General features: G+C 56.4%; 49 protein-coding genes, 2 tRNA genes and 1 pseudogene. 22 read left to right on the forward strand and 30 right to left on the reverse strand.

The genetic code is table 11. From position 1 onward, the window contains the following. Positions 1–101: 101 nt before the first annotated feature. Entirely contained in the window at positions 102–806 is a 705-nt protein-coding gene (locus ABVS15_RS08305; RefSeq protein ID WP_369283269.1) for an MgtC/SapB family protein, read from the reverse strand. A 745-nt stretch (positions 807–1,551) separates the two neighbouring features. Here ABVS15_RS08305 and ABVS15_RS08310 point away from each other — a divergent pair. The 5 genes from ABVS15_RS08310 to ABVS15_RS08330 all read left to right on the forward strand — a co-directional run bounded on the left by ABVS15_RS08310 (position 1,552) and on the right by ABVS15_RS08330 (position 8,519). Then, entirely contained in the window at positions 1,552–2,730 is a 1,179-nt protein-coding gene (locus ABVS15_RS08310; RefSeq protein WP_369283270.1) for a tyrosine-type recombinase/integrase, read from the forward strand. Between the two features lie 262 nt (positions 2,731–2,992). Then, positions 2,993–5,128 carry a methyl-accepting chemotaxis protein gene (locus ABVS15_RS08315; RefSeq protein ID WP_369283271.1) on the forward strand — a complete coding sequence of 712 codons (2,136 nt, stop codon included), beginning with the start codon at positions 2,993–2,995 and terminating at the stop codon, positions 5,126–5,128. 919 nt (positions 5,129–6,047) lie between these two features. Beyond that, a complete protein-coding gene (locus tag ABVS15_RS08320) occupies positions 6,048–7,706 on the forward strand; it encodes a hypothetical protein (protein ID WP_369283272.1) in 1,659 nt (552 codons plus the stop codon). 105 nt (positions 7,707–7,811) lie between these two features. Further along, positions 7,812–7,952: a hypothetical protein gene (locus ABVS15_RS08325; protein WP_369283273.1), complete on the forward strand. Its 141-nt coding sequence runs from the start codon at positions 7,812–7,814 to the stop codon at positions 7,950–7,952. A gap of 183 nt (positions 7,953–8,135) precedes the next feature. Then, entirely contained in the window at positions 8,136–8,519 is a 384-nt protein-coding gene (locus ABVS15_RS08330) for a hypothetical protein (protein WP_369283274.1), read from the forward strand. Positions 8,520–8,981: 462 nt separating this feature from the next. On the opposite strand, the gene ABVS15_RS08335 is transcribed toward ABVS15_RS08330, so the two are convergent. From ABVS15_RS08335 to ABVS15_RS08380, 10 genes are all read right to left on the reverse strand, one after another. Continuing rightward, a complete protein-coding gene (locus tag ABVS15_RS08335) occupies positions 8,982–9,260 on the reverse strand; it encodes a hypothetical protein (protein ID WP_369283275.1) in 279 nt (92 codons plus the stop codon). 116 nt (positions 9,261–9,376) lie between these two features. Then, positions 9,377–9,463, reverse strand: a tRNA-Leu gene (locus ABVS15_RS08340). Positions 9,464–9,606: 143 nt separating this feature from the next. Beyond that, positions 9,607–10,689 (reverse strand): putative glycoside hydrolase, encoded by a 1,083-nt coding sequence (locus ABVS15_RS08345; RefSeq protein ID WP_369283276.1) that lies wholly within the window; start codon positions 10,687–10,689, stop codon positions 9,607–9,609. Between the two features lie 25 nt (positions 10,690–10,714). Then, complete coding sequence (rpiB, locus tag ABVS15_RS08350) at positions 10,715–11,152, reverse strand: ribose 5-phosphate isomerase B (protein WP_369283277.1); 438 nt, start codon at positions 11,150–11,152, stop codon at positions 10,715–10,717. A gap of 147 nt (positions 11,153–11,299) precedes the next feature. After that, on the reverse strand, positions 11,300–12,109 hold the full coding sequence (locus ABVS15_RS08355; protein ID WP_369283278.1) for a histidinol-phosphatase HisJ family protein: 810 nt from the start codon (positions 12,107–12,109) through the stop codon (positions 11,300–11,302). 8 nt (positions 12,110–12,117) lie between these two features. Then, positions 12,118–13,251 carry a molecular chaperone DnaJ gene (gene dnaJ, locus ABVS15_RS08360; RefSeq protein ID WP_369283279.1) on the reverse strand — a complete coding sequence of 378 codons (1,134 nt, stop codon included), beginning with the start codon at positions 13,249–13,251 and terminating at the stop codon, positions 12,118–12,120. A 159-nt stretch (positions 13,252–13,410) separates the two neighbouring features. Further along, complete coding sequence (gene dnaK, locus ABVS15_RS08365; RefSeq protein ID WP_369283280.1) at positions 13,411–15,261, reverse strand: molecular chaperone DnaK; 1,851 nt, start codon at positions 15,259–15,261, stop codon at positions 13,411–13,413. A gap of 50 nt (positions 15,262–15,311) precedes the next feature. Further along, positions 15,312–15,923 (reverse strand): nucleotide exchange factor GrpE, encoded by a 612-nt coding sequence (locus tag ABVS15_RS08370; protein WP_369283281.1) that lies wholly within the window; start codon positions 15,921–15,923, stop codon positions 15,312–15,314. Beyond that, on the reverse strand, positions 15,920–16,972 hold the full coding sequence (gene hrcA, locus ABVS15_RS08375) for a heat-inducible transcriptional repressor HrcA (protein WP_369283282.1): 1,053 nt from the start codon (positions 16,970–16,972) through the stop codon (positions 15,920–15,922). The genes ABVS15_RS08370 and hrcA overlap by 4 nt, the downstream gene beginning before the upstream one ends. 278 nt (positions 16,973–17,250) lie before the next feature. Next, the gene (locus tag ABVS15_RS08380; protein WP_369283283.1) at positions 17,251–17,505 is read right to left on the reverse strand and encodes a hypothetical protein; all 255 of its coding nucleotides are present in this window, start codon (positions 17,503–17,505) and stop codon (positions 17,251–17,253) included. Between the two features lie 168 nt (positions 17,506–17,673). Here ABVS15_RS08380 and ABVS15_RS08385 point away from each other — a divergent pair. Beyond that, positions 17,674–17,769 (forward strand): annotated as a pseudogene (locus tag ABVS15_RS08385) (XRE family transcriptional regulator); the annotation flags it as partial. Positions 17,770–18,053: 284 nt separating this feature from the next. Here ABVS15_RS08385 and ABVS15_RS08390 read toward each other — a convergent pair. From ABVS15_RS08390 to rsxC, 6 genes are read right to left on the reverse strand one after another with little or no spacing between them, the layout of a single operon-like run. Then, the gene (locus ABVS15_RS08390; protein WP_369283284.1) at positions 18,054–18,956 is read right to left on the reverse strand and encodes an RnfABCDGE type electron transport complex subunit B; all 903 of its coding nucleotides are present in this window, start codon (positions 18,954–18,956) and stop codon (positions 18,054–18,056) included. Positions 18,957–18,968: 12 nt separating this feature from the next. Next, a complete protein-coding gene (gene rsxA, locus ABVS15_RS08395; protein WP_312280115.1) occupies positions 18,969–19,553 on the reverse strand; it encodes an electron transport complex subunit RsxA in 585 nt (194 codons plus the stop codon). A 3-nt stretch (positions 19,554–19,556) separates the two neighbouring features. Continuing rightward, positions 19,557–20,171, reverse strand: coding sequence for an electron transport complex subunit RsxE (gene rsxE, locus ABVS15_RS08400; RefSeq protein ID WP_369283285.1), 615 nt, complete (start codon positions 20,169–20,171; stop codon positions 19,557–19,559). 18 nt (positions 20,172–20,189) lie between these two features. Next, positions 20,190–20,825, reverse strand: coding sequence for an FMN-binding protein (locus ABVS15_RS08405; RefSeq protein WP_369283286.1), 636 nt, complete (start codon positions 20,823–20,825; stop codon positions 20,190–20,192). Beyond that, complete coding sequence (locus ABVS15_RS08410) at positions 20,822–21,841, reverse strand: RnfABCDGE type electron transport complex subunit D (RefSeq protein ID WP_369283287.1); 1,020 nt, start codon at positions 21,839–21,841, stop codon at positions 20,822–20,824. The genes ABVS15_RS08405 and ABVS15_RS08410 overlap by 4 nt, the downstream gene beginning before the upstream one ends. A gap of 3 nt (positions 21,842–21,844) precedes the next feature. Then, on the reverse strand, positions 21,845–23,218 hold the full coding sequence (gene rsxC / locus ABVS15_RS08415; RefSeq protein WP_369283464.1) for an electron transport complex subunit RsxC: 1,374 nt from the start codon (positions 23,216–23,218) through the stop codon (positions 21,845–21,847). A 291-nt stretch (positions 23,219–23,509) separates the two neighbouring features. Here rsxC and ABVS15_RS08420 point away from each other — a divergent pair, with 291 nt between their 5' ends. After that, the gene (locus ABVS15_RS08420; protein WP_369283288.1) at positions 23,510–24,328 is read left to right on the forward strand and encodes a DUF975 family protein; all 819 of its coding nucleotides are present in this window, start codon (positions 23,510–23,512) and stop codon (positions 24,326–24,328) included. A gap of 140 nt (positions 24,329–24,468) precedes the next feature. Here ABVS15_RS08420 and ABVS15_RS08425 read toward each other — a convergent pair whose 3' ends face one another. The 3 genes from ABVS15_RS08425 to ABVS15_RS08435 all read right to left on the reverse strand — a co-directional run bounded on the left by ABVS15_RS08425 (position 24,469) and on the right by ABVS15_RS08435 (position 30,573). Then, positions 24,469–25,497, reverse strand: a complete 1,029-nt coding sequence (locus ABVS15_RS08425) for a hypothetical protein (RefSeq protein WP_369283289.1) — start codon at positions 25,495–25,497, stop codon at positions 24,469–24,471. 309 nt (positions 25,498–25,806) lie between these two features. After that, positions 25,807–28,827, reverse strand: coding sequence for an S-layer homology domain-containing protein (locus tag ABVS15_RS08430; RefSeq protein WP_369283290.1), 3,021 nt, complete (start codon positions 28,825–28,827; stop codon positions 25,807–25,809). 225 nt (positions 28,828–29,052) lie between these two features. Further along, entirely contained in the window at positions 29,053–30,573 is a 1,521-nt protein-coding gene (locus tag ABVS15_RS08435) for a 4Fe-4S dicluster domain-containing protein (protein ID WP_369283291.1), read from the reverse strand. 387 nt (positions 30,574–30,960) lie between these two features. Here ABVS15_RS08435 and ABVS15_RS08440 point away from each other — a divergent pair, with 387 nt between their 5' ends. From ABVS15_RS08440 to ABVS15_RS08490, 11 genes are all read left to right on the forward strand, one after another. Further along, the gene (locus ABVS15_RS08440) at positions 30,961–31,998 is read left to right on the forward strand and encodes a DUF4340 domain-containing protein (protein ID WP_369283292.1); all 1,038 of its coding nucleotides are present in this window, start codon (positions 30,961–30,963) and stop codon (positions 31,996–31,998) included. Between the two features lie 85 nt (positions 31,999–32,083). Next, positions 32,084–32,770, forward strand: a complete 687-nt coding sequence (locus ABVS15_RS08445) for a response regulator transcription factor (RefSeq protein ID WP_369283293.1) — start codon at positions 32,084–32,086, stop codon at positions 32,768–32,770. Continuing rightward, complete coding sequence (locus ABVS15_RS08450; protein WP_369283294.1) at positions 32,767–33,987, forward strand: sensor histidine kinase; 1,221 nt, start codon at positions 32,767–32,769, stop codon at positions 33,985–33,987. Before ABVS15_RS08445 ends, ABVS15_RS08450 begins: the two co-directional genes overlap by 4 nt. A 139-nt stretch (positions 33,988–34,126) precedes the next feature. Continuing rightward, positions 34,127–34,564, forward strand: a complete 438-nt coding sequence (gene spoVAC / locus ABVS15_RS08455; protein WP_369283295.1) for a stage V sporulation protein AC — start codon at positions 34,127–34,129, stop codon at positions 34,562–34,564. Positions 34,565–34,917: 353 nt separating this feature from the next. Continuing rightward, positions 34,918–36,903, forward strand: coding sequence for a type IIA DNA topoisomerase subunit B (locus ABVS15_RS08460; RefSeq protein WP_369283296.1), 1,986 nt, complete (start codon positions 34,918–34,920; stop codon positions 36,901–36,903). A gap of 85 nt (positions 36,904–36,988) precedes the next feature. Next, a complete protein-coding gene (locus tag ABVS15_RS08465) occupies positions 36,989–39,232 on the forward strand; it encodes a DNA gyrase subunit A (protein ID WP_369283297.1) in 2,244 nt (747 codons plus the stop codon). Positions 39,233–39,278: 46 nt separating this feature from the next. Beyond that, positions 39,279–40,154, forward strand: a complete 876-nt coding sequence (locus tag ABVS15_RS08470) for a YitT family protein (RefSeq protein ID WP_369283298.1) — start codon at positions 39,279–39,281, stop codon at positions 40,152–40,154. Position 40,155: 1 nt separating this feature from the next. After that, positions 40,156–40,749: a lactate utilization protein gene (locus ABVS15_RS08475; protein ID WP_369283299.1), complete on the forward strand. Its 594-nt coding sequence runs from the start codon at positions 40,156–40,158 to the stop codon at positions 40,747–40,749. A gap of 84 nt (positions 40,750–40,833) precedes the next feature. After that, a complete protein-coding gene (locus ABVS15_RS08480) occupies positions 40,834–41,517 on the forward strand; it encodes a hypothetical protein (RefSeq protein WP_369283300.1) in 684 nt (227 codons plus the stop codon). Between the two features lie 48 nt (positions 41,518–41,565). Beyond that, a tRNA-Gly gene (locus ABVS15_RS08485) sits at positions 41,566–41,641 on the forward strand. A 383-nt stretch (positions 41,642–42,024) separates the two neighbouring features. Next, the gene (locus tag ABVS15_RS08490) at positions 42,025–43,377 is read left to right on the forward strand and encodes a cation:proton antiporter (protein WP_369283301.1); all 1,353 of its coding nucleotides are present in this window, start codon (positions 42,025–42,027) and stop codon (positions 43,375–43,377) included. A 122-nt stretch (positions 43,378–43,499) separates the two neighbouring features. Here the strand turns inward: ABVS15_RS08490 and ABVS15_RS08495 are convergent, their stop codons facing one another. The 3 genes from ABVS15_RS08495 to ABVS15_RS08505 form a co-directional block, all read right to left on the reverse strand. Further along, positions 43,500–45,395, reverse strand: a complete 1,896-nt coding sequence (locus ABVS15_RS08495) for a heavy metal translocating P-type ATPase (RefSeq protein ID WP_369283302.1) — start codon at positions 45,393–45,395, stop codon at positions 43,500–43,502. Between the two features lie 96 nt (positions 45,396–45,491). After that, complete coding sequence (locus ABVS15_RS08500) at positions 45,492–45,710, reverse strand: cation transporter (RefSeq protein ID WP_369283303.1); 219 nt, start codon at positions 45,708–45,710, stop codon at positions 45,492–45,494. A 58-nt stretch (positions 45,711–45,768) separates the two neighbouring features. Next, a complete protein-coding gene (locus tag ABVS15_RS08505) occupies positions 45,769–46,131 on the reverse strand; it encodes a metalloregulator ArsR/SmtB family transcription factor (protein WP_312939262.1) in 363 nt (120 codons plus the stop codon). 159 nt (positions 46,132–46,290) lie between these two features. Here ABVS15_RS08505 and ABVS15_RS08510 point away from each other — a divergent pair, with 159 nt between their 5' ends. Together ABVS15_RS08510 and hemW are read left to right on the forward strand one after the other, a co-directional pair. Continuing rightward, complete coding sequence (locus tag ABVS15_RS08510; protein ID WP_369283304.1) at positions 46,291–46,695, forward strand: PaaI family thioesterase; 405 nt, start codon at positions 46,291–46,293, stop codon at positions 46,693–46,695. Positions 46,696–46,856: 161 nt separating this feature from the next. Further along, positions 46,857–48,068 carry a radical SAM family heme chaperone HemW gene (hemW, locus tag ABVS15_RS08515; RefSeq protein ID WP_369283305.1) on the forward strand — a complete coding sequence of 404 codons (1,212 nt, stop codon included), beginning with the start codon at positions 46,857–46,859 and terminating at the stop codon, positions 48,066–48,068. Between the two features lie 142 nt (positions 48,069–48,210). Here the strand turns inward: hemW and spoIIP are convergent, their stop codons facing one another. From spoIIP to ABVS15_RS08545, 6 genes are all read right to left on the reverse strand, one after another. Beyond that, complete coding sequence (spoIIP, locus tag ABVS15_RS08520; protein WP_369283306.1) at positions 48,211–49,377, reverse strand: stage II sporulation protein P; 1,167 nt, start codon at positions 49,375–49,377, stop codon at positions 48,211–48,213. Between the two features lie 129 nt (positions 49,378–49,506). Then, positions 49,507–50,133: a TatD family nuclease-associated radical SAM protein gene (locus ABVS15_RS08525; RefSeq protein ID WP_369283307.1), complete on the reverse strand. Its 627-nt coding sequence runs from the start codon at positions 50,131–50,133 to the stop codon at positions 49,507–49,509. A gap of 5 nt (positions 50,134–50,138) precedes the next feature. Further along, positions 50,139–50,906, reverse strand: coding sequence for a TatD family hydrolase (locus tag ABVS15_RS08530; RefSeq protein ID WP_369283308.1), 768 nt, complete (start codon positions 50,904–50,906; stop codon positions 50,139–50,141). Positions 50,907–50,943: 37 nt separating this feature from the next. Continuing rightward, positions 50,944–51,576 carry a hypothetical protein gene (locus tag ABVS15_RS08535; protein WP_369283309.1) on the reverse strand — a complete coding sequence of 211 codons (633 nt, stop codon included), beginning with the start codon at positions 51,574–51,576 and terminating at the stop codon, positions 50,944–50,946. 189 nt (positions 51,577–51,765) lie between these two features. Continuing rightward, positions 51,766–53,727, reverse strand: coding sequence for a methionine--tRNA ligase (gene metG, locus ABVS15_RS08540; protein WP_369283310.1), 1,962 nt, complete (start codon positions 53,725–53,727; stop codon positions 51,766–51,768). Positions 53,728–53,826: 99 nt separating this feature from the next. Beyond that, positions 53,827–55,191 carry an MATE family efflux transporter gene (locus ABVS15_RS08545; protein WP_369283311.1) on the reverse strand — a complete coding sequence of 455 codons (1,365 nt, stop codon included), beginning with the start codon at positions 55,189–55,191 and terminating at the stop codon, positions 53,827–53,829. Positions 55,192–55,353: 162 nt separating this feature from the next. Between ABVS15_RS08545 and ABVS15_RS08550 the strand changes: the two genes are divergently transcribed. After that, a complete protein-coding gene (locus ABVS15_RS08550; RefSeq protein WP_369283312.1) occupies positions 55,354–56,106 on the forward strand; it encodes an exodeoxyribonuclease III in 753 nt (250 codons plus the stop codon). A gap of 59 nt (positions 56,107–56,165) precedes the next feature. Here the strand turns inward: ABVS15_RS08550 and gpr are convergent, their stop codons facing one another. Then, positions 56,166–57,062 (reverse strand): GPR endopeptidase, encoded by an 897-nt coding sequence (gene gpr, locus ABVS15_RS08555; RefSeq protein WP_369283313.1) that lies wholly within the window; start codon positions 57,060–57,062, stop codon positions 56,166–56,168. A 192-nt stretch (positions 57,063–57,254) separates the two neighbouring features. Here gpr and rpsT point away from each other — a divergent pair, with 192 nt between their 5' ends. After that, on the forward strand, positions 57,255–57,518 hold the full coding sequence (gene rpsT / locus ABVS15_RS08560; protein WP_293008924.1) for a 30S ribosomal protein S20: 264 nt from the start codon (positions 57,255–57,257) through the stop codon (positions 57,516–57,518). Positions 57,519–57,671 lie beyond the last annotated feature (153 nt).

The following is a 57,671-nucleotide window of genomic DNA, read 5'->3' on the forward strand; positions in this document are numbered from 1 at the left end:
TAACTGCGGAAAAACGCCGACCTATATAAGCTTATAAAAATGGCCTTTTGCCTGAAACGGTTTTTTGAACCGTATAAGACAAAAGGCCATTTTATTTTCAATTACGCGTCCTCGACAAACAGAATCCCCTCTGTGGACCGCAGGGCACACAGAAGTGCATCCCGGTCCGAATCCAGCCCGGTGCGCTGTACGTCAATAATTGCGCTGTGAATCGAGTCGTTGCTTCCCTCCACAAATTCCAAATGTGCCATATGCCATTTATTTTTCCGCACCTCGGCAAGAATTGCGGAGAACGGCGTTTTAGAGGCATACTCGATATAAAACCGCATCACCGTGGAGTCTTTTAGGTACTTTTCATCCAGCCGGTTCAAAATCACGATTACGGAAAACAGAAAGAAGCACATAATGACCGCCGCTTCATAGTATCCGCTTCCAACCGCAAGCCCCATGCAGGCGGAGGCCCACAGTCCCGCCGCCGTAGTCAGTCCCTTAACATATTGCCCCCGCTGGTGTCCGGTAATTACGATGGTCCCCGCGCCAAGAAAGCCGATGCCGCTGATGACCTGCGCACCAAGCCGCGCGGGGTCCGAGCTTCCACTGGAAAAAAGGGCCAGATATTGGCTCAGCAGCATGACAGACGAAGCGCCGATGCACACCACGATATGTGTGCGCAGCCCGGCAGCATGGCGCTTTTTTCCCCGTTCATACCCAATGACCGCACCGCAGATTGTGGCCAGCAAAAATCGAAAGAAAATTGATGCAATTGTCATTTCTCTCAGGGGATTCAACAGGTCCAGCAACTTCATCAACTCCCCGATCAAAAGATTTCATATATTTTCCGCCCGCAGCGTCTGCCCGAAACGGCTTCTTTCCTCTCCCCGCCTGCCTGAAAGCGGTCTCAAAATTGGAAGAACCATTTCGGCGTAAGGAAACAATCATAGTATATGCTTTATTTTATTTCCCCTGTGCGCGCTCGTCAAATTAAAGCCGGTCAAAGTCCTCCCAGCCAATCGCTTCCATTGCTCTGCATCCGTTGTTTTCGGACTTTATTATCCGCTGCGTTCAATTATAGCCGAACAAACGACAATGTTCAATAAAATATCATCTCATTTTCGCGGAGCGAAAAACCTCAGAATATTCAAAGACAGGCGAAGGAACTGTACATCTCATAAGGGTCGCTAAGTGTAAATAGAACTTGCACCCAATAAGGCGGAAGAGACGGCGCCTGAAGACTCCGAAAAATAAGCAAGTCCACAGAAAAACATCTGTGGACTTGCTTCTTGCTTTATTGTCAAATTTAATTCTTGTATTGCCTTAATGCTTAAAAAATGTCACAGTTTATTTGAAACCATGACGGCTATTTTAGACAAAATATGACTATTTTTAGTATATACCTCTTGTATTTGCTTGTCAATCAAACACCAAGCTTTTATATCAACGCATCTACACAAGCATTTCCGGCTGAATAATGGGAATTTTTTATCTGTACTAATAATAAGCCGTCAATTTTAGCGTCACTCATTAAGGTTTACAGAGGAGGATTTATACACGATGGCACGAAAAGGAGAAAATATTTATAAGCGCAAGGATGGCCGTTGGGAAGGTCGCGTGATTCAGCCGGATGGAAAATACCGCTCTTTTTATGCAAAAACATACCGCGATGTCCGGGCCAAAATGAAGTGTCAAAAAGGGGAGAGGGACGCTGAAAGATTTACTCATGTCATCCCCTGCGATCATGCTGCAATTCTTTTTGAAAATTGGCTGAAAGGAGACCTTTACAGCCGTTTAAAACCATCGACCTATGAAAGCTACTTTCGCTGCACGCAAAAATATATACTCCCACATTTCAGAAAACCCGAAAACATGCAGTTAACAGAGCAATCCATCGTGAGATTTCTAAAAGCGGTTAATGAAAGAGCCGCTCTTTCTGAAATATACCGTAAAAAGATTTTATCTATCTTCAAAACCTCTTTGCGGGATATTTCCCAAAGCCATCCTCAATTTGCCTGTCTGCTCCAATATGTAGCATTGCCAAAGGCAAGCACATGTCAAAAAGAAATACCCGTCTTTTCAGTAAAGGAACAGCGTTCCATTGAACATGCAGTCCATTGCTCTAAAGATAAGCGGACCTTTGGCCTAATGCTGTGTTTCTATACAGGGATTCGCATAGGGGAGCTATGTGCGCTCAAGTGGAACGACTTTGATCTGGAGGCTGGCGTGATGTCTGTTTCCAGAACGGTGTCGCGCATTCAAAATTTTAAAGGCGGCGGAGAAAAAACATATCTCCATGTGGGGGCGCCCAAGAGCAAGGCTTCTTTACGCAAAATCCCTCTGCCCTCCTTTTTACTCGAGCTGGCAAGAGCGCGGGATCCGGCTTCTATGAATGAAAACAACTTCATTCTCTCGGATAAGCCCGAACCCTTTGACCCTCGTATTTACCAGCGTATTTACAAGCGGGTTTTGAAAGACGCCGGTATTCGGGATCGAAAATTTCACGCAATCCGCCATACCTTTGCCACAAGGGCTCTTGAAATTGGAGTTGATATCAAAACCCTCAGCGAACTATTGGGGCATTCCAGCGTTGGTATTACTCTAAACATCTATGCCCACTCGTTGATGGAGCAAAAAAAGATTGCCATTGAAAAGTTTAATGAACTGCACATTGTGCACATGTGTATTGCGGAATGTGCCGTCAATTCTCTGGTCACTCCTGCACAAATTGCCTTGTAGTTCAGGAAGAACGCTATCTTGCGCATGGTTTCAAATAAACTGTGACAAATGCCACCGCTTATTTCACTCTATTATTATATTATAAATTAAACACGCAAACTTTATTCTAGCATGCGGTTCAAAAAATTGTAATGAAATTTAAAGGAGATTTTTTAAAAAGCCATACACAGACAACTCCCAAAATGGAATTTCAGACTCCTCCGTCTGGAATTCCTGCTATCACAGAGGCGTAAATCAAAATAAGAAGTGAGGATTCGGATGCATGAAGAAGAAACCCAAAGCCCCAGAATCGGGGAACAGCAATCTGCAAACAAGCAGAAAAATTTCACTTACCAAAAAGGTCGGATTTAAACTGTCACTGTTTGCTACCTGTGGAATTTTACTTGTAGGTGCATTGACCGTTACCTACATGTCAATCAGCAGTCATCGCCTTATTGAGCAGTCCAACAAAGAGCGGAGCAATGCTGCACTCCATACGATGCAAGCTGTTTTGGAGGATTATCAGGAGGATTCTGTAAGAGCAGCAACCTCTATGGCCAGCTACGAAAACATGGTTCTTGCAGTAGAAAGCGGTGATGCAGCCGCCATAAAGTCCGCAGCAGCAGAGGCAAGCACTGCGATGGGGCTGGACGTGGATTTTGTCACCGTGTCAAATGCGCAGGGAATTGTTATGGCACGTACGCACAGCGACAAAACCGGTGATTCTGTTATTTCACAGAAAAACATCTCAATGGCACTCGACGGGGAAATTACCACTCATGTTGACCCGGGCAATGAAATTAAATTAAGCATCCGAACCGGCGCACCTGTTAAAAATGCATTGGGAAAGACCATAGGCGTCGTATCAACCGGTTACTCTATGGTGGACCCCAGTTTTGTTGATCGCATGAAGGAAATGACAGGGAATGAATTTACTATTTTTATTGGGGACGAGCGTGCCAACACCACCGTCATTGAAAATGGAGAGCGTGCGGTGGGGACAAAGCTGGATTCCAAGATTGCACAGACAGTGTTGGAAGACCGTCTTGAATATCAGGGAAATGCAGATATATTGGGGACTCCCTATGCAACCGTGTACTCCCCGATTATCGACAGCGACGGAAATGCTATCGGAATTTACTTCACAGGCGTATCAATTGAGAAAATAAATGCCGCGTTGAATACCACTACTGTTTTCTCAATTCTGGGCGTAATGATCCTCTTAATTTTGGTTGCCACGGTTCTTACTCTTTACATCCGAAAATCAATTGCAAAGCCCCTTACAAGCATGTCGCAGGTTGCTTCTGAATTGTCTCGGGGAAATTTGGATATTGCGCTTACATACCAGTCCGGCGATGAGCTGGGCGTATTGGCCGATGCAATGCGCTTAACCATCTCTTCCCTGCAAAGCTACATACGCGACATTTCAGAAAAGCTCGGGCAGATGTCACGCGGAGATATGCGGGTTAGTGTGGATCTCGAATATGCTGGGGACTTTGTTGCCATCAGGCAAGCAATCGAATTGATTTCCTCAAACCTCAATCGTACATTGCTGTTGATTAACACAACCTCAGAAGAAGTCAACTCTGGTGCCGATCAGGTATCTGCCGCAGCACAGGCCCTTGCAGCGGGAGCCACAGAACAGGCGGCAACCGTTGAAGAATTAAATGCTTCTATCGCCAGCGTAACTCAGCAAGCCGAACTGAATATTAAGAATGTTCAAAAATCTGTGCGGTATGTTGAACAGGCGGAAAATGATCTCACAGAGAGTAACGACCACATGCAGCGGCTTAACACCTCCATACAGGAAATCAGTACGACTTCTCAGGAAATTTCCAAAATCACTAAGTTGGTGGAGGATATTGCTTTCCAGACCAACATTCTTGCGCTGAACGCCGCTGTGGAAGCAGCACGGGCCGGAAGCGCCGGAAAGGGCTTTGCTGTGGTAGCAGATGAAGTGCGCAACCTTGCGGCAAAATCTGCGGAAGCCGCCAAGCAGACGGCTGCGTTGATTGAAAAATCAGTTGCAACTGTATCTGAAGGAGAAAAACTGGCCGGGGACACGTTAAAGCGTTTGATAGAAGCTGCTGAAAAATCGGAATTAGCTGTGCAGTCTATTCGCGAAATTGAAACCGCCACCAGCGAACAGGCGGCTTCCATTGAACAGATTAACGAAGGCTTGTCACAGGTTTCGGCAGTGGTACAGACGAATGCCGCTACCGCGGAAGAAAGCTCCGCTTCCAGCGAGGAGTTGGCAGCGCAGGCCCAGACCTTGCAGCATGAGGTTAGTAAGTTTAAGCTCGCTGATACGCAGCAGTTTTCTGCGTATCCGGCCGAGGAAAAAACACAGGTCACAATGTTGCCGGCAGAAGCGCATGATGACTACGTGAGTCTTGCATACAAGGCGGGAAAATATTAAAGCAAGCGGAGATTCTCTGAAAAAGAATAAGCGCATCACAATGGCCGCGTTGGAAAAGCTCGAAAAAGGGTTGTCTGTACACCAACGAGATTGTTTCTTTTGCAAAATAAAGCGATCGGTTGCAATTCTGCTGCCGATCGCTTTATCTCTTTTCTATTCAACTGACTGTTTACACTCTAACCACAATCCAACATCGCAAAGAGCTTTGTTGACAGCGTTGTAGTATAGAAACGCTCAGGCTTTAAAAAGCCCTATACGCAAAAGGCTGAAAGTTAGCTTAACATGAATACAGCCAAGGCGATAAACGCTGACTTGTATCGCCGGTGCTGATACTCTGACCGACCCTAAAGCCGGACAGGTTTTGCACTCTAAAATTGATTGGAGGTGCGTCTCCCCCTATTGATGCACCCGCAGTAAATCCCCCGATGATTGCTGCGTTGACCTGATTATATACCGCCAGATAGTATGATGTATTGGCCCTGAGCGTAACCGATGTAGTGAGTGGGATTACAAAAACTCCTCCAGAAATGGAATTGACAGTGTTTGTTACTGCAACGACCTCTGCCTGACCATTGCTTGTGGGCAGCAGGATCGCCATTTGGAAGACGCCTGTACGAGCGCCAACTTGCGTAATGTAAGCTGCAACCTCTGTGACGACCTTATCAGTGCCACAGTCAAATATCAGCGCAGCAAAGGCCTCGTTATTTCCTCCGCCTTGATTATAAGAAATTCCAGCGTTAATTGTTCCCAGTGACCCAGTTTCAATGTACGTATTATTTCCACTTGAAGGGCCAGTTGGCCCCGTAGCTCCCGTGGCTCCTGTGTCGCCCGTTGGGCCCTGAGTCCCCTGTGCACCCGTGTCACCGGTAGGACCAATGGAACCCTGTATACCCTGCGGGCCTGCGGGACCGATGAGGCCTTGGACGCCCTGCACACCTGTGCTGCCTGTTGGACCGATCAATCCCTGAATGCCTTGCGCACCTGTGGGACCCGTGTTGCCGATGGGGCCTTGGATGCCCTGTGCGCCAGTGGTTCCGGTGGGGCCCTGTATCCCCTGTTGGCCTGCGGGACCGATAAGGCCCTGGACACCCTGCACACCCGTGCTGCCGGTTGGGCCGATCAGTCCCTGAATGCCTTGCGCACCCGTGGGGCCCGTGTTGCCGATGGGACCTTGGATACCCTGTGCACCTGTGGTTCCGGTGGGGCCCTGTATCCCCTGTTGGCCTGCGGGACCGATAAGGCCTTGGACACCCTGCGCACCTGTGCTGCCAGTTGGGCCAATCAGTCCCTGAATGCCTTGCGCACCTGTGGGACCCGTGTTGCCGATGGGGCCTTGGATGCCCTGTGCACCAGTGGTTCCGGTGAGACCCTGAATGCCCTGCGCACCTGTGGGACCTGTGTTGCCGATAGGACCTTGCGCTCCCTGCGATCCTGTGTCCCCGGTGGGACCGATGGGGCCTTGAATCCCCTGAGGACCTTGAATGCCCCGTGGGCCTTGAATTCCCTGCGGCCCCTGCACTCCCTGCACCCCTGTATCTCCGGTAGGACCTTGAATACCCTGTGGACCCGCGGGACCGACAGCACCTTGGCTACCCCGTGTGCCTATGTCCCCGACGCGGCCTTGGATTCCCGGCAAACCCACGGGACCTGCGGGACCGGTGGGCCCTTGAATTCCCTGAGGACCTGTGTTGCCAGTAGGGCCGATAGGCCCTTGTATACCCTGCGGGCCCCCAGGACCCATGTCACCAATGGGACCCTCAACACCCTGTGCACCTGCGGGTCCAGTGGGTCCTTGGGGTCCCGCTGCACCTTCCGGACCGCTGTCACCGGTAGGACCCTGAACGCCCTGCAAACCTGTGGGGCCGACAGGACCTTGGATACCCTGCAAACCTGCCGGACCGGTGTTGCCGGTGGGACCCTGAACGCCCTGCAAGCCTGTGGGTCCGGCAGGCCCTTGGATACCCTGCGCACCTGCCGGACCAGTATCGCCGGTAGGACCCTGAACACCCTGCAAGCCGGTGGGTCCAACAAGGCCTTGGATACCCTGCAAACCTGCCACACCGGTGTTGCCGGTGGGACCCTGAACACCTTGCAAGCCCGCGGGTCCGACAGGACCCTGGATACCCTGCACACCTGCCGGACCAGTGTCACCGGTAGGACCCTGAACACCCTGCAAACCTGTAGGTCCAACAAGGCCTTGGATACCCTGCAAACCTGCCGGGCCAATGTCACCGGTAGGACCCTGAACACCCTGCAAACCCGTGGGTCCGACAGGTCCTTGTATACCCTGCGGGCCCGCAGGACCCATGTCACCAATGGGACCCTCAACACCCTGGGCACCTGCGGGTCCAGTGGGTCCTTGAGGCCCCGCTGCACCCTCCGGGCCAATGTCACCGGTAGGACCCTGAACACCCTGCAAACCCGTGGGGCCGATAGGTCCTTGGATACCCTGCAAACCTGCCGGACCAATATCACCGGTAGGACCCTGAACACCTTGCAAGCCCGTGGGTCCGACAGGTCCTTGGATACCCTGCAAACCTGCCGGACCAGTGTCACCGGTAGGACCCTGAACACCTAGCAAGCCCGTGGGTCCGACAGGACCTTGGATACCCTGTAAACCTGCCGGACCGGTGTTGCCGATGGGACCCTGAACGCCCTGCAAACCTGTGGGTCCGACAGGACCTTGGATACCCTGCAAACCTGCCGGACCAATATCACCGGTAGGACCCTGAACACCTTGCAAGCCCGTGGGTCCGACAGGACCTTGGATACCCTGCAAACCTGCCGGACCAGTATCACCGATAGGACCCTGAACACCCTGTAAGCCTGTGGGGCCAACAAGGCCTTGAATCCCTTGCACACCTGGCAGGCCGGTATCTCCAGTGGGTCCCTGAATTCCCTGCGCACCTGCGGGTCCAGTGGGCCCTTGGGGTCCCGCTGCACCCTCCGAACCGCTGTCACCGATGGGACCTTGAACACCCTGTAAGCCTGTGGGGCCGACAGGACCTTGGATACCCTGCAAACCTGCCGGACCGATTCCACCGGTGGGACCCTGAATTCCCTGCGCACCTGCGGGGCCAGTGGGGCCTTGCGTTCCCGGAGTACCCCTGGGGCCGGTGGGCCCCACTGGCCCTTGCGTTCCCTGCGGACCTATTTCGCCGGTGGGGCCTTGCAGTCCCGGCGCACCTGCCGGACCGGTGTCACCGGTGGAACCTTGGACGCCCTGCGGACCTACGGGACCGGTGGGGCCTTGTGCTCCCTCTGCACCCTCGGGGCCGGTGGGGCCGATGGAACCCTGGATTCCCTGAGGACCTGTGCTGCCGGTAAGGCCAATGGCGCCCTGAACACCCTGCGGACCTTGAATACCCTGAGCGCCCTGAACACCCTGTGAACCAGTGGGGCCGATGGGCCCTTGTATTCCCGGCGTGCCTGCGGGGCCGGTGGGGCCGACAGACCCCTGCATTCCCTGAGGCCCTGTGTTACCGGTGGAGCCTGTTGCTCCTATGCCGCCTGCGGAGCCGGTGGGACCCTGCACTCCCTGCGGACCGGTAGGCCCTGTGGGTCCGGTGGGGCCGGTAAGGTAGTTACTGCAACAGCATGGATTGCATGGCAATCGATAAGAAATACTGAAATCTGAATCTTTATGGACGATCATGATAATAACTCCTTATGTGCGCTCCATATACGGTCAAAAATTGAACCGAGAATATGTCTTATTGCTCTTAAAGCTGTTACAGTATATGCTTGGAGCGAAAAGGAGAAACAGAGGCATCAAAATGTCGGCTCGGATACACCCTCTATAAACTGTACATTTTGCTTATACCCCGTTAAATGCAGACAAATAGGTTTCACTCTAATTGTCAATATATTGTTTTGCTTTCAATAAATCCATTTGGGTTTGTTCCCGTAATTTTTTAACTGCCTTAACAATTTTGCCATTCTGTTTCAATTGAACCAGTTCTTCCTTTAATTGATCAGAAACAAAAAAAGAGGATAATTCTCCATGTCCCGTTAACTTTGCCAATTGATTCAGCCGCTTTTCCTGATTCTTAATGATTCCTTTTAATGTGGAAATTTGTGTATGTGCCAGCAACCCCACGGCAATAACAAGTGCAATGGTTAAATATTTCATTTTTCCTCCCGTTGTAATCGATAATAAACGCTCAATTTACGTTTACTACTCATTTTTTATAGACATAAAAAATTAAGCTGAAAAAGATGAGCTCATCTTTTTCAGCTTAATAATTTTGGTGCCGGTGGCCGGACTCGAACCGGCACGCTGTCGCCAGCGGTGGATTTTGAGTCCACTACGTCTACCAATTCCATCACACCGGCAGGTGCAACGGAAGTATTATATCACAGCGCCACGAAACGTTCAAGAGGATTTTCGCGTTTTTCCGAAAGATTACAAAGCACGCTCATCCCACAGAAATACGCCGGAGAAACGAACTGTCGTTCCTCCGGCGTCTGTTTGCCGTTTATGGTGCAATTAAATAGGATTCGCCATCCTCCGGTGCTCCCGGCTGGGCCAGCACCGGCACCAGCTGCGTATCCTTGCTGACGGCGGCAAGCCGCGTCCGCAGAGAGTCCAAAGCAGTACCATCTTCGGAGACATAGACCCGGTCCATCAAGGGCGCAATGTCCCCCAGAGACTGGCCCGATACAGCAGCGGCTCCTTCAGCGGCAAGCGCCTCAGTAGAAGTGAACAGTTCGGGCGACAGCAAAATGGACAGCTTCACGTCATACTCTGCCAGCGCCGCTTTCATCTCTGTCAAAAACGCGTTGATTCCCTGGCGCAGGCTGTCCGGCAAACCGGTGGCTGCCGGACCGTAGTCAATCTTGTTCAGCTTTCCCACCGTGGGATAGCTCACGTCCGTCAGGAGAATTTCATCAAAACCCGCCGCCGCGCAGGCGGTGGCCAAATCAACAAGATACTGCCTCGTACCTTCCTTGGAAGGGTCCAGCCAGCGTTCGTTGTTCCCATCGTAAAAGACGTAGCCGCCGGTATTTTTCAACCCCCTGCCCGCAAGATCCGCGCTGGAGGCCACTGGGTCCCGGAAGCAGGCGATTTTAGCGACGGCATAAATGCCCTCGTCCTTCAGCATATCTCCCAGAGCCGCAGCCGAGCCCTCGACGGTCTTCACCGCAGACGGCGGCGCAGCCTGAGAATCGATATAAACCAAGCCGTCCGTATCCTTCACGGTGTATACCGCGGCGTTATATGCCCCGCCGGGAGAAACTGCGGCCCAAACGGCTTCCCAGTCAGTCAGGGGGCCCACCGGAAGCGCGGTTGCCTGAATGTCTTTCCGTTCCGGTTCCTCAATGGTAAAACTTGCATCCCCGGATTCGTCCGCCGGGGCGCTGCCGGAGCCCTCCGGCTGGTCCTTTGAAAATTGCGGCAAGTCCAGTCTTGGGCGGTCAGAATCGTCATAGACCACGTACTTTTGCAGTCGAATCACAGCCAGAGCTCCCAAAATCACCAGCACCAGCAAAACCGCCAGCAAAATCTTCCACTTGGGGCCCTTTCCATGATAGCTGCTGTATCCTCTCGGTCCCCCCATAGTGTTCCTCCTCCGAAGTTTTTCCTCAGTCCCCGATGGCGTCCATCAGAGCCACGCGGCGGGCGTGCCGTCCGCCCTCGAAGTCGGTATTCAGAAAGACCTTTACCATTTCCAGCGCCAGCATGGGCCCCGTAAAGCCCGCGCCCATGGCCAGCATATTGGCGTTGTTATGCTGGCGGCAAAGCTTTGCCTCCAACGTATCCGCACAATGCGCACAGCGGATCCCCTTCACCTTATTGGCGGCAATGGAGATGCCGATTCCGGTGGTGCAGACAACAATGCCCAGCTCGCATTCACCGGAGGCCACAGCCCGGGCCGCCGCCTCGCCGAACACGGGATAGTCGCAGCTCTCCGTGGAAAAGCACCCAAAGTCGTGACACTCGTACCCGTCCTTCTCCAACTGCTGCTTGATTTTTTCCTTCAGCTCAAATCCGCCGTGGTCGGCGCCCAGTGCGATTTTCATAAAAACTTCCTCGCATTCATTGGTTTGACGGCGTGTCTCTCAGGTTACGGTGCGGCAAACGCCGCGTCCCGCGCCCTGGGCCGCCGGAGGGTGCAATGCACCTTTTGTTCATCTTACACGCAATTGGAGAAATTTGCAAGACATCCCTTACAGGGCATGCCAGACGGGCTGCTGCTTTTCAAAGGTGCAAAAGCGGGCAAATCCGCACTCTCGCAGCAAAACCTGCCCCTCCCGGATTCCTTTACCCACGTCCGTGGGACGGTGAGCATCGCTGCCAAGCGTAATCAGCTCGCCCCCAAGTCCGCGGTACAGCCTGAGCCATTGTGCATCGGGAAGAAAGCGACTGCCCCGGGTGGTGTTCACCTCAATGCCCCGACCGCCCTGAATCAGCGTCCGCAAAATCTCCTCCAGCTCCGCACCGTAGCCGTCCAGACTGATGTGAAAGCCCCGGTAGTCGTTCATATACCGCAGAGGCAGGGTCATGTGGCCCAGCACGGTAAACTTTCCCCACCGGGCCATTTTCAGCAGGTTTCCAAGATAATCCTCCACCTCGGCATAGCAGGTTTTCTCGTCCGGCTCCTGTATCCACCCGATGTCCTGAAGCCCAAACCGCTCGGATAGCATATGGACGGAGCCGATAATAAAATCCAGCTCCGGCATGCCCGCAAGCAGCCGCTCCGTCCGGGCTTCGTCCACCTGTGCATCACCCAGCTCCAGACCCAGCCGCAACTTCACCGAGCCGGACCAGTGGGCGGTGGTTTCTTCATATTCCTTTGTCAGCGCCGCCCAGTCGAATTCCTCCAGCGGAATGACCGTGCGGGGCTTCACCGGCTCAAAATGGTCGGTGAAGCAGAGTTCGTCCAGCCCCGCTTCCGCAGCGGCGGCAGCCATTTCCAGCATGGGCGCGGTGCTGTCGGGGGAGACGCGGGAGTGGGAGTGGTAATCAGCCAGATACATGGAGCGCCTCACTTTTTGTTTTTCTTAAAGAACTTCTTGCGCTCCTCGTAATTGTTGTCACCCACAGACTCGGCAAATTTTACAAGAGCCTCCTTCTGGGCCTTGTTCAGGTTTCGGGGAGTTTCGATGTAAACGGTGACGTACTGGTCGCCCCGGCCCCGGCCGTTCAGCAGGGGAATGCCCTTGCCCCGCAGGCGGAAGGTAGTTCCGGTCTGGGTCCCCTCGGGCAAAGTGTATTTCACCTTCCCGTCAATGGTGGGAATCTCCAGCTCCGCCCCCATGACCGCCTGCGCAAAGGTGATGGGCGCCTCGCACAGCACACTGTTGCCCTCCCGGCGGAAAATCTCGTGGGGCTTCACCGTGATGGTAATCAGCAGGTCCCCGGCGGGACCGCCGTTTTTACCCGCGTGGCCCTGTCCGCGGATAGACATGGTCTGCCCGTCGTCAATTCCGGCAGGAACCTTCACCTCGATGGTGTGGCGGCTGCGGAGCATGCCGGTGCCGTAGCACTCCTTGCAGGGCTGATGGATAATGCGGCCCTTTCCTCCGCAGCGAGGGCAGGGCCCTGTGGACGCAAACACGCCCAGGGGCGTTTGCTTGCGGGTCTGCACCGTGCCGCTGCCATGGCAGTCGGGACAGATTTCCGGAGTGGTCCCCGGCTCGCAGCCGTTGCCCTTACAGGTGTCGCAGGTTTCGTACCGCTCCACCGTCACCGACTTGTCGCAGCCGAAGGCCGCTTCCTCAAAGGAAACGGACACGGCCTGACGGATGCTTTCGCCCCGCTGGGGCGCGTTGGGGTTTGCCCGACGCTGTTGTCCGCCAAAGCCACCGCCAAAAAAGCTGCCGAAAATATCCCCCAGATCGCCGAAGTCAAAGCCGCCCGCGCCGCCGTAGCCCCCCCCGAAATTGGGGTCCACGCCGGCGTGACCGTATTGATCGTATCGGGTCTTTTTATCCGGGTCAGACAAAACCTCGTAGGCCTCGTTGACCTCCTTGAACCGGGTTTCCGCCGCCTTGTCTCCGGGGTTCAAGTCCGGATGGTTCTCCTTGGCAAGCTTGCGATAGGCTTTTTTAATTGCATCTTCGGATGCATCCCGGGCAACGCCCAGAACCTCGTAATAATCACGTTTTTGATCTGCCATACAGTGCCTAAGTCCGCGAATCCTTCCCGCCTCTGCGACGGGCAGACTTCGCTTCCTTGTTCCTCCTCTCCGTCCCGCGTCCTCGGCGCGGCGCCTTGGGTCGGGCTATACGGGGTATGCGGAGCCGCCGCTATGGCCGCTCCGCATTCCATTCACTTGTTACTGATTGCCGTCCTTTTTGTCCTCTTCATCCACGACCTTGTAGTCCGCGTCGTAATACTGGCCCTGCTGGCCGCCCGCGTCGGGACCCGCGCCGGGCTGCTCGCCCTGCTGGGGGCCTGCCTGCTGATAGAGCTTTTCACTCACCGCGTAAAACGCCTGGGTCAGCTCTTCCGTGGCGGCCTTGATGGCGGCGCTGTCGGTCCCCTTGAGGACCTCTTTCAGCTTGTCGATGCCGGACTGCACCTTGGCTTTATCGTCGGCGGGAATCTTATCGCCCATTTCGTTCAAGGTCTTCTCAGACTGGTAAACCATCTGATCGGCCTGATTGCGGGTTTCCACTTCCTCTTTCAGCTTCGCGTCCTGAGAGGCAAACTGCTCCGCCTCGCGCACGGCCCGCTCAATGTCGTCCTTGCTCATGTTGGTGGAAGAGGTAATGGTGATATGCTGCTCCTTGCCGGTGCCCAAATCCTTGGCGGAGACGTTGACAATGCCGTTGGCGTCGATGTCGAACGTGACCTCGATCTGGGGCACGCCGCGACGGGCAGGAGCGATGCCATCCAGATGGAAGCGGCCCAGGGACTTGTTGGCGGCGGCCATCTCCCGCTCACCCTGCAGCACATTGACCTCCACCGAGGTCTGGTTGTCGGCGGCAGTGGAAAACACCTGGCTCTTCTTCACGGGGATGGTGGTATTGCGGTCGATCAGCTTGGTGAACACGCCGCCCATCGTCTCGATTCCGAGAGACAGGGGGGTCACGTCCAGCAGCAGCAGACCCTTCACGTCGCCGGTGAGAACGCCTGCCTGCAGCGCCGCGCCCATGGCCACACACTCGTCGGGGTTGATGCCCTTGAAGGGATCACTTCCGGTAAAGCTCTTTACAGCGTCCTGCACGGCGGGAATCCGGCTGGAGCCGCCCACCAGCAAAACCTTGTTCAGCTCGGAGGGCTTGAGGCCCGCGTCGGACATGGCCTGCCGCACGGGACCCATGGTGGCGTCCACCAGATGGCTGGTCAGCTCGTTGAACTTGGCCCGGGTGAGGGTCACGTCCAGATGCTTGGGGCCGTTTGCGTCGGCGGTGATATAGGGGAGGTTGATGTTGGAGCTGGTGACGCCGGAAAGCTCCACCTTGGCCTTTTCGGCGGCTTCCTTCAGCCGCTGCATGGCCACCTTGTCACCGGACAGGTCCACGCCGTCGCTCCGCTTGAACTCGCTCACCAGATACTTCATGACGCACTCGTCAAAGTCGTCGCCGCCCAGACGGTTGTTGCCCGCGGTGGCCAGCACCTCGATCACGCCGTCGTCAATTTCCAGAATGGACACGTCGAAGGTGCCGCCACCCAGATCGTACACCATGATTTTCTGGGACTGCTCCTTGTCCGCACCGTAGGCCAGCGCAGCCGCGGTGGGCTCGTTGATAATACGCTTGACCTCAAGGCCCGCGATCTTACCCGCATCCTTGGTGGCCTGACGCTGCGCGTCCGTAAAATAGGCGGGAACGGTGATGACCGCCTCGGTAACGGTGCTGCCGAGATACGCCTCCGCGTCGGCTTTCAGCTTTTGCAGAATCATGGCGCTGATCTCCTGCGGGGTATAGGCCTTTCCGTCGATGGTGACCTTGTGGTCGGTGCCCATCTCCCGCTTGATGGAAGAGATGGTGCGGTCCGGGTTGGTGATGGCCTGACGCTTTGCCACCTGACCGACCATACGCTCGCCGGTCTTGGAAAACGCCACCACAGACGGGGTAGTACGGTTACCCTCGGCGTTGGCGATAACGATGGCCTCGCCACCCTCCATCACCGCCACGCAGGAGTTGGTGGTACCCAAATCGATTCCGATTACTTTAGACATAATGAATTCCTCCTATATCGAAACATAAAAAATTACAAATCCGGCAAATTTTAATTAGCCACGCGGACGGCGGCGAAGCGCAGCACCTTGTCGCCCATCATAAAGCCCGCCTGAAATACGTCTGCCACCACGCTTTCGCCCAGCGTCTCGTCGTCGATATGCATAACGGCGTTGTGTCGGTTGGGGTCAAAGGGCTGGCCCAGCGCTTCCATCTCGGTGACGCCCAACTTGGCAAGCACCTCTTTGTACTGGGTAAAAATCATTTCCAGTCCCTTTTTATGGGGAGACTCTTCGTCGCCCCCGGCCTTCATCGCCCGCTCCAGATTGTCGTACACAGCCAAAAAGGCAGTGACGGTGTCGGCCTTGGCGTCCTGATAAATGGACTCCTTCTCCTTGGCGGTGCGCTTGCGGTAGTTGTCATATTCAGCGCTCAGCCGGGTAAACTGGTCCGTAACAGAGGCAAGCTGCCTTGCCGCCAGCTCTGCGGCCTCCATTTGCTCCCGGGTGAGGGTATAGGTCTTTTCCTTTTTCTTAGGCTCTTTCCGGGGTTTTTCGTTCTTTCCGGAACCAGCCTGCGAAGTCTCCTCCGTCTCGGGGGGAAGGGTCTGCTCCGCCTCCTGCTCCGGCGTTTGATCAATGGGCTCTTTCTTTTCCTCGCTCACGTCTTTGTTTCCTCCTTCTTGGAAAGTAAATCCTTCTTTCCGAACATTCGCGCCATACCTTCGGCAAAATAGCTCAGCCGCGCAGTCACCGCGGCGTAATCCATACGGGTGGGACCTACCACACCGATGAGGCCCCGTAAATCGTCTCCGATGTCGTAGCTTGCAACCACCACGCTGGTGTCCATCAGCGCACGGCTGACGTTCTCCGGCCCGATGAGGATTTTCATAGGGGCGTTTTCGTCGGGGGAGGGGAGGTCCGCATCTTCGTCGCTGAGATAGCTCATCAGCTGGTGGGCTTTATCCGCATCCCGGAATTCGGGAAGCTTTAAAAGCCGACTGGCTCCTACGGTCTGCACTTCCCGGCGGCCCGCCTCGTCCAACACGTCCGTGGCATAGGCCACGGTCTGGCTCAGGGGCAAAAACACCTTGGGGGAAAGCTGATCCGTCATGTGCAGCAGCCGCTCGTTCATCTCGTCGGCAGAGCTGCTTGTAAAATGGGTGTTCAGCAAATGGGCAAGCGCCGGTATCTGGTCCGCGTCCAGCTTCAGCTGAAGCCGGAGCAACTGGCTTTTCACCCGGTTGTTCCCCATCATCATCACAACGATCAAACTTTCATCGTCCACGGGAATCAAATCAAAATGCTTGGCAAAAAATTTTTTTCGTCCGGCGGTGGCTGTGTACACGGGATAGCCCGCCAGTGCGCTGACAGCCTTCCCAGCCTGGGAAACGGCCCGGTCCAGCTCCTCCATTTTCAGGTGAAGCGCCGCGTTCAGCTTCTCCGTCTCCGCCACGCTGAGCTTTTGCCGCTCCATCAGCTCGTTGACGTACAGCCGATAGCCCTTGGGCGCAGGCACTCGCCCGGCGGAGGTGTGGGGCTGCTCCAGATAGCCCAGCTCGACCAAATCCGCCAGCTCGTTTCGGATGGTGGCGGAGCTGACGGAGCCTCCCATCTGGGTGGCAATCGCCTTTGAACCCACCGGCTCGGCAGTGGAAATATAATCCTCCACCACCGCTTTCAGTATTTGCTTTTTGCGGTCTGTCAAATCCATAATCCGCTCCTTACCAGAACGGTAAAACAAAGATTAGCACTCATTAGTTCCGAGTGCTAAAGCGAGTTTACCACCACGTAAAACGAATGTCAATGGATGGATATAAACAAATTGTAAATTCAGGCAAAACCCCTCGTTTTGCGGGTACGACGGTCATTCACCGGCCTGCCTGAGCGCGGAGCTGTCCGGGAAAAAGAGGCCACTTTTTTAAGCGGGGCGCTTTAGAAAACGCAAAAGCGTCCCGTGTCCGCTTTCACAGACCGGGACGCTGATTTTGTTTAATTTTCGGAAGTCTGGGCCGCTTCCCAGCCTTGCAGAAGCGCCCGCGCCGCTTCTCCGCTGGGTGGCAAATCGGTCAGATGCAGCAAATATCCGGCGGCGTCCCGCCACTGCGATGCGGAATACGCCTCCTGCGAAAATTCCAGCGCCGCCCTCACCGCGCGGCGCTGAAAATCTTTTTCCCTTAAATCGGAGAGATAGTTGCAGCCTGTGCGCTTTGCCAGCACCTCTAAAAGCTCCTCTTCCTCCGGCATAACCTCACCCCTCGCCAAAAGTGTATTTATTTATTCTAATAATACTATATTACTCGCTAAAAGTAAATAATATTATTCTATTGGTCTGTAACGCAGTATCCTTTGTTTTGATAACATTAAGGATAAATAGGAAAGTATCCTAATTTGCGGAGGAGGGAGGGATACCGCTTGCGGGAAAAATATCGGGAAAACTACCGGCTTCTGGGGCTGAGAATTGCTTATTACCGGAAGGTACGGGGCTATACGCAGGAGCAGCTGGCGGAAATGATCGGCAAAAGCTGGTCATTTCTGAGCCAGATTGAGGCCAACAACGGCGCGAGGCTGAAGGGACTTTCTCTGGAAACGCTTTTTCCATTGCCGAAGCATTGCAGGTTCCGGCGGGACGCCTGTTTGACCAGGACTGAGGTCGGGATTACTCAAGCAATCGCGCACAATTTACCGCAGCCGCCTTATATTTCAAGGACCCGACAAGGTCGGGCAGCAAAAGGGCAGGCCCAAATCGAAAGATTTGGGCCTGCCCTTTCTTGTGACAGAGTTCTGGGGAATCCTTATGCGTTGGGAGCGGGAGCGGCAGTCTGCGCGGCGGCGGCAGCCTCAGCGGCGGCCTTGGCCTTGTCGGCCTGTGCCTTTTTGACAGCCTTGTACTTCTCCTTCTCCTCGGGGGTTGCGATGGGCAAAATGCAGTCGCGGGGGCAGACCTTGGTGCACATCTTGCAGTTAATGCACTTGGCGTAGTCAATCGCGGCCACGTTGTTGGTCACATGGATGGCATCCTTTTTGCACTCCTTCTCGCAAAGGCCGCAGCCAATGCAGGAGTTGGCGCACACGCTCATGGCAACCTTGCCCTTGTCCTGATTAATACAGGCCACGTGGACCTTCTTGGACACAGGGACGGAGATAATCAGCTTGCGGGGGCAGGCAGTGGCACAGGCCATGCAGTCGGTGCACTTCACAGGGTCCACCACAGCGCAGCCGTTGGCAGCAATGTGCATGGCGTCGAACTGACAGGCAGTCACGCAGGAACCAAAGCCCAGGCAGCCAAAGCCGCACTCAAGAGGGCCGGCGGCCACCTTCGTGGCAGAAACACAGTCCAGCACGCCGCGGTACTCAAAGCGTTTTTTCGCGGCGGTTCCGCCGTTGCAGCGGACAAAGGCCACTTCCTTTTCGGCGCTGCTGGCTTCCACGCCCATGATGGCGGCAATTTTTTCAGCGCTGGCCGCACCGCCCACGGGGCAGGCATTGACAGGCGCGCTGCCGTCCAAAATGTGGCCCGCGCAGTCGGAGCAGCCGGCGTAGCCGCAGCCGCCGCAGTTTGCGCCGGGCAGAGCGTCGACAATTTCAGGAAGTCTGGGGTCGGTTTTCACGGCGAAGACAATGGACGCAACGGCCAGGATCACGGCAAAAATAGCGCCCAGAATGCTCAACACCAGAATGGCAAAGACAATATTCATGATTTCTCCTCCTTAACCGAAGACGTTCGCGCCGGAGAAGCCCATGAACGCCAGCGCCATCAGGCCGGCGGTAACCAGCGCGATGGGAAAGCCCTCAAAAGCTTTTGGGGGATCAGCGAACACAAGACGCTCCCGGATGCTGGCAAACAGCACGATGGCCAGCAGGAAGCCCAGACCGCCGGTAATGCCATACACCACGGACTCAATAAAATTGTAGCCGTTCTGCACATTCAGCAGCGCCACGCCCAGCACGGCGCAGTTGGTGGTAATTAGCGGCAGGTAAATGCCCAGCGCGGTATACAGGGCGGGGAGAGATTTCTGGAGAAACATCTCCACAAACTGCACCAGCGCGGCGATAATCAGAATGAACGCCACGGTCTGCATATACGCCAGATTCAGAGGCACCAGCAGATACTCGTTGGCAAGCCAGGTAAACGCGGAGGCCAGGCCCATAACAAACGTGACGGCCACGCCCATGCCGATTGCGGTATCAATCTTTTTGGAAACACCCATGAACGGGCAGATACCAAGGAATTGGGCAAAAATGAAGTTATTGACCAGAATGGCGCCCAGCGCAATGGAAAAGATTTCTTTCATGGCTTACTTTTCCTCCTTTGCAGCCTTTTTGGGCCGGCTCAGCGCCCATTGCATGGCGGCAATCAATGTGCCCAGCACCAGGAAGCCGCCTACCGGCAGCGTCAGCACGCCAATGGCCTGATAGCTCGCGGGCATGATCTGAATACCGGCCAGCGTGCCTGCACCCAGAAGCTCGCGGATAATGCACATAGCCAGCAGCACCAGCGTGTAGCCAAGGCCCTGAAACACACCGTCCAGCGCGGAAGCGGCAATACCCTCTTTGGAGGCAAACGCCTCTGCACGGCCCAGAATGATGCAGTTCACCACGATCAGAGGAATGAATACGCCCAAAGACGCGGCAATCGCGGGCAGAAATGCCTGCAGCAGCAGGTCCACGCAGGTAACAAAGCCGGCGATGACCACCACGTACATGGCAATACGAATTTTGTTAGGAACGATTTTCCGGATAGCGGAAATAACGACGTTGGAGGCGGTCAGAATCAGCAGCACGGATACACCCATGCCCAAGCCATTTGCGATCGAGGTCGTAATGGCCATGGTAGAGCACATACCCAGAAGCTGTACCAGTACGGGGTTGTTGCTAATGACGCCCTCTTTCAACTGTTTACCGATGTTCATTGTTCAACTCCCCCTTTCTCAGCCCAACGCGGCGGTCACGGCCAAAGCGCCGTTGACGCCGCCGGTGACGCCCTTGGTGGACACGGTGGCGCCGGTGATGGCGTCCACATTGCTTCCAACCGTCAGGTCGCCGTCCGCATGGCTCATACCGACAAACTGCTCTAAAACGCCCACGCCGCTGCCGGGCAGCGGATCGTTGTTCATAATCTTGGTGCCGATGCCGGAGGTTTCGGCATGAGAGACGATGGATACGCCAGTGACGCTTTCCTCCGCGTCCACGCCCACCATCATCACAATGGTGCCCTGAGAGCCGCTGGCGGCCACCTTCACGGCGTAGCCCGCATCGGACCCGTCGGACCCGATGACCTGATAAATCTCGGTCACCTTGGTCTTATAGGTCGCAGCGGCAGCAGTCATTTCGTCGGTGATCTCCAGAGCATCAGAAAAGGTGCTGTTGGGGTCGGCCACCACGGCAGACATCGCCGCCACGGTCTTGGCCTTGTTGGCTGCGGTGATATTGGGCTCGGTCACCTGATTGACAAAGCCCAGCAGTCCCGCCACGATGATGCAGGTGATCGTCAGAGTAAACGTCAGCACCAAAATGTACTTGGGGTCCATCGTAATTTTTTCCTTGCTTTTCACTTGTTCGCTCATTTCGAAGCCGCCTCCTTCTTATCGGATTTGACGACGCCGAAGCGCTGAGGCTTCACATACTTGTCGATGAGGGCGGTCAGCAGGTTCATGACCAGAATGGAGTAGCACACGCCCTCGTTATAGGAGCCGAAGTAGCGAATAAATATGGTAATCAGGCCACAGCCGATGCCATAAATCAGCTGGCCCGTGGGGGTGACAGGAGAGGTCGCGTAATCGGTCGCCATGAAAAACGCGCCCAGCAGCAGTCCGCCGCCCAGCAGGTTGAACAGCATCCATGTAATCGCATCGTTCCCGCGGGGGAAAATCAGCGTCAGCACAACAACGGTGGCAATGTAGCCCACCGGAGTCTGCCAGGAGATGACCTTGCGGGCCAGCAGGTAAATGCCGCCGGCAATCAGCATCAGAGCGGAGATCTCGCCGATGGAACCGCCGATGCGGCCCAAGAACATGTCCGTCATGGTGACGCCGCTGTCCAGCAGTCCCTGCAAATTATTGGTATGGAGATAGGCCATGGGAGTAGCCGCCGTCACCGTGTCGGCGTTGGAGCCGAACAGGTGAGAGGTGGCCTGAAACTTCGCCCAGGTCGTCATGTTCCCGGCGAAGGAGGCCACCATCATGGCGCGGCCCACCAGAGCCGGGTTTACAAAGTTCTTGCCGATGCCGCCAAAGAGCTGCTTTGCAACCACGATGGAGAAAAAGCTGCCCACAAACAGCGCAAAATAGGTCACGCCCACGGGGCAGACAAACGCCAGCAGCATACCCGTAACCACTGCGGAAAGATCGCCCACAGCCTGATTCTTTTTCATCAGCTTGCGGTATACCCACTCCCATGCCATGCAGAAAATCACGCTGGCGCAGGTCACGGTCAGCGCCCGAAGTCCAAACGCCCAAACAGCGTAAACAAGGGCGGGCAGCATGGCGATAATCACGTCCAGCATAATGGAACGGGTGTTTTCCGCGGCGCGGATATGGGGAGAAGAGGTGGCGATCAGCTTCAGATTTTTATAGTCGGTCATCTCTCACGCCTCCTTCTTCTGTGTCTTGTCCGCCAATGCGGCGGCCTTTTCGGCGGCTGCCTTATCGGCGGCCGCTTTATCCTTCACCAGCTGCTTGCCGGTCTTAAACATATGGGTCAGATGAATCCGGGCGGGGCAGATATAGGAGCACGCGCCGCATTCCATGCAGTCCATAATATTGGCGGCGTTCAGCTCCTCGGTCATCCCCTTGGAAGCATACTGGTACATAAACAGGGGCTCCAGCTTCACCGGGCAGACGGAAACGCACTTGCCGCAGCGGATGCACTGGGGATGCTCCACGGTCTGCTCTTCGTTTTCACAAAACGCCAGAACCGCGCCGGTGCCCTTGGCCACCGGGATGTCCGCGGTGTACTGTGCCATACCCATCATGGGGCCGCCGGCAATCAGCTTATATGTACCGTCCTTCAGGCCGCCGCAGGCGTCCAGCAGGTTTGCCACGGGAGTTCCGATGGGGCACTCCAGATTCTTCGGGTCAATCACGCCGGAACCGGAGACAGTAACCACCTTGGTCACCACGGGCATTCCCTGGGTAATAGCCCGGTAGATGGCGCAGGTGGTGTTGATATTGAACACGGCGCAGCCGATGGCGGAGGGCAGTCCTCCCGGAGGAACCTGCTTGCCGGTCACGGCCTGACAGAGCTGCTTTTCACCGCCCTGGGGGTAACGGCAGCGCAGAGGCTCCACCACCACGGGGGCATGCTTTTCCGCAATGACCCTGTTCATGGCGTCGATTCCGTCGCGCTTGTTGTCCTCCACACCGATGACAACCTTGTCCACGCCAAACATTTTGGCCAGATAAATCGCGCCTCCGATAACTTCTTCGGGGCGCTCCAGCATGGCGCGATGGTCGCCTGTGATGTAGGGCTCGCACTCCGCGCCATTGATGATTACGGTGTCGACCTTGCCGATACCGCCGGAGATCTTCACATGGGTGGGGAAGGTTGCGCCGCCCATGCCGACAATGCCGGCTTCCTTGACAATTTCCACCATCTCCTCGACGGTGAGGGCACTGGGGTTCGCAGGGGCCTTGATTTCTTCGCTCAGCTCGTTTTTCATGTCATTTTCGATCACGATGGCGGTCATGTTGCCCCCCATGGAATAGGGACGGGGCTCCACGGCCTTTACCGTGCCGGAAACGCTGGCGTGAATCGGTGCGCCCAAGCCGCGGAACTCGCCGATTTTCTGTCCGACCTTCACATGGTCCCCCGCCTTGACAAGGGGTGCACACGGAGCGCCGAAGTGCATGGACATGGGGATGACCACCTCAGCCGGGGGTGCCAGTTGTTCGATGGCCTTTTCATTGGTGGCGGCCTTCATATCATGGGGATGAACACCGCCGAAAAACGCTTGTGCCATTGTTTTCACCTCATTTTTCTCCTGGTTAGAGCGTTAAAGGTTGCTCTGCCACATACTGCGCATTATTCTACACCTAAAATGAATAAATGTCCAGACTGTAAAGACCGGTTTTCACAGAAATCTGTGCTTTTTTTAACGAAATTTGTATATCTTTTTCATGCCGGCCAGCCGGGTCTTGCCAAGCTTTCCCATGCATGATACACTGATAAAAAGACGCGCGGTCATCATGTCCGCACTGTTGTTATATGAAACGGCTTGCCTCCAATATTCGGCGGCGCGAAAGGAGTTTTTATGGCGGAACTGATAGACCGGCCTGCATTAAAAGCGGAGATGAAGGAGCTGCTTCGCTCTGCGCAGGTAAGTCCCAAGGGCTTTGTGGGGCTGTATCTCCTGCTGCTGATGGCCCTGAACATGGTGAACAGTCTGGCCAGCAGCGGCAGCCCCGTGACTTACGGCAATCCGCTGGGAAGCTTTGTCAACATCCTGACCTCGCTTTTGGGCGTTGTCCTGCAAATTGGCTTTATTCTCTACTGCATGGATATCCGGCGGGGTATTCGGGCCGGATATCTCACGCTGTTTGATGGGTTTTCCTTCGCGGGGCGGGTGATCGGACTTGCTATTTTACAGTATGTTTTCATCTTTCTCTGGTCCCTTCTGTTCTTTATCCCGGGCATTGTGGCTACGTACAGCTATCGCTTCGCCTATCTGAATCTCTGCGAAAATCCAGAGCTGGGCTGTCTGGAGGCGCTGGCAATGAGCAAACGGCAAACTCTGGGCTACAAAGGGCAGCTGTTTGCGCTGGATTTAAGCTATTTGGGATGGCTGGTGCTGGCTTACCTGCCCTCAACCCTGTGGGTTGCCTACGTCTTTTCTCAGATCACCACCGCCTACATCACCGGCACCGCCTATACGCTGCCCTCCACGGGCGTATCCTTTACCATTAGTCTTTTTTGCTCTTTGTGGACTGTGGCGGTACAGCTTTTTTACCTGGCCTCCTATCAGTGCACGGAACTGGGATACTACGAAATCGCCAAGCGCACCAGCGGCGTTTCTCCCAATTTTGGCTCGGAGCGGCAGGAGTGGGACAACGAGGACAGCGGACTGTTTTAAGCCTTAAAGATGCTGTGCCAAACATTTCGGCAGTATAAAGACCGGAGCGTGAATTCACGCTCCGGCCTTTTCTCGTTGTAAAATCGCCTTGCTTGCCCCAACAAACAGGAAAAGCAAACAGGCGTACAGAAAATCCGCACTCAGTCCTTGTCGGTCCCTTCCAGACGGCGGAGATTTTCCATGGCCTCGGGGTATTGCCGCGCGGCGGCGGAGGGATTGCCCCGCAGGATGCGCAGGGATTGGCGATAAGTTTTCACCGTCCTGGTCCGGACGGCCTCCTGCCGCGCCCTCAGCTTTTTCACCGCCTCGTCCAGCTCCGCCAACTTCCCCGCGGACAAACTGTTTTCGCCCATCAGCCGGTCCCGGCATGCCTCCGCGGCGGCGGCCACGTTCTCCAGCGCACTCAGGGTGGCGTCGGACAGCGTTCGCAGCGCCTCGGCCAGAAGTTCCTCTCGGCGCTGTTTGCGCTCCGCCCGGCCCTTTGCCCGCTTTTGCCGCTCTTCTCTCAGCCGGCTTTGCAGCAGAATACGCTCCACCTGGGTTTTGTCCCGGAATTTTTGCAGATCCTCCTCCGCAAAGGCGGAGATAATCTCCATCCGCCGGGCAAGACGGCGCAGCTCCTCGTTTTCCTCCGTGAGCTTTTCCAGCATGGCACGAAGGTCCAGCGCAGCCTGCACAGAGCGCACCGCATCGACGGTAAAGCCTGCCACCAGCGCCAGCGCCAGCGGCGTGGCGAATGCGCCGGGAACGGACAGCACCAGCCGCGCGATGGGGGGATGGACCACCTTCACCAGCAAAATAGAGAAAAAGCCCCAGGCAATGCTGCTGGAAAGGCAGATATAGCCGTTCACATTGAACTTTTGGCCCGAATAGTCCCAATAGCGCACCTTGAACAGACGCTCCATCGCCGCGCCCGTGACGTATTCCAGCAGCGTCGCCGCCACCGCGCCGCTGAGGTACAGCAAAGCGGGATAGTTTCGTACCGGCAGGGTGAAGAGCAAAATCAAGATGGCCCCGGAGCCGTAAATGGGCAGCACCGGCCCGTGGAGAAAGCCCCGGTTAATCCATCTGCGCCGCCGTGCGGAGACGTAGCACGACTCCCAGACCCAGCCGCACAGGCAGTAGAAAAAAAACAACAGGACCCACTGGTCCGCCGTATAGGCACGCAAAAAGCTCCCTCCCTTCGATAATTGTCCCGTCAGTCTACTCCAATCCCGTCCAAAAATCAACTGAACAATTTTTAACATTCAGGTGCTGCGACAAAATTCTGTTGTTTTCCCGCTCTTTTTCCAAAAGCTTCTTTTTATAAGTGTGCAGCGAAAAAAGTAACGCGAAAGGCCCCGGGGAATTAAGTTCCCCGGGGCCACGCATTTTAATTCTTCCAGCTTCACCGCGAGGGGATGTGCTCCCGACGGAAAAGGCGCTTCTATAAAGCACGCCAAATCAACGCAGCCCTGCCAAAATTTTTCACGCTGCCTTTACAGCAAATTGTAGAGAATCTTCGCCATCTGGCCCCGGGTGATAGAGGTATTGGGGCGGAACGCGCCGTCCTCATAGCCGCTGATGACCTTCTGTGCCGCCATGGTCTGAATGTAATAAGCGGCGTAGGCGGGAATGGAGGCCGCGTCCTTAAAGGTAAGGGCCGCCTGGGCATAGCCCTTCTGCTGGGTCCGGCCGATCATGGTAGCCGCCTGCGCGCGGGTCAGGCTGGCACCGGGATTGAAATAAATCTTTCCGTTACTCTCAGACCCGGTAAGAATCCCCATGGCGTACAGCGTTTTCACCGCCGTGCGGGCATACTCACCAATGTCTCCCGCGTCTGCGAAGGGAAGATCGTTTGCTTCGTATCCGCTTCCGTCCAGTCCCAGATAGCGGTAGAGCATCACGGCAAACTGCTGGCGGGTGATGGATTGGTTGGGGCGGAAGGTCCCGTCCTCATAGCCTGTGGTAATCCCAGTGGTTTTCAGCCAGTCTACGTAGGTTCCGGCCCAATAGCCCGCGGTGTCGCCAAACTGCGTCTCACCGCCGGTGGCGGCAATATCGCAGGAGGCCCGGCCGATGTTGCCGGAGGCATCCCGTGCGGTGACGGTAACCCGGTGGGCATAGGTGTCGCTCACAGACAGAGCGGCAGTGAGCGTTCCCTTCGCCGGGTCATAGGTGAAGGCCACGGCTTTGCCGTCCATAGTCACGGACACGCCGCTCTGGGCCGGGAATTTGTCCGCCGCGTCGGTAATCGTTGCGGTAAGGCTGGTTCCGGAAAGGGAAGCCTTCACCTCGGGCGGCGCGGTGTCCACCACGTTGTTATAGGAGGTCACCAACTGATCCAGATACAGTGTGCCGGAGGCGGCTGTCGCCGTGCCGTCGGCGTTGATTCCGGAGGTCAGCTTGAATCCGGCCAGCGTCGCGGTCCCTGCGGGCAGGGCAACTGTGATCTGCTTCCAGCCGGTAAAGTCCACATTGCCCGCCGGGGTTTCCACAGTGTTTGCCCCGTCAGAGGTCAAAACGGTCAGGGCATTGCCCGACTTGTCGCCGTACAGCCAGAAGCTCATCTGGGTATAGGCACTGCCGATGGCATAGGGTACGGCAAAGAGGACAGAGGAGGTTCCGTCCGCACCGATGGTGTAATTCACGGCGGCGGAAGCCCGACCGTATTTCACAAAATTCATATCGGTGACGCGGGAAATAGCCGCGCCATAGCTGAAGGAGGAAAGCTCGGGAACACTTGCCTCAAAATCTTCCACCGTGGCAAGGGCGATGTGAGACACATTCACCTGCACCGTGGCAGTCTTTCCCCCGGCGGAAACCGTCAGGGTACCGGTTCCGGGGGACCCGGCGGTAAACTTCCCGGTTTTGTCCACCGCGCCGATGTCGCCGGTGACGGCCCATGTAAACGCCTCCGGGTCCGCCTTCAGGGCCAGATGCCGGTAAACCGCAGAAGCCGTGAGCGTTGTGGTGCTGCCGGGAGCCACAGTCAGCGTAGTGACAGCGGTGGAACCGTTTTTCACGGAGATGGTATCCGGCGTGGTGACGGCGTGAACCTTCGCAGAGCCGGACTGTCCGCCTCCGGTGGCGGTGACGGTCACCTCTCCGCCGCTGGCGGGGGTGGTGAGAACACCGTTTTCAATCTCCCCGGCGCTGGTGCTGAGGGTATAGCTTCTGCCGCTCATGGGAATGTAATTGGTATCCACGGCGGCGGCAGTCACGTTTACCTTGCTGCCCGCCAGCACATAGCTGTTGTCCGTAGAAACGTAGAAATGGCTCAGCTGTCCGCTGGACTGGCTGGAGGCCACCAGAAAAATCTGATTGCTCACTGCCCGCTCGCTGCCGCCGGAGGGGCGGTTGACGGTTTTCGCGTTCACAGCGTCCGGCTGGGTTGCAGTGAAGGTGGTGGACCCGCCGCCGTCCAGACACAGGGCGGTGACGCAGCCCAGCTCGATCAGCCGCTGGGCAATCTGCGTCATGGACGCGCCGACGGAATACCCGGACCTGCGCCCGTCGATGGTATAGAACACCAGTGTCCCGTCGGCCTTCTGGCCCACGGCGGTGCGGGGGTTTACATCGGTGGGAAGGCCGGAAACCACGCTGCCGTCCTGCACCAGTGCATACAGTGCGCCCACGGCGTACTGCACGTCCAGCCAGTCACCGGTGGCCGGGGCGGCGGTAATGGTGATCGTTGCGCCGATGGGAATGTTTTTCATGGCGTTCAGGGCATAGGCGTCCGCCTGATTGTTGACGGACAAAACCACCTTCCCCTGCGGAACGGCGGTGCCCGCCGCATCGGCAAGCACGCTGTCCACCGTCAGCACCAGCGGACTTCCGTTTAAGGCCAGAGAGCCGCTCTGAATGGTGCACACCACATCTACCCCCGGCTCCGTGGTGCCGGTGGTGTGTTTGGAGTTAAATTCGTAGGTATAGAGGTAAATCCCGCCGCCGGAAACCCGGGCCTTGTTGATCGCGGCAAGCTGGCGCACCACCCGGGCAGGAAAGTCGCCGTTGTCCAGCATCTCATAGCCAAGGTCGGCACTGACCTTCACCGCGGGCTTGCCCAGCACGGCGGTGCCGTCCTGCCGGAAGCCGATGGCCCAATAGCCGCCGTCAGAGCTTTTCAGCTCGCCCTGCGCCGCCACCATGCCGATGGGAAGGCCGTTGTTCACATTGTAAAAGTCGCCGTTCAGGCCGGCCACCACGCGGTAGCCCTGGCTCTCCAGCGCCTGGGCGGCGGAGGAAACGGTGTTGCAGGATGTGAGTACGCTGCCATAGGTCACCATGGGCGTTGCGGAGGAGCCGGGCCTGTATGTAATCAGGTTTTCCACCCGCATATCATTGTAGGCGGTGCTCCAGAACACGTTGGTGGACAATTGGGTATCCCTGTGCACCGGGACATCCTTTTGGAGCAGGTCCTCGCCCAGCGCGGCGGACGCCGCCGCGGGAACCGTCAATGCGCACAGCAGAGATGCTGCCAGAACGCTGGAAAAAATGCGGCGCAGGTAGTTTTTCATATCGACGTTCATGCCTCCATAGTCTCTTCGGTTGTTGTCAACTCTTTTATTTATAACGCTTTCAGGATACCACGCCTTGAAAAGAAAGTAAATCCCGGGCGGACGCTTTCCCCCATGCAATCTTTGGAAACCGCGCCGAACAGGCTCTATTGTAAAGACGTGCGGGCGCGGAAAAAGTTGCAGGCCGCCGGAAAGTTTGCAAACTTTCCGGCGGCCCTGCGGTATTTATTCCTTAGTATCTCCGAGCCGACCTTTTACGGGGCTGTCCAGCGCGTTTTGAACGGCCGCGCCATCCTTATATTTCTGCACTGCGACGGCGGTTTCCCGCACCGGGGCGATGGTGCCCGCTCCGGCCACGCAGCCGCCGGGACAGGCCATGCCCTCCAGCAGATATCCGTCCCGCTTTCCGGCCTTTGCAAGGGTGAGCATCTTGCGGCATTCCCGCAGTCCGTCACCATAGTCGATCAGCATTTCCCGCTCCGGGTCGATGCGCTTCACGGCCTCCACCACCGCGGCAGCCACGCCGCCGCCCACCGCAAAGCCCCGGCCCGCGCCGGTCGCCACGGTGAAATCGTCCGCCGGGTCCTCGGGGAGCTGGGAAAAGTCAATTTCCTTGGCATCGAACATGCCCTGAAGCTCCTCAAAGGTCAGCACATAGTCCACGTCGGACCGGATGGATTTGCGATTGGCCTCCAGTTTTTTGGCGGCGCAGGGGCCGATAAAGCAGATGCGTGCGTCGGGGTGTTCCTTCTTCACCATCCGGGCGGTAATCACCATGGGGGTCAGGGCCATGGAGATATAATCCTTAAAATCCGGGAAAAGCTTTTTTGCCATCATGCTCCACGCGGGGCAGCAGGAGGTGCCCATAAAGGGCTGCTCCGCGGGAACCTTCTCCAAAAAGTCCTCCGCCTCCTCGATGGTGCACAAATCCGCGCCCACGGCCACCTCCACCACGTCGGCAAAGCCGCAGGAGCGCATGGCGGCCTTCAGCTTTGCCGGAGAGGCGCCCTTTCCAAACTGGTTGACAAAGGCGGGAGCCACGCAGGCAATCACCCCATCATGGCGCTTCATGGCATGAATAATTTGAAAAATCTGGCTCTTGTCCGCAATGGCGGCAAAGGGGCAGTTTACCAGACACATGCCGCAGGAAACGCACTTATCATAGTTGATTTTAGCCCGGCCCCGCTCGTCGGATTCGATGGCGTCCATTCCGCAGGCGGCGGCGCAGGGCCGCTCCAGATTGCTGATGGCATGGTAGGGGCATTGGTTCACGCAGCGACCGCACTTGATGCATTTGCTCTGGTCGATGTGGGAGTGCTTCATCTCGTCAAGATAAATTGCGTCCCTGGGGCAGACCGCCTGACAGGGGTGAGACATACAGCCCTGACAGCTGTCGGTCACCCGAATCCGCTTGGTGGGGCACGCGTTGCAGGCAAATGAAATCACGTTTACCAGCGGCTCTTCAAAAAACTTGTCGTCTGCCGATGCGGCCTCCTCGATGCCTGCGCTGGCGGGTGCCCGCACGTCTGCGGGCTGGAGCGGCAATCCGCAGGCCAGTCGGACACGCTCCTGTACAATGGCCCGGGCCAAAAAGACGTTGCTGCGATACTGAGAATCTTCTCCGGGGACAATCTTGTAGGGAATCAGGTCAACGCGAGAATAATCCCCGCCTTCATAGGCAATCTTTGCCACCTCAGTAAACACGTTCCGCCGGATATCATCCACGGCGCTGTGAATGCCACGCACTGTTCTTTTCCTCCAAATGTTCGTCGTTTGTTTCGTTCTTTCCTCATGTACGTTAAATTATACAGGAGCAGGCAAACAACTGCAAGTGAAAAGTCTGACAATGTGGCATAAATTTTTTTACAATATGACGAAACTTGTTCAAATTCCGTCCTCTTTTGACCCTTTTTCCCATTTTATTTGTTAGGAAATGGGCAGGGTATTCTCTCCGCCCCCCGCTTTAACTGGAAAATTCAGCTTTTCTTAAGGTATTTTTACTATTCTGTTTCTGATAAAACACTGTTGGCCCGGTGCAGATTGACCTGACGGTTACAAAGCTTTATAATAAGTGCATTATTTGCTTTGTTCGCCGTTTTGGCGGCGTAAGCTCCGAAAAGAAAGGGGTTCCTCATGAACAAAAGACACAAGCGGGCGCTTCTGCTCCTGCTCCTTGCCGCAGCGGTACTGGCGGCAGTAGTGCTGGCGGTACAATCCGCAAAAAATCGCCGGAATCAGGAAGGGGCCGGGTCCTCGGGCACCACCTCCGGCATAATAAGCGACGGCGCGGCCTATAAGTCGATTTCCTACCACAACGGAAGCGCCACGCTGTCCTTCGCCCTGAATAAAGAAGGGGAGTGGTACTGGACCGACGATCCGGACTTTCCGTTGAATCAGGACTATCTCATCCAAATGACAACCACCCTCTCCACCCTGAAGCCCCAGCAGACCATCACCGACGGGGTCGGGCCGGAGGATTACGGTCTTTCGGAGCCCACCCGGACGCTGAGCGCCACCGCATCCAACGGGCAGCTCACCACGCTGTCTTTGGGCAACACCACCTCCGATGGAAACAGCTACTATATGCTGATGAACGAGTCGGAAACGCCGATTTTTATTATCTCCGGCGAGCTGGTAAAGGAGATGTCTGTGGGGATTTACGACATGCTTCTTCTGCCTGAGCTTCCAGCCCTGACAGAGGACCGACTGGGAACCGTCACCCTGACCGGGGCCGTGACAACCGAGCTGTCCGCCTTCCGTGCCCAGGCCCAGCCCGACGAAAGCGGGAGCGGGTCCTCCCCTGAAAGCGGAGACAGCGTCACATGGCTGTGCAACGGAGCAGACGTGACCGCCGACGAGCAGATGCAACGCGTGCTGGGTCAGCTTTCGGCGCTGCGTCTGGACGCCTGCGTGGACTACCGTCCTTCCGACGGAGCAGAGGCCCTGTGCGGTTTTGACGAACCCACCGCCACCATCACGGTAAACTACACCGGCGATGGCAACACCGCCCAGACGCTGACGCTGACCGTGGGCAATTCGGTGCTGAACGGCGACGGGCGGTACGTCCGGGTGAACGACGACTCCACCATTTACCGCATGGCAGCGGATAAGCTGGACGCGCTGCTGGCGGTGGCCAACAACGGACTGGACGCAGCCCCCGCCGGGGACTAACCGCCATCCTTGTCAATCCGGTGTCCGCGAAAGGCGCGGGGCTGTTCGTCCGTTTTCAGAATATTTGTAAAGGGGGTGCTTTTCCATGCGCGTTTTAATTGTGGAGGATGAGGTGCGCCTTGCCGCGACGCTGCGGGACCTGCTGGAGCTGAACGGCTACACCGCCGACCTGAGCCACGATGGGGAGAGCGGCCTTGACAACGCCCTCACCTCTATTTACGACGTAGTTTTGCTGGATGTGATGCTGCCTAAGCTCAACGGATTTGAGGTGCTCCGCCGTCTGCGGGCGGAGGGAAACGCCACCCCTGTCCTGATGCTCACCGCCCGCTCAGAGCTGGACGACCGGGTGCAGGGACTGGACAGCGGCGCGGATTATTACCTTACAAAGCCCTTTGAGCCCAAGGAGCTGCTGGCGGCCATCCGTGCACTGACCCGCCGGACCCCCGAGCTGCGGGACACCGCCACCCTGACCTGCGGCGATTTGAAGCTGGAGCAGTCCACCTTCACCCTCTCCTGCGCGGAGCGGTCCGTGCGGCTGAGCCGGAAGGAATTTGACATGCTGGAAATGCTGATGCTGAATCAGGGGTTGGTGCTGACCAAGGAAAAGCTGCTGCTGAAGGTGTGGGGCTACGAATCCGACGCGGAGGACAACAATGTGGAGGTCTATATCTCTTTCCTCCGGCGAAAGCTTCAGCACCTGCGCTCCACGGCAAAAATCATTACCCTGCGCATGGCGGGATACAGCCTGGTTCCGGAGGAGGAGACGCCATGATCCGAAGGCTCAGGCTTCAGGTGGTGGCGGTTTGCATGCTGCTGGTGACGGCGGTTTTGGGCGGCGCGTTCTTTTTCATGTATGCCTCCTCCAGAGACAACATCCGCGACAGCACGCAGGAGCTTTTACGCCGGGTCGTCGTCCGCGACCCCAGAGTGGACCGGGGACAGACCGGGGTCATCATCGGCGGAGATCAGGTGCAGCTTCCCTATTTCACCGTGGAGGTCTGGGGAAACACCGTCTACGTCACGGGCGGGACCTATTCCGACCTTGAAAATACCGACACACTGCGAGACATTCTGCAAAGCTGCATGGAACAGGAACGGGAGACGGGGAATATCCCGGCCTACAATCTCCGGTATCTGCGGGTGAACAGCGGGTTTTTCCAGCGCATCGCCTTTGTGGATGTCTCTATGGAAACCGCGTCGCTGCGCTCCATGGTCCGCTCCACGCTGCAAATCGGCGCAGCGGCGCTCCTGGTACTGCTGGGGATTTCCGTGCTGCTGGCCCGGCTGGTCACCCGTCCGGTAGGGCGGGCGTGGGACCAGCAGCGCCAGTTTTTGTCCGACGCATCCCACGAGCTGAAAACGCCCCTGACGGTGATTCTCTCCAACGCGGAGCTGCTGGACGGCGTTTCTCTGGAGGAGCGCCCCGCCCGCTGGGCGGACAACATCCTTTCCGAGGCGCGGCAGATGCGCTCTCTGGTGGAGGAGATGCTGACGCTGGCCCGGGCCGACAGTCTGGTCCGCACCGGCATATTTTCCGAGATTTCTCTCTCTGACGCGGCCACGGACTGCGCCCTTCTCTTCGAGCCGGTGGCCTTTGACGCGGGAAAAGCGCTGGACTGCGAGGGCATTTCCCCCGACGTGCTTGTCACCGGCGATGCGGACCGGCTGAAACAGGCCATTTCCGTCCTGCTGGACAACGCCATAAAATACGGCGCGGAGGGGACAAGCATCTCTCTTGCGCTTCGGAAAACGGACCGGCAGGCAAGGCTTCAGGTGTCCAACCAAGGGCAGCCCATTCCGCCGGAGCAGCTTCGCCACCTGTTTGAGCGGTTTTACCGGGCGGACGCCTCCCGGGGAGAACAATCCGGCTTTGGCCTTGGGCTTTCCATCGCCCAAAGTATTGCCGCAGAGCACAAGGGGACACTGCGGGCGGAATCGGACGAAGCCTCCACCCGCTTTATCCTGACGCTGCCACTGCTGCGGAAATAGCGGCTTGCCTTGCGCGGCTGCGCGTCCGGAGTTCAGACGCGCAGCCGCTTTTTTTATTCAGGCCTCGTACTGTTTTAAAAAGCGCGCATAATTTTTCCTTTTGGAGAAATCCTACCGAAAACAACATCGGAGGCGGATTATGGATATCACTCCCAAGGAATATGCGCAGCTTGTTAAGCAGGAATCGAAAAAATCCCCCATCGTGAAAAACACGGTTCTGGCCTTTGTCATCGGCGGACTGATCTGCGTGGTAGGCCAGCTGATTTTAAACGGCTGGTCCGCCGCCGGTCTTGACAAGGAGGACGCGGGCACCGCAACCTCCTGCACGCTGGTGTTTCTCTCCGCCCTGTTTACGGGGCTGAACCTTTATAACAAGCTGGCGAAATACGCCGGCGCGGGCACGCTGGTCCCCATCACCGGCTTTGCAAACGCCGTAGTTTCCCCCGCCATCGACTTTCGCAGTGAGGGTTTTGTCACCGGCATGGCGGCAAAAATGTTTCTGGTGGCAGGGCCGGTGATTGTGTTTGGCACGCTGGCCTCCGCCATTTACGGCGTGGTGCTGATGCTTTTGAAGTAAACCGCGAAAGCCCCTGCACTCCAAGGAAATACGGAAAAGAAGCAAGCCGCCGCAGCGAAGTGCGGCGGCTCTTTTTTCCTGTTTGGGCGGTGGGATTTTGATGCGTATTTTCCGGCGGCTTTTAACGTTTACATAACAGTGTGGAAAACCCGGTGGAAAATGTGCAAAACCCAGAAACGCAGGTCAATTCCCGGGGTGACAAACGGATTATGAAAAAGTTGGCTCCGGAACATTTCCGCCATAATACGCAATTTAGGACAGATAATTTCCGCATTTACCCCAGTCTTGAATTTTTTAACAGCGTATGGTACGATAATTCCGAATCAGAGGACAAAACGGAAAGGAAACAGGCAATGGCGTCAAAAAAGGACTATGGCAACGAAAGCATCTCCTCTTTGAAGGGCGCGGACCGGGTGCGCAAGCGCCCCGGCGTGATTTTCGGCTCTGACGGGCTGGAGGGCTGCGAGCATGCGGTATTTGAGATTTTATCCAACGCCATCGACGAGGCCCGGGAGGGCCATGGCAGTCTCATTACCGTCACGTCATATAAGGACGGCTCCATCGAGGTGGAGGACCAGGGCCGGGGCTGCCCGGTGGACTGGAACGAGAAGGAGAACCGCTGGAACTGGGAGCTGGTATTCTGCGAGCTGTACGCCGGCGGAAAATATGACAACAACACCGGCGACAACTATGAATACTCTTTGGGGCTCAACGGGCTTGGCTCCTGCGCCACCCAATATGCCTCCAAATATATGGACGTGACCGTCCGGCGGGACGGGAAGAAATACACCCTGCACTTCGAGCAGGGTGAAAACGTCGGCGGCCTGCACGAGGAGCCCGCGGACCGAGGCAAAAAAACCGGCACCACCATTCGGTGGCTGCCGGATTTGGACGTGTTTACGGACACCGCCATTCCCGCGGAATACTTCACCGACGTGATGAAGCGTCAGGCCGTGGTAAACGCAGGCGTTTCCTTCCGCTTCCGCAGGGAGACGGAAACAGGAAAGCTTGAGACCGAGGATTTCGTCTATCAAAACGGCATCGTGGACTATGTGACGGAGCTGGCGGGAGAGGGGAGCCTCACCGCCCCCATGTTCTGGGAAGCGGAACGCCGGGGCCGGGACCGGGTGGACAAGCCTGAATACAAGGTAAAGCTCAGCGCAGCCTGCTGCTTTTCAAATCGGGTAAATGTCACCGAGCATTATCACAACTCCAGCTGGCTGGAGCATGGGGGCAGCCCCGAAAAGGCGGCTAAATCCGCCTTTGTATCGGCGCTGGACCAGTATCTGAAACAAAACAGCAAGTACCAGAAAAACGAGAGCAAAATTACCTGGGCGGATATTGAAGACTGTCTGGTGCTGGTTTCCAACAACTTTTCCACCGCCACCAGCTATGAAAACCAGACGAAGAAGGCCATCACCAATAAGTTTGTGCAGGAGGCCATGACGGAGTTTCTGCGCAGCAATCTGGAGATTTACTTCATCGAAAATCCCTTTGACGCGGAGAAAATCGCCGAACAGGTGCTCATCAACAAACGCAGCCGGGAAAGCGCTGAAAAAGCCCGGCTGAACATCAAAAAGAAGCTCTCCGGCAGCATCGACATCGCCAACCGGGTGGAAAAATTCGTGGACTGCCGCTCAAGGGACGTGGCCCGCCGTGAAATTTACATCGTGGAGGGCGACTCCGCTCTGGGCAGCGTGAAAATGGGCCGGGACGCGGAGTATCAGGGCATCATGCCCGTCCGGGGCAAAATTTTAAACTGCCTGAAGGCAGACTACGCCCGGATTTTCAAAAGCGAGATTATTACCGACCTGATGAAGGTGCTGGGCTGCGGGATTGAGGTCAAGGACAAGCACGTAAAGGATTTGGCGGAGTTTGACCTGGGGAACCTCCGGTGGAACAAGGTCGTCATCTGCACCGACGGTGATGTGGACGGCTTCCAGATCCGCACGCTGATTCTCACCATGCTCTACCGTCTCACTCCCACCCTGATTCGCGAGGGGTACGTCTATATCGCGGAAACCCCCCTGTTTGAAATTCACAGTGGGGAAAAGACCTGGTTCGCCTATTCCGACAGGGAGAAAAACGACATTGTTCGGGATTTGGCCGGGAAGAAAATGAAGGTGGATCGGTCCAAGGGACTGGGTGAGAACGAGCCGGAGATGATGTGGCTTACCACCATGAACCCTGAAACCCGGCGGCTCATCCGGGTGCAGCCCTCCGATTTTGACGAGACAGCCCGGGTGTTTGACCTCCTGCTGGGGGACAACCTTCAGGGCCGGAAGGAGCACATCGCGGAAAACGGCTTTAAATATCTGGAAGTGGCGGACATTTCCTGACGGGTTTGCCGCCGATTTTTGCGCTGGCTCCCCACCATACCACAAGAAAGCAGGCGGCGGCCGCCGCAAATGAGGATTGATACGAATGCCAAAGAAGAAAAAACCGGAAGATGAAATCTCCCGGGAATTAAACCCCAATGTCCTTGGCCTGAAGGCTGCGGTGGAGGACCAGCCCATTGTGGACACGCTGGAAGTCAACTACATGCCCTACGCTATGAGCGTCATCGTCTCCCGGGCCATTCCGGAGATTGACGGGTTTAAGCCCTCCCACCGGAAGCTCCTGTACACCATGTACAAAATGGGGCTTTTAACCGGCGGGCGGACCAAGTCCGCCAACATCGTGGGCCAGACCATGCGCCTCAACCCCCACGGGGACGGGCCTATCTATGAGACAATGGTTCGTCTCAGCGCGGGATACAGCGCGCTGCTGACCCCTTTTGTGGACTCCAAGGGCAACTTCGGCAAGGTCTATTCCCGGGACATGGCCTATGCCGCCAGCCGATACACCGAAGCAAAGCTGTCGGCCATCTGCTCGGAAATTTTCCGGGACATCGACAGTGACGCGGTAGACTTCATCGACAACTACGACAACACCATGAAGGAACCCGCCCTGCTGCCCACCACCTTTCCCAACATTTTGGTTTCCGCCAACAGCGGTATTGCCGTGGGCATGGCGTCCCAATTCTGCGGGTTCAATTTAAAAGAGGTGTGCGACACCACCGCCGCTTATCTCAAAAACCCGGACTGCACCCTGACGGATACCCTTCTGGCCCCTGATTTTCCCACCGGAGGCGAGCTGATCTGCGAACCGGCGGCGCTGGAGGAAATTTACCGCACCGGACGGGGCGGCGTGAAGGTCCGGGCCAAGTGGCGCTATGTCAAGGACCAGAATCTGATTGAAATTTACGAAATTCCCTACTCCACCAGCATTGAGGCAATTCTCGACAAGGTGGCGGAGTTGATTAAGGCCGGAAAAATCAAGGAAATTGCCGACATGCGGGACGAGACGGACCGCACCGGCCTGAAGCTCACCATCGACCTCAAGCGGGGCACGGATCCGGACCGACTGATGGCCCGGCTTTTTAAAATGACCTCCTTGCAGGATACGTGCAGCTGCAACTTCAACGTGCTCATTGCCGGGATGCCAAAGGTTTTGGGCGTGCGGGCGCTGCTGGAGGAGTGGTGCGCCTGGCGGCGGGAGTCCGTCCGCCGGAGAGTGTTTTTTGTCCTTGGCAAGAAAAAAGAAAAGCTGCACCTGCTCAAGGGTCTGCGCCGGATTCTGCTGGACATTGACAAGGCCATCAAAATCATCCGGGAGACGGCGGAGGAGTCCGAGGTCATCCCCAACCTGATGATCGGCTTCGGCATTGACCAAATTCAGGCGGAATATGTGGCGGAAATTCGTCTGCGGAACATCAACAAGGAGTATATTCTAAAGCGGGTGCAGGAAACCGACGCCTTGCAGGACGAAATTACGGACTTGGAGGACTTGCTGGAAAGCCCTCGGCGCATCAAGAAAATCATCATCGACGAGCTGGAGGAGGTGGCAAAGAAGTACGGCCAGCCCCGCCGCTCCACCATCATTTACGGTCATGAGGTGGAGGATTTCCACGAGGAGGAGCAGGTAGAGGATTACCCGGTGAGCGTGTTCCTCTCCCGGGAGGGGTACTTCAAAAAGATTATTCCGGCCTCCCTGCGCATGAACAGCGAACAGAAGTTTAAGGACGGGGACGCACTGCGCCAGTCATTTGAAACCTCCAACGCATCGGAGATAATGTTCTTCACTGACAAATGCCAAGTCTACAAGTGCCGCATCTGCGACTTTGAAGACGCCAAGGCCAGCGTTCTGGGAGATTACCTCCCTTCAAAGCTTGGGATGGACGGGGAAGAAAGCCCAGTCTTTGCCTGCCTGCCCGGGGACTATGCGGGGGCGCTGCTGTTCTTTTTTGAAAACGGCAAGGCGGCCCGGGTAAATCTCTCGGCCTATCAGACCACCTCCAACCGCCGAAAGCTGACAGGGGCCTATTCCGATAAATCGCCCCTGTCCTCCATTCTGCGGCTGGACCGGGAGGAGGAGCTGGCGGTCTATTCCAGTGAACCGCGGGTTTTGATTTTCAACACCGCGCTGCTTTCCCCAAAAACCACCCGCTCCACCCAGGGCGTGGCAGTGATGACCATGAAGCCAAAGTACCACTTGGAACGGGTCGTTTTGCTGGAGGAAAGCGCCATCGTGAATCACAGCCGCTACCGCGTGCGGGCGGTGCCCGCCGCCGGAGCGCTGCTGCGGGAGGAGGACTGCGAGGAAAAGCAGATGGGTCTGCTGGACTGATGCGCAAGGCGCCGGGCTTTTTTATAAGGCCCGGAAGGAAGCTCAAATGGAAGGGGACGGTTTTATCGTCAGGAAAATGTTAAAAAGCTACGGAATCATGGCGCTGGGCTGCGCAATTTTCGCCCTGTCCTTTGACTGGTTTTTCGTGCCCAATCAAATTGGCGTGGCGGGTCTGACAGGCCTTGCCCAGATCATCAACGTCCTTCTGCCCTGGGCCTCGGTGGGCATTGTGACGGCGATATTGAACATTCCTCTGTTTTTCCTTGGGTGGAAGCTCATTGGGCGGCACCTTCTGGTTTCGTCCCTGTTTTCGATGGTGGTCAGCTCTCTTGCCATCGACGGGATTGCCCTGCTGTACAAATTCCAGCCCATGGACACCATGCTGGCCTGCCTTGTGGGCGGTGCCATGATGGGCGCGGGTCTGGGACTGGTCTTTACTCAGGGGGCCACCACCGGCGGCACGGACGTGATTGCCCGGCTTTTGGGCCTCAAGTTCCCCTGGCTCCCCATGGGCCGGCTGGTGCTGATTCCCGATTTTGTGGTGCTGGCGCTGGTGGCGGCGGTGTTTAGCAGCATCAATGCCGCGCTGTACGGTCTGGTGGCCCTGTTTGTCTCCAGCGTGGTCATTGATAAAATCCTCTACGGGCTGGACGAATCCAAGGTGGCCTATATCATCTCCGACAGCTGGCGCAAAACGGCCGACGCCATTCTGGCGCGGGATCGGGGCGTAACGCTGCTCACCGCCTCGGGCGCCTATACCGGGGATGAAAAGCAGGTGCTTTTGGTTGCCTTTAAGCAGCGGGAGATCGTGGAGATGAAGCGCATTGTCCACGAAGCGGACCCCCGCGCATTTATGATTGTCTGCAACGCCTACGACGTGTTGGGCGAGGGATTCGGGGAATACAAGAAGGAGGATCTATAATATGGCGGATCTGAAGAAAGCGGCGAAGAATCTGGAGGAACGGGGCTTTTCCGTGCGTCTGTTTGCGACGGGGGCCGAGGCGGCGGACTATCTCGACGGGGCCATCGACGGGAAAACGGTGGGCTTTGGCGGCTCCATCACCCTGCGGGACATGGGGGTGTATGAGCGGCTGGCGTCTCACAACAGCGTACACTGGCATTGGAAGGAATCCCCTGTTTCCACCGGGGAAGCGGCAACGGCGCAGGTATACCTTTCCTCTGTCAACGGTCTGGATGAGGACGGGACCCTCATTAACATCGACGGCAACGGAAACCGGGTGGCCTCCATGCTTTACGGCCACGAGAAGCTCTATCTGGTGGCAGGCCGCAACAAGCTGGCGGCTACTTACGACGAGGCGTTGTGGCGCGCCCGGAACATTGCCGCGCCGAAAAATGCCCAGCGTCTGGATCGGAAAACTCCCTGCGCCGTCAAGGGCGACAAATGCTACGACTGCAAAAGCCCCGAGCGCATCTGCCGGGGGCTTGCGGTTTTGTGGCGGCCTATGAGCGGCATGGAAACCGAAGTAGTTCTCATTGACGAGGACCTGGGCTATTAAGCCCACACAGAGAAAATTTCCGAAAAACTGCGAAGAATGCCGGCATTTGGCATAAACACCGAAAGAGAAGGGAGGTGCGGACGGATGAAACAAAGACTGTGCTTGTTGCTGGCGCTGTGCTTGTCACTCACCGGCTGCGCCTCTCTTCTGGATCGGGAATACAGCACGGCGGAGCCCCATTCCAACAAATTCTGGGAGAGCGAGGACTCCGGCACCCTGCGGGCGGAAAACTATCAGGACATCGTCAACGATCTGATGCTTCTCATCGGACGGCACACGGATCAGGCAGTCATCCGGTTTTACAGCTATGACGACGGGGTGAGCGTTGCCGATGCGCTGGAAAAGGCCGCCGCCGAGGTGCAGCAGGAGACGGCCCTTGGCAGCTACGCCCTCGAATACATCACCTCCTCCTCCACCCCCCAGCGGGGGTATTACGAGCTGTCCGTTCAGCTTGGTTACCGCCGCACGGCGGAGCAGATTGCCTCCATTGTCAACGCCACCAGCGCGGCGGCTTTGCAAAGCCTATTGGAGGCGGCGCTGGACGATGGCAAAACGGAGTTGGCGGTCCGCGTGGGCTACTGGCGGGCAGGGGACCGGGCAGGAGTAAATCAGACGGTGGAAACGCTTCGCGCGGAGCGGGAGCTGACCCACACACCGGAGTGGAGCATCTCCTATTACCCGGCGGAGGGATCCGTGGAATTGATTGAATTTAATCTCGCTTCGGAGGAGAATTCCGCGGAATCGGAGGGAATTTCGCAAATCCCGTAAAAAAGAGTTGACAGGCAGAGTGTTCTTTGCTAGAATAACTCTTGCTTCGCGGGCATAGCTCATCTGGTAGAGCGCCACCTTGCCAAGGTGGAGGTAGCGAGTTCGAGCCTCGTTGCCCGCTCCAATAAAAGCACTCTCCGCCCAATCGGGTGGGGAGTGCTTTTGCGTTTTTACAAAAAGCCGTACTGAACCTCGCCTTTCGCAGGAACCTTTTTTATGTCACTTTTTGAATGATTTCCTGCAAAATTAATGTTAAGAAAACGATAAAACACGTACTATTTCTAATTTTTTGTATAATATTTCCAAATTTTATTTCATTTTTATGCAATTATCGTGTCTTTTAACATGCTCTCTCACTGGACTTTTCCGTTGGTTTGTGTTAGGCTCGTTGACGAAGCCCCTTTTGGGAAAGATGACAAAGTCCGTGCAATTTCGTGCAATTCATGTGTGCGAACCGCCGAAAACGGCCTGCATTTAGAATTTTTGGAGATGAGGTATCGTTCTGCAATGGAATCTTATCGGTATATACTGGACGTAGCGCTGATTATTTTGGTAACAAAGCTTTTCGGCATGCTGTCCAAGCGGGTGGATATGCCCGAGGTAGTGGGGTCTTTGATCGCAGGTTTGCTGTTGGGCCCCAGTCTTTTGAATTTTGTGCAGCCCAGCGACTTTCTTTCCATGCTTTCGGAGCTGGGCGTCATTCTGCTGATGTTCAGCGCAGGACTGCAAACGGACATTGACGAGCTGAAAAAATCCGGAAAGGCGGCCTTTTTTATTGCCCTGATCGGCGTGCTGGTGCCGCTTGGGGGAGGCTACGCGCTGGCGGCGGCGTTTAACCCCACCGGCGATCCGCTGGAGCATATGTTTGTAGGCACCGTGTTCACCGCCACCTCCGTGTCCATCACCGTGGAGACGCTGAAGGAGCTTGGCAAGCTTTCCACCCGCTCCGGCAATGCAATCCTGGGCGCAGCGCTGATTGACGACATTCTGGGCCTGGTTCTGCTGACGCTGATTACAGGTGCCTCTGTCGGCGGGGTAAGCCTGTGGATCGTACTGGTTAAAATTGCGGCGTTTTTTGTAGTTTCGCTGGTTCTTGGATTTTTCCTCCACAAGGGCATTCAGAAGTGGATGGCCTCCGCACGCTGGAATCGCAAGCGGTTTGCCGTGATTTCTGTGGCCTTCTGCTTTTTATATGCCTATGTCGCCGAGGAGGTCTTCGGCGTGGCCGACATCATCGGCGCGTTCTGCGCAGGACTGATTATTGCCAAAACCGTCCGGGCTGTTTATGTGCAGTCCCAGTGCGAAACCCTGTCGTATATGTTCCTCTCTCCCATTTTCTTCGCAAGCGTGGGACTGAAGGTGGTGCTCTCCACCATGGACGCAAAGGTCATGCTTTTGTCAGTGGTAGCCATTCTGATTGCCATTGTCACCAAGGTGGTGGGCTGCGGTCTGGGGGCAAAGCTGTTCCACTATACCAACGCGGAGAGCCTGCGCATCGGCGTAGGTATGATTTCCCGAGGCGAGGTGGCGTTGATTGTTGCCAACAAGGGCATTGCCGGCGGCATGATGCCCGACGTATTTCTGGCGCCCATGGTGCTGATGGTGGTGGTTTCCACCATCGTGACGCCCATTATGCTCCGGGCTGTGTATCCCAAAAATGCCAAAAAAGATTACAGCGATTTGGTGCACAGCGATCTGGTGGAGAATTTTCAGGAGGTCCGGCAATTCGATCAGGCTGCCGAAAGCATGCTGAAAATACACAACAAGCTTCGGGGAAGCAGCTCTGCCCCTGTGAGACAGGACCCGCCCGCTGCCCCGTCCGAGGAAAGCTCCGACGGAGACGGTGCAGGCACACCCTAAGTTTGTTTTTTCCCGACTTAACTGTTAAAAAGCACCGGTCCCGGAGCATCCGGGACCGGCGCTTTTGCGTTTCAGAAAGCCGGAAATTTTACTTTTTAAGATTACGGGACGTGGTCACCGGCTTATGCCTCCGCGCCGGGCGAAGGCTCCACCCGCATAGCCCGCATAGCATTGAGAACGGCAAGAACGGAAACGCCCACGTCGGCAAATACCGCCGCCCACATACCAGCCAGGCCCAAAGCCCCCAGCACCAGCACCAACGCCTTTACGCCCAAGGCAAAGACAATATTCTGGCGGACAATGCGCAGGGTCTTGCGGGAAATGCGCATGGCGGTGGCCAGCTTTCCGGGGCGGTCGTCCATCAGGACGATGTCCGCCGCCTCAATGGCCGCGTCGGACCCCATAGCCCCCATGGCCACGCCGATATCCGCCCGGGTGAGAACCGGCGCGTCGTTGATACCATCGCCCACAAAGGCCAGCTTTCCGTTTCCGGCTGTAAGCAGCCGCTCCGTCAGCTCCACCTTGTCGGCAGGCAGCAGCTCCGCGTGGAATTCGTCCACGCCCAGCTCCGCCGCTACCGCAGCAGCCACAGCCTGCGCGTCTCCCGTAAGCATCACGGTTTTTTCAACACCACTGGCCTTCAGGTCGGCAATCGCCGCCTTCGCGTCGGGCTTCACCTGATCGGAAATCACGATATGTCCGGCGTAAAACCCGTCGGCAGTTACGTGGACAATGGTCCCGGGCAGCTCGCAGGAGATCCAGCTTGCGCTTTCCCGCTCCATCATCCGGGCGTTGCCCACGCAGATTCTGTGTCCGTCAATACTGGCGCAGACCCCGTGTCCGGATATTTCCTCCACGTCCTTCGCACGGGAGGGGTCCATCTGGGCCGCACAGGCCGCCCGGAGGGAACCGGCAATGGGATGGTCGGAGAACTGCTCCGCCAGCGCGGCCCATTCCAGCACCTGCTCCTTGGTGTACCCCTCCTCGGGATGGACGGCAGAGACCGAGAACACGCCCTTTGTCAGGGTCCCCGTCTTGTCGAACACCACGGTTTTTGTCTCTGCCAGAGCCTCCAGATAGTTTCCGCCCTTCACCAGAATGCCGCTGCGGGACGCACCACCGATTCCGCCGAAAAAGCTCAGCGGCACGGAAATCACCAGCGCGCAGGGGCACGAAATGACCAGAAACACCAGCGCCCGATTGAGCCAGTCGTTCCACACCGTTCCCGCCAGAAACACCGGGGGCACGGGCATCACCGCCAGCGCCAGCGTGGGCAGCAGAAACAGCAGCGTCGCCGCAAGCACCACGCCGGGGGTATAGTACCGGGCAAAGCGGGTGATAAAGCTCTCGCTGCGGGACTTCCGCTCTCCGGCGTTTTCAACCATCTCAAGAATTTTCGAGACGGTGGATTCCTCCGCCGGCTTTGTCACCTTTACCCGGAGCACACCCCGCAGGTTTACGCAGCCGCTGAGAATGGCGTCTCCCGGGCCCACGTCCCGGGGCACTGCCTCGCCGGTGAGGGCGGCGGTGTCCAGAACGGAGTTTCCCTCCGTCACCACGCCGTCCAGCGGCACCCGTTCGCCGGGCTTAATGACCACCGTCTCGCCCACAGCCACGTCCTGGGGGTCTTCTTCGGTAATCACGCCCTCCCGCTCCACATTGGCGGTGTCGGGCCGGATGTCCATGAGAGAGGCAATGGATTTCCGGGACTTGCCCACCGCATAGTCCTGAAACAGCTCACCCACCTGATAAAACAGCATGACAAACACCGCTTCGGCATATTCCCCGGTGCCAAACGCGCCCACGGTGGCAACAGACATCAGAAAATTTTCGTCAAATACCTGACCGCCCGCAATGTTGCGCACGGCGCGCCACAAAACGTCCCAGCCAATAATGCCATAAGGCACCAGATAGCAAAGCGCCAGCGCCAGCCCCGTCAAGGGCAGGAAATGGGCCGCGATCAGCAGCACCGCCGCGGCCAGAATACGAAACAGCACTTTTTTCTGTTTTTTACTCATACAAACCTCTTCTCCTCCGGCCCGCCGTGTCTTTTTAAGCGGCGGAATTTATTTCGCGGCAGGCCGCGCCTGCGCGCATCCGCCGCTTTTCCGGGCTCAGCGGTTAATTACACAGTCCGGCTCCACCTTGTGGCAGACGCGGACCACTTCATCTAGAATCGCGTCAAACCGCGCGTCCTCCGCGTCCAGAGTAAGCTTTTGAGCCATAAAGCTGACGGCCGCGTCATTCACACCATCAATCTTTTTAATGGCGTCCTCCATTTTGGCGGCACAGGCGGCACAATCCAGGTCAGTCAACGCAAAACGCTTTTTCATACAAACATCCTCCTGAAAAATTTTATCGTCGTCCCCTCGGGCGGCGCGGAATACAAAATTATTCGGAAACGTGCTCCATCCCCTGGTCGATGATGGTGCGCACATGGCTGTCGGCCAGCGCGTAAAACACCGTCTTTCCCTCCCGGCGGGACTTGATCAGCCGCGTGTTCTTCAACGCCCGAAGCTGGTGGGAGATGGCCGACTGGGTCATTCCCAGCAGCGCCGCGATGTCGCACACGCACATCTCCGACGCACTGAGCACATACAGAATGCGGATGCGGGTGGAATCCCCGAAGATACGGAACAGCTCCGTCAGATCGTAAAGCGCGTCCTCGTCGGGCATTTCGCTGCGGACCTTTTTCACCACGTCCTCGTGGACGCAGAGCAACTCGCAGGCTTCGACGTTGTAACGGTCTTCCATGGCGTGCTCTCCTTTCGTATGAACAGTTGAACGATTGTTCATACGTTCATTATATGCAAGTTTTTTTGTTTGTCAACCACTTTTACGAAAGTGTGGAAAATTTCCTTTAACTGTGGTAAACTAGTCCTATTATTTTAGAAAAAGACGAGGAGAACATCCATGGCCACACTGGAAGACATTAAAAACAACCGTATTTTACAGAATCATTTTATGACCTATAACTTTATTGAGCTGAGCATGCTGGAGCAGGACCGGGCGGAGTGCCGCCTGACGCTGCGCGAGGAAAGCACCAATCCCTACGGGATGCTGCACGGCGGCGCGCTGTACACGATGGCGGACTGTGCCACCGGCTCCGCCGCCCATTCCGACGGACGGACCTACGTCACCCAGAACAGCTCCATGAACTTTCTTGCAAACATTAAGGAGGGAACGGCGGTGGCTGCGGCCTCCGTGGTTCACCGGGGAAGAAAAACCTGCCTTGTCAATGTGAATATTACCAGCGAGGCCACCGGCAAGCTTTTGGCTACCGGTTCCTTCACCTTTTTCTGCACCTCCAAGGAATAACCGGGGAGGATAAAACGCAGTGCCCGCGGGCAAGGGGCCTGCGGGCACGTTTTCCGGCTTATTTCCGGCGGGGAAGGCGCGGCAAAGCCCGCCCTGCCAGAACCTTTTAACATTACATCATCACTGCCGGCAGGCGCCGTGCGCCGCCAAAGGAGGCCGCCTTGAAAGAGGAACGAAAAAGTCTGGGGTTGTATGTCCACATCCCCTTTTGCGCCAAAAAATGCGACTACTGCGATTTTTATTCCCTTCCCGGCGAAGAGAGCCGCATGGACGCATATACCCAGGCGCTGGAAGCGCAGCTTTTGGAACTGGCTCCCCGGGCCGGTCTTCACACGGTAGACAGCGTATATTTCGGCGGGGGCACGCCCACGCTTCTTGGAACGAAGCGGCTTGTCCGCCTTTTGAAGGACATTCAGAAGAAATACCATGTGGCAAAGGACGCGGAAATTACGCTGGAGGCCAATCCCGAGTCCGCCGGGGATTTTAGGGAGCTGAGGGCCCTGCGCAGCGCGGGCTTTAACCGGCTGAGCCTTGGGATGCAGTCCGCCGACGATGAAGAGCTCCGCGCCATCGGCCGCATCCATACCGCCGGGCAGGTAAACACGGCTGTGGAGGCGGCGCGCAAGGCCAAGTTTTCAAACCTCTCTCTGGATTTGATTTACGGGCTGCCGGGGCAAAGCATGGACGTATGGAAGAAAAACCTCACCGCCGCCGTGGATTTGGCGCCCCAGCACCTGTCTTGCTACGGGCTGAAGGTGGAGGAGGGAACCCCTCTTTTTATTCGTCGGGAAACCGCGGGCCTTCCCGGCGACGAAACGCAGGCGGAGATGTATCTCTGGACAGTGGACTATCTCCGGCGGCACGGATTTTTCCAGTATGAGATCTCCAACTTTGCGCGGCCGGGCTTTGAATCCCGGCACAACCTGAAATACTGGACCCTGGGGGAGTACGCGGGCTTTGGCCCCGGAGCCCACTCGGACTTTGGCAATGTGCGGTACGCCTATGCCCGGGATTTGGAAGGGTATATTTCCGGGATGAAAACCGGCGGGCCTTTGCTTTCGGAAAACGAACGCATTCCCCCGCTGGACCGGGACACGGAATGGGTGATGATGGGTCTGCGCACCGTCCGGGGGCTGGACCCCAAGGTGTTTGAAAACCTTTTTCGCCGCCGGTTTGAGTGCTTTTTTCCTTTTTTGGAGGAGTGCGGCAAGGCGGGCTACGCACTGGAGGAGGACGGACGGTGGCGCCTGACCCCGGAGGGCTTCCTCGTCTCCAACCAAATTATCGGCGGGATGCTGGACGCGCTGGGCGCGGACAAAAGGCGCCGGGAGGAAGCCCGGGCGAGGGGAGACTTCCGGGTGGATTTAGGCTGAGGCCTTCGGGGCCGCATACTTGCCCCACCACAGTGGGACTACCTTTTATTGCCGCCAAAGCGGAACGCTTCTGCAAAAATGTTACAGCCGGCCCCGGTTAGTTTGACCGGGGCCGGCTGTTCTATCCTGTTTTTGGTTTTAATTACTTGCTCCTCGCCAGCAAATACTCCCCCATTTCCCGGGCAAACAGCTCTCCTGCCAGAGCGGCTTCTTCCGGAGAATTGCCCGCAGCTCCCATTTCCAGCAGAAGGGAGCCAGTGGTGGCGTGCTGGTTGTAGCGGGAGTTTCTAAGAAGAATGGGACGCATCAGCGTGGGATAGTTTTGGGTAATGTTTTGCTGCAAGGCCGTAGCCAGCTTGAGATTTTCCATCCACTTGGGGTGGACCAGACCGCTGCCGTCGCTGCCCACCACCATACTGATCTGCGCGATGTTTCCCACGCCCTCCACGGGGGAAATTACCTTGTATTCGTTGCCCTCCGTGTCTTCGATGGCGTCCCGGTGAACATCCAGAATGAAGTGAATCGACGGGTACTGCGCAAGGTAACTCTCAATAGCCTTCAGCGAGCGGTCGTAGGAACCCGAATAGGAGGGGTAATCATACAGCGTCCGGTCGTGAAGCACGGAGATGCCAAGCTCCCCAAAGGTTTGAGCCATCACGTCTCCCACTCCCACCACATTGTACCGGGTTTCAAGACAGCGGCGGTTTCCGCAATAGTCCACGTTTTCGCCGGGGGCGGGGGTATAGGCCTCGCTCCCGTGGGTGTGAATAATCAGAATCTGGGGTTCCTCGTCCGTAAGCCCCGCATCAAAGGAGGCGGTCAGGTCCTGAACAGACAGCTTGTGGTCGGTGCTGTTGCTGATGTAGACCTTACCGCTGACGGTGTAGCCCTCCGGTGTGGTAGGTATCAGCGTTTTGGCGGTAATTCCGTTCTCCGGGATTTCCTCCGAGGGAAGGGGAGCGGTATCCATGGGCGTCTCCTCCACAGGAATCTGCTCCACCGGATCCTGCGGCTTCTCCGGCGTCTCCGTGGATAAAAGCTTTGCCACGCTCTGCCTTGCGGAGAGCAGCAGGGGAGACTCCGACAGCGTCAGCACGGCGGCGGCGGACAGTCCGTCCTCCGGCCCAAAGTCCCCCAACTCCCATTGCAGGGCCGACAGCGGGGCAGAGGCCCCCTGCCGCAGGGCGGTTACCGCCGACATGACGGTCTCGCTCCCGGCGGTAATCGCCACGGCCCACAGTGTACACCCCGCTAAAACCATAGCTCCCAGCCGCCGGGGAACGGTTCGTTTTTTTACGGCCGCTTTCATTTGCATCACCTCATGGGACAACCTTATGCACGAGGAACTAAAAAAAGAAGCCCGGAGAATACTCTCCGGGCTTCTGCTGTGGCAGAAACTTTTCGTCATCCCTGCGGGAAACGGCGCGAACCGCCCCGCTCAGTCCTCGATATACTCCCGCACCCGGTAGGTGGCCCCTACCTCGTCCTCGCAGATGCGGCGGCAGTTTTCAATTTCTTCCTTGGGGATGGTGTCCACCACGGTCATCATCACTTTCGGCACGTATTTGCACAGCTCCTTGGCGAAGTCCTTCATGGCCTGATAGGCCCCCTTCTGCTGGGGGTGGCACAATGCATCGTACTTCTCCGCCGTGTCGGTGTTCAACGAGACGGACACCATGTCAAACCGCCCGGCAAAATCTGGGGTGATGTTACGGCCATGAATCAGGCTGCCGGTTCCGTTGGTGTCCATCCGGGTAAACATCTTCGTCCCGTGCTCCTTCATCCGGTCGATCACCCAGCAGATGTCCTCAATGCGATAGCTGGGCTCGCCAAACCCACAGAACACCAATTGGCTGTATTTACTCAAATCCCACTTCTCAATATCGGCAAGGATTTCCTCCCGGGTGGGCTCCCGGGTAAGCCACAGGTTGTGGGTATAGATGCTGCCACCGCTGCCGTTGTGGCGCAGGCAAAATTCGCAGTTGAAATTGCAGCGGTTGGTGGTATTTACATACAGGTTCCCGCCGTACTCATAGGTAATGGTAAAGCCTTTCTTTTCTTCCATGGCGCTTAAACCTCGATTCCAAACAGTCGTTTCCCGTTTTCCGCGGCGATGCGCGCAAGCTCGCCCGGGTCCATGTTTTTCCACTCCGCCAGCGTCTCCGCAATGTACGGGAGATTCCGGCTGTCGTTCCGCTTTCCCCGGTTGGGGACCGGGGTGAGATAGGGTGAATCCGTCTCCAACAATATCCGTTCCGGCGGAGTGATCTCCGCCACTTCACGGCCCCTGCGGTTGTTTTTATAAGTGACCGGCCCGTCAAAGCCCAGATACCAGCCCCGCTTCAAAAGCGCCTCCGCCAGCTCCGCGCTGCCGGAATAGCAGTGAAATACGCCCCGGACAGCGGGAAATTCCGAGACGACGGCAAGACAGTCTCCGTGGGCCTCCCGGTCGTGGACAATCACCGGCAAATCAAGCTCCACCGCCAGAGCAAGCTGGGCGCGGAAAATCTCCTTCTGGAACTCTTTGGGCGGGTTGTCCTCCCAATGGTAATCCAGTCCGATTTCCCCGATGGCAACAGCCTTGGGGTGGGCCGCCAGCGCCCGGATGGCGGCAAGCTCGCTCTCGCCGCAGCCCGCGCAGTCACCGGGGTGAATGCCTATGGCGGCGTATACATGGGGAAATTTTTCCGCCAGCGCCACGGCGCGGCGGGAGGAAGCAACATCGCAGCCGGGGTCCACCACCAGCTCTATCCCGGCTTCCGGCAAAGAGGAGAGCAGCGCGTCCCGGTCCTCGTCAAAGGCCGTGTCGTCATAATGGGCATGGGTGTCAAAATACATGGGATATCCTCTCTTTGATGGATACAAGTTAGGTGTTCTAGGCTAAGGCTTGTTCAAACGAACTTGAGAACTCACCAAATGATTTAAACAATAGTAAGTAATTATTTAATACGCTATCCTGCCTTTTATCATTTTGTGTGTTAAGGTCAATCTGATTCAAGCTTGAAGTAACCAACAGCAACTGTGCTCTGGCGTTTTTCATATAGTCTCTTACTACTTCGTCATTATTTGGGGTCTTACCAGAGCTAACAATTACCTGCATTGCATCACAGAAGTGCCCTAATCCATCAGCAATTTGCGAACAATTAATCGCCCAAGCATTGACATCATTTTCTGTAAATGTCAAGTTTGAACTTCTAAAAACGGATTGTCGAAGTTGCATTTTTGCTGAGGTGCAATAAACAGTTTGAAGCCTATTTATATCATTTTCAAGATCAGCCACTGCTTCAATTAAATATACGGCATCAGACATCTCTCCTCTATCAAGGTATATGTCAATACCTTCTAAAATTGCATTTGGGTCCTGCCAAAAATAAGCAGAATATTCGTTGTACTGTGGTTTTAAAAGTTGATTGTCCCGATAAAGTGTATAACTCAACACAGACAAAAGCAGCAGTGCTGACAGCGCTAAAATGTTTATGATTTTATGTGTTTTTTTGTTAAGAGCCATATCCAAATTCCTTTCAGATAATTCGGACGGAGCCATTTATTTTCCCAGCCAATGCTGATGCAAAACCACGGATCAATTTATTCAGATGCAACCTCTTCTATAGAGCAAACCCTCCAATAAGGAGTTTACAATTTTCATAAACATCCCTATCAGAGGGTTTCTAAAAGGGCCTACTCTCTCAGATTTGACTTAGCAGAGCTTTGCGCCGGCGGGGATGGCGTCGTCCACCATCAAAAGGTTCAGCTTCTCTTCGCCCTTTTCCGTGTGGACGGCGGAGATCAGCATGCCGTTAGACTCCTGCCCCATCATCTTCCGGGGCGGCAGGTTCACAATGGCCACCAGCGTCTTGCCTACCAGCTCCTCCGGCTCGTAAAACTTGTGGATACCGGAGAGAATCTGCCGGTCTGTGCCGGTGCCGTCATCCAGAATAAATTTCAGCAGCTTGTCGGACTTTTTCACAGCCTCGCAGGACTTCACCTTCACCACCCGGAAATCAGACTTGCAGAAGGTGTCAAAGTCCACCTTCTCCGCAAGCTGGGGTTCCAGCTCCAGCGCAGGCTGGGATGCCTTGCGGGCCGCTTCCTGCACCGCGTCCAGCTCCTGAAGCTCTTTTTCCACATCGATGCGGGGGAAGATGTTCTCCCCCTTGTGAACCCGCGTATCTGCGGGAAGCACGCCCCATTTCCCGGCGCTGTCCCAGTTCGTCTCCTCGCCGGAGGCGCCGATCTGGCTGAAAATTTCGGTGCAGCTATCAGGGGTGAAGGGCAAAAGCAGCACGGCGCAGATGCGCAGTGTCTCCAGCAGATTGTACATCACCCGGGCAAGGCGGGGCTTTTTCGCCTCGTCCTTCGCCAGAATCCAGGGAGCTGTCTCGTCGATATACTTGTTGGCCCGGGAGACGACCTTGAAAATCTCCTCCAGACCGTTTTGCATCTGGAATTTCTCCATCTGGACCTCGTACCGGTCCCGCAGAGCGGTGGCCAGCGTGATCAGCTCCTCGTCCAGTCCGTCGGCATCCTGCTCCGCGGGGAGCTGTCCGCCAAAATACTTCTCCACCATGGCCGTGGTGCGGGAGAGGAGATTGCCAAGGTCGTTGGCAAGGTCCGTGTTGATGCACTGGATCAGCAGCTCGTTGGAGAAGTTGCCGTCCTGCCCGAAGGGGAAGGAGCGCAGCAGGAAAAAGCGCAGCGCGTCCGTTCCATACCGCTCGGCCAGCAGATAGGGGTCCACCACGTTGCCCTTGGACTTGCTCATTTTTCCGCCGTCCAGCAGCAGCCAGCCGTGGCCGTAAACCTGCTTGGGCAGCGGCTCGCCAAGGCTCATCAGCATGGCGGGCCAGATAATGGAGTGGAACCGGACAATTTCCTTGCCCACGATGTTCACACCGGGCCACCATTTCTCATAGTCGTCATACCGGTCATTGCCATAGCCCAGAGCGGTGATATAGTTGCTCAGCGCGTCCACCCACACGTAGACCACGTGTCCCGGGTCAAAATCCACGGGGATGCCCCAGGTAAAAGAGGTTCGGGAAACGCACAGGTCCTCAAGACCCGGCTCGATGAAGTTTTTCACCATCTCGTTCACCCGGGAGCGGGGCTGGAGGAAGTCGGTGTCCTCCAGCAGGGTGCGAATACGGTCGGCATACTTGCTCAGGCGGAAGAAATAGGCCTCTTCCTCCGCGTCCGTCACGGGGCGGCCGCAGTCGGGACAGCAGCCGTCCTTGAGCTGGCTCTCCGTCCAGAAGGATTCGCAGGGAGTGCAGTATTTGCCCTTATAGGCGCCCTTGTAAATATCTCCGTTTTCGTACATCTTACGGAAAATATACTGGGTGGATTTCACATGATAGTCGTCGGTGGTGCGGATAAAGCGGTCGTTGGAAATGTTCATCAGCTTCCACAAATCCTTGACCCCCCGGGGTCCCTCCACAATGCGGTCCACAAACTCCTTGGGGGAAACATCGGCCTCCTTGGCCTTTGTCTCGATTTTCTGGCCGTGCTCGTCCGTGCCGGTGAGGAACATCACGTCGAAGCCATGAAGCCGCTTATAGCGGGCGATGGCGTCGGTTGCGACGGTGCAGTAGGTGTGGCCGATGTGCAGCTTGTCCGAGGGATAGTAAATAGGCGTTGTGATATAAAATTTCTCTTTTTCCATGGGATTTCTCCTTCTTTTCCGTCCCCCGAATGAAAGGGGACGGGCATTGAACTCTGTAAATGTACAGTATATTCCAAATTACGAAAAATAACAACCCGTTCAGGGATTTTCCTCCGCAAGGCTTCCTCTGCGCTTCCACCTGCCCGAAAGATAGTAAAGCACGCAGAAAATAAAGCCCCCCACCCAGCCGATACCGAAGCCCTGAAACATCCGCTCCGGCCCGAAATGGTTTGCCAGATAATAGACCGCCGGAACCCGCAGCACGATCATAGAGAGGATGGTTGCCAGCATGGGGACCACGCTGTCTCCCGCGCCCCGCATGGCTCCGTTGAGAATATACATCACGCCAAAGGTCACGTAAGGGGGCATGATGGCAAACATATAGTGTCTTCCAGCCTCCGCCACCTCCGCCTCGGGCGAGAATAGGCGAAACAGCGCGTCGGACGCGGGCAAAAGCGCCGCCGTCATCACAAGGCACCAGAGCACCGTATAGATCACCGCAATGCGCACACCGGCATGCACCCGCTCCGGCTTTTTTGCTCCGGTATTCTGACCAACAAAGGCCGTGATGGAGTTGGTCAGCGCCTGCACCGGGAGAAAGGCCACGCCGTCCAGCTTGTTTCCCACGTTATAGGCGGCGGTATACGCCGTTCCGAAGGTGTTGACCTTGCTCATCACCGCCATGATGCCAAGGGACACCAGAGACATTTGAAGCCCCGTGGGAATGCCCAGCGCCATCACCTGACGGAACAGGGTTTTGTCAAAGCGGAAGCAGAAGGGGTGCACCGCAATCTGGGGATAGTGCCGGTTGATATAAAAAATGCCCAGCAACCATGAAACAAGCTGAGAGACAACCGTCCCCAAAGCCACGCCTGCCACGCCCATCCCGGCGTACAGCACCAGAACGAAATCCAGAATAATGTTTAAAACCGCAGCCACGGATAAAAACAACAGCGTTGCCCGGCTGTTTCCAATGCCGTTTAAAATGCCCGCGTTGGTGTTGTAGCCGATGGTGCCCACCAGTCCCGCGCACACAATCATCATGTAAACCCACGCGCCGTGGTAAACCGCCTCGTCCACCCGCAGCAAAAACAGGAACGGCTTCACCGCAAACAATGCCAGCACCGTCACCGGAATTACGGAGACAATGAAGGTGGTGTAAATGGTGTCCACCGCGTCCCGCACCCGGTCGGGCCTGCCCGCACCATGATACTGGGCGATAACCACCGTGCCGCCGTTGGAAATCCCCATAAACAGGGAGATAAACATAAACATCACAGGAAAGCCCACGCCCACAGCGGCCAGCGCCTCGTCGCCCACATAGTTGCCAACCACCCAGGAGTCCACCATGTTGTAAAACTGCTGCAAAAAGCTTCCCAGCAGCAGGGGGAGGGCAAACAGAAAAATATGTCCTGCGGGGCTGCCAGAGGTCATGTCCCGCAGGCCCCGGTCCTCTCTGTCCATAAAAGCTCCCGTCCTTGTTTTATTTCAGTTGCGCCAAATAGTTGCGCTGCTTATACTTTACTCCCTTTTTTCACTTCCGGCAACGGCCTGATGCAAAAATCCTTGTATTTTTCCACAGGAGCGGATAAACTGTGGAAAAAGGAACAGAAGGAGGAGTTCTTTATGAAGCTGATCTCGTGGAATGTCAATGGTCTGCGGGCGTGCCTTGGAAAGGGCTTTCTTGATTTTTGCGCCTCTGCGGACGCGGACGTTATTTGTTTGCAGGAGACGAAAATGAAGCCGGAGCAGGCAGATTTTGACCTGCCGGGATATGAAAAATTCTGGAACAGCGCGGACAAGCCCGGCTATTCCGGCACGGCGGTGTTTACACGGGTTCCTCCCGTGAGCGTGACCTATGGCTTCGGCGGCGACGAGCACCGCCACGAGGGCCGGGTCATCACCGCCGAATTTGAGCAGTTCTATCTGGTGTGCTGCTACACGCCCAACGCGCAGGACGGGCTGAAACGCATTGATTACCGGATGCAGTGGGAAGACGACTTCCGGGCATATCTTCTGGAACTGGACCGGGTGAAGCCCGTGGTCCTGTGCGGCGATCTGAACGTGGCCCATCAGGAGATGGATTTGAAAAATCCCAAGTCCAACCGAAACAACCCCGGCTTTTCCGATCAGGAGCGGGGAAAGATGACCGCGCTTCTGGACGCGGGCTTTTCCGACACGTTCCGGACTCTTTATCCCGAGCGAATTGCCTATTCCTGGTGGAGCTATCGCTTCCGTGCCCGGGAGAAAAACGCGGGCTGGCGCATTGACTATTTTATTGTTTCTCAGCGGCTTCAGGAACGCGTGGAAGACGCGGTCATTTACGATCAGGTTTTTGGCAGCGACCACTGTCCCGTGGGCTTGGAGCTGACGGTTTAACGCAGATCCTTTGGTTTTATCTGGCTGCGCTTTTTGGCACCTGTCTTTTATGAAAATTTTTATCCCAAAAGGGCGGCCATGTCCTCGATTTCCAGCTCCTGAAGCGCCCAATTCACGCCGTAGCCCATCACCCGGGCCAGCTCCCGCACCTGCGCGTCGATGTCCCGGGGGGTGACGGTCATGGGCTGCTTGCGGCTGCGCAAGCGTTTTTCGTCAAACTCCGTTATGCCGGACTCCTCCAGAAGGTCCGCCGCCAGCGTGGCCGCATCCACGACTGTGGGAACGCCCACGGCGAACACCGGCACGCCCAGAGAGTCCTTGTTCAGCGCGGCGCGGTGATTCCCTACGCCGGAGCCGGGAACGATGCCGCTGTCGCTGAGCTGGACAGCGGCGCAGACCCGTCCCGTCCGGCGGGAGGCCAGCGCATCAATGGCGATGACAAAATCCGGCTCCACTTCCTTCACAAGGCCCCGGACCGCCTCGGCAGACTCCACGCCGGTGGTGCCCAGCACACCCACTGAAAACGCGGACACAGGCCGAAAGCCGCCGAACTGCTTGGGCATGGCCGCCCGCAGATGCCGGGTGATGAGCACGCTTTCCAAGGTCAGCGGACCCACCGCATCCGGCGTCATGGCACGGTTACCAAGGCCGATGACCAGCGCCGCTCCATCTCCGGGGAGCATCGCCTTCAGCTCCGCGCCCAGTGCCCGGACCGCCCGCTGAAAATAGTCTTCCTTCCTCTGCCAATAGGCGGTGAAATCTAGCGTGAGATAGGTCCCCACTGGTTTACCAAGAGTTTTTGCGCCGCCTGCGTCCAAAATTTCAACCCGCGTCACGGGATAACCCTCCCGGCGGGACTTTCCCGCCTTCACTCCGGAGAGCTTTGCGGTCTTCTCCGCGCCCTCCTGCCACAGCTCTTGGGCCTCCAGCGCCAAGTCCGTCCGTTTTGTATACATTGATTGCATGCCGCCTTCCACTAAATGTAGTGTCTTTTTTGTAGGTTTTCCGGAAGTGGACACACTATGCAAAAAATTAAGGTTTTTTTGGAAAAGGGCTTGCTTTTTGCGCGCAGAACTGCTAAAATATCATTCTGCACGGTGAGATTCTAATCTCTCCAGATTTTTAATTTGCCAAAGGAGGTGTTTGGTTTGCCGAATATCAAGTCTGCCAAGAAGCGCGTTTTGGTCTCCGCAGCGAAAAACGCTCGCAACAAGGCCGAAAAATCCGAGCTGAAGACCGCCATCAAGAAGTTCGAGGCCGTTGCCGCAGAAGGCAATCGCACCGAGGCCGATGGCGTATACAAAGTCGCGGTGAAGAAAGTCGATCAGGCTGTTGCCAGCGGCGTTCTGCACAAGAACACGGCTGCGCACCGCAAGAGCGCAATGACCCTGAAGCTGAATAAGCTGGGCTAAGAATGAGGCGTCCGCTTTTGCGGGCGCCTTTTTGCGCCTACATTTACTTTCAACGGTTGTTTTTAGTGTTTACGTCCCGTTTCTGGCTGTCAAACAGGCCTCTTTTTTACGGTGACATGGGACGAAAAGTGAACCCGGTACAATTCATGTTGA

Source organism: Oscillibacter sp. GMB15532 (genome assembly GCF_041020825.1).
Lineage (GTDB): Bacteria > Bacillota > Clostridia > Oscillospirales > Oscillospiraceae > Oscillibacter.

Bases quoted from the DNA above. Each gene is read 5' to 3' on its own strand.
- ABVS15_RS08305 (WP_369283269.1), bottom strand. From the start codon at position 806: ATGAAGTTGCTGGACCTGTTGAATCCCCTGAGAGAAATGACAATTGCA.
- ABVS15_RS08310 (WP_369283270.1), top strand. From the start codon at position 1,552: ATGGCACGAAAAGGAGAAAATATTTATAAGCGCAAGGATGGCCGTTGG.
- ABVS15_RS08315 (WP_369283271.1), top strand. From the start codon at position 2,993: ATGAAGAAGAAACCCAAAGCCCCAGAATCGGGGAACAGCAATCTGCAA.
- ABVS15_RS08335 (WP_369283275.1), bottom strand. From the start codon at position 9,260: ATGAAATATTTAACCATTGCACTTGTTATTGCCGTGGGGTTGCTGGCA.
- ABVS15_RS08345 (WP_369283276.1), bottom strand. From the start codon at position 10,689: ATGGGGGGACCGAGAGGATACAGCAGCTATCATGGAAAGGGCCCCAAG.
- rpiB (WP_369283277.1), bottom strand. From the start codon at position 11,152: ATGAAAATCGCACTGGGCGCCGACCACGGCGGATTTGAGCTGAAGGAA.
- ABVS15_RS08355 (WP_369283278.1), bottom strand. From the start codon at position 12,109: ATGTATCTGGCTGATTACCACTCCCACTCCCGCGTCTCCCCCGACAGC.
- dnaJ (WP_369283279.1), bottom strand. From the start codon at position 13,251: ATGGCAGATCAAAAACGTGATTATTACGAGGTTCTGGGCGTTGCCCGG.
- dnaK (WP_369283280.1), bottom strand. From the start codon at position 15,261: ATGTCTAAAGTAATCGGAATCGATTTGGGTACCACCAACTCCTGCGTG.
- hrcA (WP_369283282.1), bottom strand. From the start codon at position 16,972: ATGGATTTGACAGACCGCAAAAAGCAAATACTGAAAGCGGTGGTGGAG.
- ABVS15_RS08380 (WP_369283283.1), bottom strand. From the start codon at position 17,505: ATGCCGGAGGAAGAGGAGCTTTTAGAGGTGCTGGCAAAGCGCACAGGC.
- ABVS15_RS08390 (WP_369283284.1), bottom strand. From the start codon at position 18,956: ATGAATATTGTCTTTGCCATTCTGGTGTTGAGCATTCTGGGCGCTATT.
- rsxA (WP_312280115.1), bottom strand. From the start codon at position 19,553: ATGAAAGAAATCTTTTCCATTGCGCTGGGCGCCATTCTGGTCAATAAC.
- rsxE (WP_369283285.1), bottom strand. From the start codon at position 20,171: ATGAACATCGGTAAACAGTTGAAAGAGGGCGTCATTAGCAACAACCCC.
- ABVS15_RS08405 (WP_369283286.1), bottom strand. From the start codon at position 20,825: ATGAGCGAACAAGTGAAAAGCAAGGAAAAAATTACGATGGACCCCAAG.
- ABVS15_RS08410 (WP_369283287.1), bottom strand. From the start codon at position 21,841: ATGACCGACTATAAAAATCTGAAGCTGATCGCCACCTCTTCTCCCCAT.
- rsxC (WP_369283464.1), bottom strand. From the start codon at position 23,218: ATGGCACAAGCGTTTTTCGGCGGTGTTCATCCCCATGATATGAAGGCC.
- ABVS15_RS08420 (WP_369283288.1), top strand. From the start codon at position 23,510: ATGGCGGAACTGATAGACCGGCCTGCATTAAAAGCGGAGATGAAGGAG.
- ABVS15_RS08430 (WP_369283290.1), bottom strand. From the start codon at position 28,827: ATGAAAAACTACCTGCGCCGCATTTTTTCCAGCGTTCTGGCAGCATCT.
- ABVS15_RS08440 (WP_369283292.1), top strand. From the start codon at position 30,961: ATGAACAAAAGACACAAGCGGGCGCTTCTGCTCCTGCTCCTTGCCGCA.
- ABVS15_RS08445 (WP_369283293.1), top strand. From the start codon at position 32,084: ATGCGCGTTTTAATTGTGGAGGATGAGGTGCGCCTTGCCGCGACGCTG.
- ABVS15_RS08450 (WP_369283294.1), top strand. From the start codon at position 32,767: ATGATCCGAAGGCTCAGGCTTCAGGTGGTGGCGGTTTGCATGCTGCTG.
- spoVAC (WP_369283295.1), top strand. From the start codon at position 34,127: ATGGATATCACTCCCAAGGAATATGCGCAGCTTGTTAAGCAGGAATCG.
- ABVS15_RS08460 (WP_369283296.1), top strand. From the start codon at position 34,918: ATGGCGTCAAAAAAGGACTATGGCAACGAAAGCATCTCCTCTTTGAAG.
- ABVS15_RS08465 (WP_369283297.1), top strand. From the start codon at position 36,989: ATGCCAAAGAAGAAAAAACCGGAAGATGAAATCTCCCGGGAATTAAAC.
- ABVS15_RS08470 (WP_369283298.1), top strand. From the start codon at position 39,279: ATGGAAGGGGACGGTTTTATCGTCAGGAAAATGTTAAAAAGCTACGGA.
- ABVS15_RS08475 (WP_369283299.1), top strand. From the start codon at position 40,156: ATGGCGGATCTGAAGAAAGCGGCGAAGAATCTGGAGGAACGGGGCTTT.
- ABVS15_RS08480 (WP_369283300.1), top strand. From the start codon at position 40,834: ATGAAACAAAGACTGTGCTTGTTGCTGGCGCTGTGCTTGTCACTCACC.
- ABVS15_RS08490 (WP_369283301.1), top strand. From the start codon at position 42,025: ATGGAATCTTATCGGTATATACTGGACGTAGCGCTGATTATTTTGGTA.
- ABVS15_RS08495 (WP_369283302.1), bottom strand. From the start codon at position 45,395: ATGAGTAAAAAACAGAAAAAAGTGCTGTTTCGTATTCTGGCCGCGGCG.
- ABVS15_RS08500 (WP_369283303.1), bottom strand. From the start codon at position 45,710: ATGAAAAAGCGTTTTGCGTTGACTGACCTGGATTGTGCCGCCTGTGCC.
- ABVS15_RS08505 (WP_312939262.1), bottom strand. From the start codon at position 46,131: ATGGAAGACCGTTACAACGTCGAAGCCTGCGAGTTGCTCTGCGTCCAC.
- ABVS15_RS08510 (WP_369283304.1), top strand. From the start codon at position 46,291: ATGGCCACACTGGAAGACATTAAAAACAACCGTATTTTACAGAATCAT.
- spoIIP (WP_369283306.1), bottom strand. From the start codon at position 49,377: ATGAAAGCGGCCGTAAAAAAACGAACCGTTCCCCGGCGGCTGGGAGCT.
- ABVS15_RS08525 (WP_369283307.1), bottom strand. From the start codon at position 50,133: ATGGAAGAAAAGAAAGGCTTTACCATTACCTATGAGTACGGCGGGAAC.
- ABVS15_RS08530 (WP_369283308.1), bottom strand. From the start codon at position 50,906: ATGTATTTTGACACCCATGCCCATTATGACGACACGGCCTTTGACGAG.
- ABVS15_RS08535 (WP_369283309.1), bottom strand. From the start codon at position 51,576: ATGGCTCTTAACAAAAAAACACATAAAATCATAAACATTTTAGCGCTG.
- metG (WP_369283310.1), bottom strand. From the start codon at position 53,727: ATGGAAAAAGAGAAATTTTATATCACAACGCCTATTTACTATCCCTCG.
- ABVS15_RS08545 (WP_369283311.1), bottom strand. From the start codon at position 55,191: ATGGACAGAGAGGACCGGGGCCTGCGGGACATGACCTCTGGCAGCCCC.
- ABVS15_RS08550 (WP_369283312.1), top strand. From the start codon at position 55,354: ATGAAGCTGATCTCGTGGAATGTCAATGGTCTGCGGGCGTGCCTTGGA.
- gpr (WP_369283313.1), bottom strand. From the start codon at position 57,062: ATGTATACAAAACGGACGGACTTGGCGCTGGAGGCCCAAGAGCTGTGG.